The following is a 55,758-nucleotide window of genomic DNA, read 5'->3' as shown; positions in this document are numbered from 1 at the left end:
CTATGCCGCCGCCATCGAGGCCATCGGCAAGGCCGCCGGGTCCCGTCCCCTGCCGGACCGGCCGGGCATTTCCGTCAAGCTGTCGGCACTGCATCCGCGCTATGAGGCGGTGAAGGAAGAGCGGGTGATGGCCGAGTTGCTGCCCCGCGTGCTGGACCTTGCCCGCATGGCCCGCGCCCATGATCTCAACTTCACCATCGACGCGGAGGAGGCCGACCGGCTGGAACTGTCGCTGGACCTCATCGCCCGGATCGTGGCCGATCCGGTGCTGGAGGGCTGGAATGGTTTCGGCCTTGCGGTGCAGGCCTATCAGAAGCGCGGACAGGAGGTCATTAGCTGGCTTATTGATCTGGCGCGCCTTCACAACCGGCGCCTGATGGTGCGGCTCGTCAAGGGCGCCTATTGGGATACGGAGATCAAGCGGGCGCAGGAGCGGGGGCTCGCAGACTATCCCGTCTTCAGCCGCAAGGCCGCGACGGACCTGTCCTATCTCGCCTGCGCCCGCCGTCTGCTGGCCGCGCGCGATGTCATCTATCCGCAGTTCGCCACCCACAATGCGCTCACTGTCGCCCAGATCCAGGAGATGGCGGGCAAGCCGGAAGGCTTCGAGTTCCAGCGCCTGCATGGCATGGGCGAAAGCCTCTACAAGGCCGTGGTGGAGCGCGATGGCTATCCCTGCCGCATCTATGCGCCCGTCGGCGGTCACAAGGACCTCTTGGCCTATCTGGTGCGCCGCCTGCTGGAAAACGGCGCCAATTCCTCCTTCGTCTCCATCGTCGGGGACGCCAGCATTCCCGCAGCAGAGCTGTTGAAGCGCCCGGCGGAGCTGCTGGAAGGCGGTGAGCGCGCCCGCAACCGCTCCATCGCGCTGCCCGCCGATCTCTATGCCCCCACCCGCCGCAATGCCGGCGGGCTGGAGCTGGGCGTGGAGGCCGAGCGCAATGCGCTGCTTTCCGGAATGGCGCGCCAGAGCTTCCCGGCCGTCACCGCCCGCCCGCTGGTGCCGGGCCATGAGGTGGCCGCCCACCCGCGTGCCCTGCTGTCCCCCATCGACGGCAGTCTTGTGGCCGGTGAAGTTGCCGAGGCTGATGCCAAGCTGGCAGCGGCGGCTATGGAGGTTGCGGCCAAGGGCTTTGAAAGCTGGTCCCGCACGCCGGTGGAAGACCGCGCCGCTGCCCTCGACCGGATGGCGGATCTGATGGAAGAAAACCGCGACCGGCTGATGGCGCTGCTGGCCGCCGAAGCCGGCAAGACGCTGACGGATGGCATTGCCGAAATCCGCGAGGCGGTGGATTTCTGCCGCTATTATGCTGCCGAGGCACGTGGGCTCTTCGGCGAAGGCCGCCTGATGCCCGGCCCGACGGGCGAGGAAAACCGCTACCGCCTGCGCGGGCGCGGCGTCTTCGTCTGCATTTCGCCCTGGAACTTCCCGCTCGCCATTTTCCTCGGGCAGGTGGCCGCCGCGCTTGTCGCGGGCAATGCGGTGGTGGCCAAGCCCGCCGAACAGACGCCGCTGATTGCCCATGAGGCGGTGCGCCTGTTCCATGCTGCCGGTGTGCCGGAAACCGCGCTGCTCTATGTGCCGGGCGACGGCGCAGTGGGCGCAGCGCTGACCTCCCATCCGCAGGTGGCAGGCGTAGCCTTCACCGGTTCGACCGAAACCGCCTGGGCCATCAACAGCGCCCTCGCCACCCGTCGCGGGCCCATCGTGCCGCTGATTGCGGAAACCGGCGGCATCAATGCCATGCTGGTGGATGCCACCGCCCTGCCGGAACAGGTCTGCGATGATGTGGTCACCTCCGCCTTCCGCTCCGCCGGGCAGCGCTGCTCGGCCCTGCGGCTCTTGTTCCTGCAGGAGGATGTGGCGGATCACCTTCTGGAGATGATCGAAGGCTCGGCGCGCGAGCTCACCCTTGGCGACCCGCGCCTTGCTGAAACCGATATCGGCCCGGTGATCGACCGCGAAGCGCGGGACAACATCCTCACCCATGTGCGGGTGATGGAATCGGCCGGGCGGCTGAAATTCTCCGGCAAGGAGCCGGACGTGACCCTCGCGGGCGGCACCTATGTGGCCCCGCAGATCATCGAGCTGGAACGGCCCGAGGACCTGACGCGCGAAGTCTTCGGCCCGGTGCTGCATGTGGTGCGCTACAAGGCGAAGGACTTCGGCGCCATGCTGGAAAAGATCGCCGCCTCCGGCTACGGCCTGACGCTTGGCGTCCATTCCCGCATTGATGCCACGGTGAAGCAGGTGGTGGACCGGCTGCCGGTGGGCAATGTCTACGTCAACCGCAACATCATCGGTGCCGTCGTCGGCACCCAACCCTTCGGCGGCGCGGGCCTCTCCGGCACCGGCCCCAAGGCCGGCGGCCCGGCCTATCTGCAGCGCTTCGCCCTCGAACAGGTCATCTCCCTCAACACCGCCGCCTCCGGCGGCAACGCCAGCCTGCTGGCCCATTCAGGGGAGTAGGGGAGCCACGTGTCTCCCGGTGAGCTTGTCTCACCGGGACGGCATAACCCTGCGGCGCACCGGCCTTTGCAGGTGTGGTGTGCCGGCATCCCGGAGCCTGCGATAACCCGCTCTCTCTGGCATTGCTGCCAATCTGCATCATAAGTATGATGAAGTATGATCATGCTGCAGGAGGTTCCGTCATGGGCGCTGTCGAACGAATGACAATCACCGTGCCGGCCGAAATGGCCGAGACATTGCGTCAGACGGTAGCGTCGGGTGAGTATGCCTCGGCCAGCGAAGTGGTCCGGGAGGCTCTTCGTGCCTGGACCCGGAGCCGGGACACGGAGCGGCAGGAACTGGAGGCCTTGCGGGAGGCGATCAAGGCAGGGCTGGACAGCGGGCCGGGCATCCCGGCGGATCAGGTGTTCGCAGAACTCCGTGCAAGATATGCGGTGAAGCCCTGATCCATGGCGCGGCTGATCATCCTGCCGGCCGCCATGGCCGATCTGATCGAGATCGGTGACTTCATCGCCCAGGACAATCCTGCCCGAGCCCTGTCCTTTGTGGCCGAAATCGAGGCCAAGATGCTTCAGGCTGCTGAACGTCCGGATAGTTTCCCTGCCCGGGACGATCTGTGCAAGGGGCTGCGTTCAGCCCGGCATGGGCGCTATCTGATTTTCTTCCTCGATGCTGGTGAGGAGGTACGGGTTGTGCGGGTTCTCCACGCCATGCGAGATCTGCCGGACCTGCTGGGTTGAGCCCTCAGGGTCAGCCATATGCAGCCGTCACCCCCTCACCCCCCGAGAAACCCTTCCAGCACGTTGACGCAGTTGGAGCCGAGGGCGTCGACGGCGTAGCCGCCTTCCATGACGAAGAGGGTGGGCTTGCCGAGGCGGGCGAGCCTGGCGCCGAGGCGCAGGAAGTCTTCCGGCACGAAGCGGAATTGCGAGATCGGGTCGTTTTCGTAGGTGTCAAGGCCGAGCGAGACGATCAGCACGTCCGGGGAATAGACCGTCAGCCAGCGGCAGGCTTCTTCCAGCGCTTCCGAGTAACGGGCCCAGTCGGTGCCGGGTGGCAGCGGCCAGTTGTGGGTGAAGCCCTTGCCGGCCTTTTCGCCCGTCTCGTCCGCATGGCCGAGGAAATAGGGGTATTCTTCCTTGGGGTCGGCGTGGATGGACAGGAACATCACGTCGGCGCGCTCGTAGAAAATCGCCTGCGTGCCGTTGCCGTGGTGATAGTCCACGTCAAGGATGGCGACGCGCGCGGTGCCCTGATCGCGCAGCCACTGGGCGGCGATGGCGGCATTGTTGAGGAAACAATAGCCGCCGAAGTAATCGGCTGCCGCATGGTGCCCCGGCGGGCGGCAGAGGGCGAAGGCGGAGCGGTCGCCTTCGCGCAGGAAGCGGGCGGCGGTCAGTGCGGAATTTGCGCTGGCCGTGGCTGCGGCCCAGGTGTGCTCGCCCAGCGGCGTGCCCGCATCAAAGGAGAAGCGGCCGAGCAGCCCGTCGATGTGGCTGGGCGTGGGGGCAGCGCGCAGCTGGCGCACGGGCCAGACGAAGGGGAAGGCCTCGCCCTGCCGCCCGGCACCGGTCCAGCGGCTCCAGAAGCTTTCGAGGAAGTCGAGATATTCGCCTGTGTGCACCCGCTCCAGCGGGGCGCGGCCAAAGTCCTGCGGCGTCCACAGGGGGCCGATCTTGCGGGCAAGGATTTCACTGCGCACCATCTCCGCCCGGCTGGGAATTTCCACGGCAGGTTTCAGCATCCCGTCCGAGATTTCCATCTTCGGGTCATGGGTCAGCTGGACGGGCGAAAAAACGGTCTTCATGCGGTGCGGCTCACGGCTGGAAGCGGAACTCGGTCACCTGACTATAGGTTGTTCCGGGCCGCAGAACAGCCCCCGCAAACTCCGTATGGTTAGGGCTGTCGGGCCAGCGCTGCGGCTCGAGGCACAGCCCGGCATGCGGGCCATAGCGGCGCCCCTCCAGCCCCTCGTAAGGCAGGCCAAGGCCGGAGGCATCATAGAACTGGACGCCCGGTTCAGTGGTCCAGAGCTCCATGGAAACGCCCGAGGTCTCGCCTTCCAGCACGGCGGCAAGGCGCAAGCTTTCCGAGGGTGTGTCCGCCACGCAGAAATTGTGGTCGTAGAGCACCCGCGCATGGTCCGCGCCGGTCTGGCGGATCGGCCGCTTGGTGCGGAAGTCAAAGACGGTGCCTGCGACGGGCAGGATCCCGCCGGTGGGGATGCAGTCTGCATCGACCGGCAGATAGCGGTCGGCAAGGATCTGCAGCCGGTGGCCGCTGATATCGCCGGAACTGTCGAGATTGAAATAGCTGTGATGGGCGAGGTTGACCAGCGTCGGCTGATCGGTCACCGCGCTCATCTCAAGGCGCAGCGTGCCGGTTTCCAGCAGCGTGTAGCGGCAGCGCAGATCCACATTGCCCGGATAGCCTTCCTCGCCATCGGGTGAGGTCAGCGTCAGAAGCAGGCTGGAGGCGGAGAGTTCGGCAATCTGCCACAGCTTCTTGTCATAGCCGGACAGGCCGCCATGCAGATGATTGCGGCCCTTCTCGTTGCAGGTGACCTGATGGGAAACGCCATCCAGCGTGAAGCGGCCGGCGGCAATGCGGTTGGCATAGCGCCCGCAGGTGCCGCCGAAATAGGCGCCGTGGGCCTGATAGTCCTCAAGCGTGTTGAGCCCGAGAACCAGCGGGCGGCCATAGAGGCGCAGATCCCGGAGGGTTGCGCCGTAGGTCAGAACGGCGGCTTCGAGGGAACCGGCCCTCAGCGTGACTTCATTGACGGTTTCACCGCCGGGAAGGGTGCCAAAGGGCCGGATCATGTTGTTGCCGTCCGTTCAGGTCAGGATCAGAGGGTCTGGTTGTAGGCGCCCACTTCCGGGTTCTCGCGCAGCACCGCATCCACAGCCTTGAACATCTCGTGCAGGCGGGCTTCGGAAGCCGGGCTCTCCACCACCACCACAAGCTCGGGCTTGTTGGAAGAGGCGCGGACGAGGCCCCAGGTGCCGTCTTCCGTGACGACGCGCACGCCGTTGACGGTGATGAGATCGGTGATGGCCTGTCCGGCCACCTTCTCACCGGCGGCCTGCATGGCCTGGAAGCGGGCAACCACCTTGTCGACGATGCCGTATTTGATCTCGTCTTCGCAATGCGGCGCCATGGTGGGCGAGCCCCAGGTCTTCGGCAGGGCACGGCGCAGGTCGGCCATGGACTTGTCCGGGTTGCGGTCCATCATGTCGAGGATGGCAATGGCCGAGACGAGGCCGTCGTCATAGCCGCGGCCGATCGGCGCGTTGAAGAAGTAGTGGCCGGACTTTTCAAAGCCGACGATGGCCCCCAGTTCCGTCACGCGGCGCTTGATGTAGGAATGGCCGGTCTTGAAGTAGTCGGTCACCGCGCCATTGGCCTTCAGCACCGGGTCGGTGTGGAACAGGCCGGTGGACTTCACGTCCACCACGAACTTGGAGTTCGGGTAGAGCGAGGAAATGTCGCGGGCGAGCATCACGCCCACCTTGTCGGCGAAGATCTCTTCGCCTTCGTTGTCCACCACGCCGCAGCGGTCGCCGTCGCCGTCAAAGCCGAGGCCAACGTCCGCACCGGTCTCCAGAACCTTGTCGCGCAGGGCATGAAGCATCTTCATGTCCTCCGGGTTCGGATTGTAGTTCGGGAAGGTGTGGTCGAGTTCGGCGTCCAGCGGAATGACTTCCGCGCCCAGCATCTCCAGAACGCGCGGGGCGAAGGCGCCGGCCGTGCCGTTGCCGCAGGCCGCCACGACCTTGATCGGGCGCTTCAGCTTGGCGCGGTCCGTCAGGCCCTTGATGTAAACGTCCGCGAAATTGTCGACATAGCGGTAGGAGCCGGAGCCCTTGGCGACAAAGGCGGAGTTCAGCACGATGTCCTTCAGGCGGCCCATCTCTTCCGGGCCGAAGGTCAGCGGGCGGTTGACGCCCATCTTCACGCCGGTCCAGCCATTGTCATTGTGCGAGGCGGTGATCATGGCAACGGCCGGCACGTCCAGCGCGAACTGGGCGAAATAGGCCATCGGCGACAGGGCAAGGCCGATGTCGTGCACGTTGATGCCCACAGCCATCAGGCCGTTGATGACCGCCATCTTGATGGAAGCGGAATAGCCGCGGAAGTCATGGCCGACGACGATATCCGGACGGATGCCGCGCTCATGCATCAGGGTGCCGATCCCCATGCCGAGGGCCTGCATGCCCATCAGGTTGATTTCCTTCTCGAACAGCCAGCGCGCGTCGTATTCGCGGAAGCCGGTGGGCTTGACCATCGGCTTGGATTCGTAGGCGTAGGTATTCGACTTCAGAAATGCTTCGGGTTTGGGAAACATGATGAACCTCGCAAAAGCTTGTGCCGGAAAAGACTAACGAAATGAGGGATGTCCGAGCGGCTGGACATTATTGAACCAGAAGCATCGTGTCACCAGAAATGTCAAATCGTTTGAACCGGCGCAGCGCTGACATGCCAAGCAGTGGTGTCGACAATGAGGCATCGGGAATGACCACTGCATCCACATCCCGAAGATAAAGAGGGCCCAGCTCCAGGGTTTCGATCTTCACCGGCGCAGCGGCGATGATGCCGTTGGCGGTGTTGACCCGGGCGGTGAAGTCCTTGTCCTCCGGTCTTATCCCGGCGCGGCGGGCGTCAGACTGGGGCAAGGCGACGAGCGTTGCGCCCGTGTCCACCATCATCTTCAACGTTCGGCCGTTGATGCGGGTTCCCGCGATGAAATGCCCGTTGGGCTCCGCCCGCAGTTTCAGGCTGCCGCCTGTGGCTTGAGCGGCTTGCTCTGCTGCGGGGGAGGGGTCTTGCGCTTGCGTCCAGCGTTCCACCAGCCCCGGCACGAAAGGCACCAGAGCTGCAAGCAGAACGAGGATGACGAGATAACGCAGCATGACCTTGCCGGACACACGGAGGATTGACGGCTGATCCTTGTCACATCCGGCTTAGCATCCGGTGAACGGGATCAGCTGCGGCTGACCTCGAGCGTTGCGGCGAGCTGGCGGATCGCGGCGGCATCGGGGGCGCTGCCCTGCGCGCCATTGGCGGTGCAGGCAAGGCTTCCGGCGGCAACGCCGAAGGCGAGCGCCGCCCCCAGTTCATCGCCCCGGTCAAGCGCCGCGGCAAAGGCGCCGCAGAAGGCATCGCCCGCGCCGGTGGTGTCCACCACACGCACCTTCGGCGTGGGCACGCTGTAAAGCGCCGTGCCGTCATGGGCGATGACGCCCCTGGCGCCCAGCGTTACGACAGCGAGCCGTGCAGAGCCAAGCCGGCCTTCGGCGACGGTGCGCACGAAGGCTTCCGGCTCGCCCGGCAGGCCGAGCTTTGCGGCGATTTCCATCGCCTCGCTCTCATTGGCGATGACGATATCGCTGAGGCTGGCCAGTTCGCTGACGGCCGGGTCTCCGGCAGGGGCTGTGTTGAGGATCACCGTTGCGCCAGCCTCGCGTGCGGCGGCGATGGCAGCGCGGATTTCAGCGGCAGGTGTTTCCATCTGCATCTGCAGGAGGGAGCCTTGGGGCAGCTTGCCCTTGAGCCAGCCGGCAGACACGCGGGCGTTGACGCCGCTGGCGACGATGATGAGGTTCTCGCCGCTGGCCTCGACGCCGATCATGGCAATGCCGGTCGCGCCATCGAGGCGGCGCACGCCGGACAGATCGACACCGGCGGCTTCCAGATTGGCAAGAGCCGGGGCGGCGAAGACATCCGTTCCCACCGCTGCGGTCATGGCCACGTCCGCTCCGGCGCGGCGGGCGGCCAGTGCCTGATTGGCGCCCTTGCCGCCGGGAAAGTTCTGATGGTCCGGCCCGGCTGCGGTTTCACCCGGCAGGGGCAGGCGCTCGACCACCGCCACGAGATCAAGATTGATGGACCCGAAGACGGTGATCATGCGGGGCTGCTCCTGCCAGTGTCTGTCTTACTTCGTGCCGTACATGCGGTCGCCCGCATCGCCAAGGCCGGGGACGATGTAGCCATGGTCGTTCAGCTTGGCATCGATGGAGGCGGTGTAGACCGGCACGTCCGGATGGGCGGCGATGAACTTGGCAACGCCTTCCGGGGCCGCCAGCAGGCAGAGGAAGCGGATGTTGTTGGCGCCGCGGGCCTTCAGTTTCTCGACAGCGGCAATGGCCGAATTGGCGGTGGCCAGCATCGGGTCGACGACGATCACAAGGCGCTCGCCCAGATCTTCCGGGGCCTTGAAGTAGTATTCCACCGGCGTCAGGGTTTCCGGGTCGCGGTAGAGGCCGACATGGGCAACGCGTGCGGAGGGCACCAGATCCAGCATGCCTTCCAGCAGGCCGTTGCCGGCGCGCAGGATCGAGGCAAAGACCAGCTTCTTGCCCGCCAGCGTCGGGGCCTGCATCTCGCAGATCGGCGTTTCGATGGTGATCTGCGTCAGCGGCAGGTCGCGGGTCACCTCATAGCACAGCAGGGTCGAGATTTCGCGCAGCAGGCGGCGGAAGCCCTGGGTGGAGGTGGCCTTGTTGCGCATGATCGTGAGCTTGTGCTGGACCAGCGGATGATCAACTACGATGGCTCCGGACATGTCTGCCTGTCTCCTGTTCTTGCGGCTTTCCGCCGATGTGTCTTCTGATGTCTCTGTCTTTTCCTATGCACCGAAGAGCGCTCAAAAAACAGTCCCGGCGGCGGCAATTTTGCCGAAGTCCTCAACAGCTGCCGGGTTTTCCCGCAAAAGCATGGCAGCAAGCGGCAAGGTGCCCGCTTCCTCGATGCAGGTCAGCGGCAGCTCTTCGGCTCCCGTTTCCAGAATGTCCCGGACCTTGTTTGCCAGCTCAAGGGTCAGCGCTCCGGCAAGGCCGCGCAGCATGGCTGCTTGCACCTGCGCTTCGCCATCCTGAAGCGAGAAGCTGAGAACACCCCCTGCCAGCATCAGCTGCACATGGTCTGCGTCCGTGGGGCCGCCGGGGCCATCAAGGTCCAGCGGCGCAATACCGGCCCAGGCCAGCGGCTCGACAAGGGAGAGCGCCAGAAACCTTGCCCGCTCATGCAGCGGCAGCAGAGGTTCGCCAGCCATGCGGCCTTCGAGCGCCGGCACGCGGACCGTATCACCCAGCGGCACGCCGTTGAGGCTTTCGGGGCCCTCCCACAGCGGCACCAGCCCTTCCATCACAAGCGCGAAAATCCGCGCAAGGCTCAAGCTGCCGTCCTCCTGCCCCTCATCGAACAGTACGTCGAACAGCCCGCCGGGCCTTGGCTCGTCATCGCGGGCAAAGAGATCGGGCCGCATGCCTGCAAGTTCCCCCAGCCGGTGCAGGCGGGCAGCGAGTGTGGCCGCATGGTCCTCATCCACCTGCAGGGCGCGGGCCAGCTCCTCCGTTTCCACCCGGATCAGCGCATGGGCATCGGCACGGATGGGATCGGCAGGCACGGCGGAGAAAAGCCCGCTGGCGAAAGCGGACAGGGTGGCTGCCGTCATGCCTTCAGCGCCTGCAAGACTCTCCCCGGTGAAAGGATCCTCGAACCGCCAGTCCGGATCCGCAGGCGGGGTCATCAGCACCGCGGTGATGGCCGCGTCAAAGGCGGCGCGGCCCATCATCCGCACATCGGGAAAGGCACGCGCACCGGCAATCATGCCCCAGCGGTCTTCTCCGCCTGCCTCTGCCAGCCGCCACAGGCTGTGCGGGGCCAGCCCGGCTTCCGGCGCCGCAGCGCGCAGGATCGAAGCCACCTGCTGAGCCAGTGGCTCCAGCTTGCCCTCATCCACACGGATGCCGGCAAGCGCAGTCTGCCTGGCAAGATCCAGCAGGCGGGCGGCACCTTCGCGCAAGGCTTGCGCAGTAAGCAGGCTGATGGCCTCGGAGGGTGTTTCGGTGGCGGCGGGCGTTGTCATCGGCTTTGCGTCCTTTCGATGGAACGCTCTGGTCTTACAGACGTTGGGCCTTCAGGTCATGCCAGATTACAGGGGAGGGGGCTGCCATGTTGCTGCCGTGAAATCATGAACGGTTGATAAACCAGCCTCATGCACGATCCGGGACAAGCTTGTCTTGTCGTCTGACCTCTGTCTCGGGCAGCATGAGCCACGCTCCTCACGCCAAACGCGCTGCTGAGGCCACAAAAAGACCACTGCTGCTTTCCGGATTTCTTCATGTCGACCGTGTTTTCCATCGCCGCCCTCCTTCTCGGTTCCGGCCTCTTGCTGATGGCGGGCGGGCTGCACGGCCTGCTGCTGCCGGTGCGCGGTCTTGCCGAAGGCTTCTCCGACACGTCTCTGGGCATGCTGGGCGCGGGCTGGGCGGCGGGCTATATCGCCGGCTGCCTGCTGGTGCCGATGATCGTGAAGCGCGTCGGGCATATCCGCACCTTTGGCGTGATGGCTTCCATTGCCGCCATCTCCATGCTGCTGAACCTGTTGTTCATGATGCCGGAAGTCTGGATTCCGCTGCGCGCGCTCACCGGCTTCTGCTTCGCAGGCGGCGCCATGATCGTGGAAAGCTGGCTCAACGAGCGCGCCAACAACAAGACGCGCGGGCGGGTCTTCGGCATCTACACCATGATCAACCTGGGCTCGACCACGATCGGCCAGATGCTGCTGACGCTGGGCGATCCCACCGGCTTCGTCTTCTTCGTGGTGGGTTCCATCATCTATTCCCTGTCGCTGCTGCCCACGGCCCTTTCCACCGCCGCAACCCCCACGCCGCTGACGCAGGCGCGGCTGGACCCGCGCCAGCTCTGGAAAAACTCGCCGGTCGCCGTGGTCGCCGTTGTCCTGACCGGCATTTCCAACGGCGCCTTCGGCACGCTGGGCGCGGTCTATGGGCGGCGCATCGGCCTTGAGGTGGGCGATGTCGCCATCATGATGTCGCTGTCGCTGCTGATCGGCGCCCTCATTCAGGTGCCGGTGGGCATGGTGTCAGACCGGATCGACCGCCGCCTCGTGCTGATTGGCATGGGTCTGGTTGCCATGGTGGTGGAAATTGTGCTGTCGCTGCTCTCCGCGCCCGGCAGCACCACGGTGATCATCTTTGTCTCGCTCTTCGGCGGCATGATCTATTCCATGTATCCGGTCATCGTCGCCCATGCCAATGACCATGCGGCGCCGGGGGAATTCCTCAAGACCAGCGGCGGGCTGCTGATGCTTTATGGCGTCGGCACCATGATCGGCCCCATCGCGGCGGCCGCGCTCATGTCGGCCACCTCGCCGTCGGCCCTGTTCCATGTGACGGCGGGTGCGCATCTGTTGATGGTGCTCTTCACCCTCTGGCGCATGACCCAGCGGGCAAGCCTCAGTGTCGCCGAGAAGTCGGACTTCGTGCCGGTGCTCACCACCGGGCGCCTCTCCACCCCGGAAACCGCCGCCATGGACCCGCGCTCGGACGAGGAGCAGCAGAAAAAGGAAGCTGCGGCCTGAGGGGGCGGCAGTTTCCCGTTACAGCCGATACCCTCGCCATCGTCATCCCGGATCTCCGCTTCGCTGCGTCCGGAATGACGTCCGATAGGGTTTGCCAGCGGTTTGATTTCCGGCTGACATACCCCATTCCCGCAACCACTCAGCCGAGCTTCTGGTTGTCCACTTTGGCCAGCAGCCGTTCCTTCGTTGCCTTGTCGCAGAAGGCGGCTTCGATGGCGGTGCGGGTGAAGACGCGCAGGTCTTCCTGGGTCCAGTTGAAGGTCTTGGCCGTCAGGCTGTATTCCCGCCCCAGCGTGGTGCGGAAGAAGGGGGGATCATCCGAATTGAGGGTGATGCGCACGCCCGCCCGGCGCAGCAGGTTGACCGGGTGGAAGCGCAGCACCGGGTAAAGCCCCAGCGCCGCATTCGAGCCGGGGCAGACCTCCAGCACGATCCGCTCTGCCGCCAGCCGGTCCACCAGTGCCGGGCTTTCGATGGCTCGCACGCCGTGGCCGATGCGCCGCACGCGCAGGAAATCGAGAGCCGCGCTGATGCTCTCCGGCCCGCCGAACTCGCCCGCATGGGCGGTCAGGCCCAGCCCGGCTTCCCCGGCCATGCGGAAGGCGCGGGCGAAATTGGCCGGATGGCCCTCGCGTTCGTCGCCTGCAAGGCCGAAGCCGGTGACCAGCGGATGCGGATTGGAAACAACCTCCTTCGCCACCCGCTCCACCGAGGCTGCGCCGAAGTGGCGGACGCCAACGGCGATCATCCGGCCTTCGATGCCGGTCTCCGCCTTGGCCCGCTCAAGGCCTGCCGCCAGTCCTTCCACATAGGACCGGTAGGAGAGGCCTGCCGATGTGGCATGGTCGGGGGAAATGAAGATTTCGCCGTAGATGGCCCCTTCGGCGGCCAGCATGCGGAAATAGGTTTCGCTCAACTGCGCATAATCGCCGGGGCGGCGGAAGACGGAACTGGCGAGGTCATAGGCGGACAGGAAGGTGGTGAAGTCGCTCCAGCGGTACTGGCCCTTGGCATCGATGATCGAGGAAACGTCGATCTCCTCGCGCTTTGCGATCTTCTGAACCAGTGCGGGCGGGGCTGCCCCTTCGATATGGCAGTGCAATTCCGCCTTGAGCACCTGCTCCTGCACTGCCATGGGCCGCCCGTCCTTCCCTGAAAGCTGCCTGCCGGATCCATTTCATGACCCGGCTCAATCACTGACAAAGTTGTTTCCGCCGCCGCACGCTGCGTCAAGAAGAAGCGGCGCATGGGCGCCGCTTCCCGGTGGAAAGTCAGGCGCTCAGGAAGCTGCGGCCATGGCGCCCGGCGGCAATGCCCAGATGCTCTGCGATGGTCTCGCCGATATCCGCATAGGTGCTGCGTCCGCCGATGCTGCGGCCTGCGACGCCCGGAGCAAAGCCCAGAACCGGCACATTCTCGCGCGTGTGGTCCGTGCCGCGCCATGTGGGGTCGCAGCCATGGTCAGCGGTCAGCAGCAGCAGGTCGCCGTCCTTGAGCTTCGCCATCAGCTCCGGCAGGCGCCGGTCGAACTCTTCCAGCGCTGCCGCATAGCCCGGCACATCACGGCGGTGGCCATAAAGGGAATCGAAGTCGATCAGGTTGGTGAACACGAGATCGCCGTCCTGCGCCATGTCCATGGCTTCCAGCGTCTTGTCGAGAAGCTGGCCGTTGCCGGCACCCTTCAGCACCTTGGTGACGCCCTGATGGGCGAAGATGTCGGAGATCTTGCCCACACCGATGACTGTCCGCCCTTCGGCGGTCAGCCGGTCCAGAAGCGTCGGCTCGGGCGGCAGAACCGAGTAGTCGCGCCGGTTGGCCGTGCGCACGAAATCCGCAGCGCTTGTGCCGGTGAAGGGCCGGGCGATGACGCGGCCGATGTTGTAAGGGTCCGCATGCCTACGGGTCACCTCGCACAGGGCATAGAGCCTTTCGAGGCCGAAGGCCTCTTCATGGGCGGCGATCTGCACGACGGAATCCGCCGAGGTGTAGAAGATCGGCTTGCCGGTGCGCAGGTGCTCTTCACCCAGCTCCGCAATCACCTCCGTGCCGGAGGCATGCTTGTCGCCGATGATGCCGGGAATGCCCGTCTCAGCAACAATCGCGGCGATCATCTCCGCCGGGAAGGTGGGGATGGTGGCCGGGAAATAGCCCCAGTCGAACTCAACCGGCACGCCCGCAATTTCCCAGTGGCCGGACGGGGTGTCCTTGCCGTTGGACACTTCCGCCGCATAGCCCCACAGGCCCGTGGGCGCCGGGTCCGGCGCAAGGCCGGGCAGGGTCTTGCCGGTGGACAGCGTGGCGGCGGCGCCAAGGCCGAGGCGGTTCATGTTGGGCAGATGCAGCGGCCCGCTGCGCAGGCCTGGCTTGTCACCTTCTCCGGCCGCACAGCGCTGCGCGATATGGCCCAGCGTGTCGGAGCCCTCATCGCCGAAGCGGGCGGCATCCTGCGCACCGCCGATGCCAAAACTGTCGAGCACAACGAGAATGGCGCGAGGCATGCTCTGTTTCCTTTTGTCCCGAGGCTAAAAGCCTCTCATCTCATTTCACGGCAGCTCTTGCGGCTGCTTGTCGTTTGGCCGGAGGGAGGTGGCGACCCGGCGCAAGTATCCGGCGCTTCAGCCCCCCACCCCTAACCCCTCCCCACGAGGGGGAGGGGGACTTTGCTCCCGATCCGGCCCCGGTTCCTCTCCCCCCTTGAGGGGGAGATGCCCCCGAAAGGGGGCAGAGGGGGGTATGCAGCCTCTCCAGCCTGCCTGGAGGCTGTCATGTGTGGTGGCGCTGACACCCCCCTCTGTCTGCTGATGCAGACATCTCCCCCTCAAGGGGGGAGAGGGGCGCTGCGGCCACTGTTGAACACCTCAGGCGAACCAGTCCGGATCGTCCACTGACATCGCACCTCACGGCGCGATCCCATGTTCATGCCCCTTACGGCGCAATTGCATTCATGCTTTGTATCGCCCCTTACGGTGCGATTGCATTCTTGCTTTGTATTGCGCTCAAGGCGCGATACGGGCAGCCACGATCGGGTGGTCCTCGACGCTGGCGGCATCGCCGGTGCGATAGGCGGCGTTGAGGGCCTCGGTTGCGCGGCGGGCGGCGTCTTCGGTGGCAGCATGGACGATGGCGAGCGGCGCATCCGCATCCACCCGGTGACCGATGCCGGCCAGTTCCGTGAAGCCGACGGACGGGTCGATCACATCGGCGGCGATGCGGCGGCCGCCGCCCAGTTCCACCACGGCAACGCCGATGGCGCGGGCGTCAACGCCGGTGACGATACCCGGCTCTTTCGCATAGACCGGAGCAATGACGGGCGCCTTGGCGAGATAGAGCTCGCTCTTTTCCATGAAGTCCGCCGGGCCGCCGAGGGCGGTGACCATCTCGGCGAATTTCTCCGCCGCACGGCCGCTTTCAAAGGCGGCGCGCATCAGATCGCAGCCTTCCTGAGCGCTTTCGGCAATGCCGCCGGTCGCCAGCAGCTCGCCGCCCTGTGCCACGGTCACGTCCCACAGGCGGCTGTCGATGGAGGTGCCCTTCAGGAAGTCCACGGCATTTTGCATTTCCACCGCATTGCCTGCGGCAGAAGCGAGGGACTCGTTCATGTCCGTCAGCAGGGCGGTGGTCTTGAGGCCAGCGCCATTGGCGACGCGCACGAGGCTTTCGGCAAGCGCCTTGGCCTCCTCGAAGCTCTGCATGAAGGCGCCCGTGCCCCACTTCACGTCCAGCACGAGGCCCTGCAGGCCTGCGGCCAGCTTTTTGGACAGGATCGAGGCGGTGATAAGATCGATGCTCTCCACCGTGCCCGTCACATCGCGGATGGCGTAGAAGCGCTTGTCCGCCGGGGCAAGGTCGCTGGTCTGGCCGATGACGGCGCAGCCCACTTCCTTCACCACCTTGCGGAACAGGGCGTTGTCCGGCTGGGTCTTGTAGCCGGGGATGCTGTCGAATTTGTCAAGGGTGCCGCCAGTGTGGCCAAGGCCGCGTCCGGAGATCATCGGCACGGCCGCGCCGCAGGCGGCAAGGGCCGGGGCCAGCATCAGCGAGACATTGTCGCCGACGCCACCGGTCGAGTGCTTGTCGAGCACCGGCGCGTCCACATCGGACCAGTCGAGCACGGTGCCGCTGTCGCGCATGGCCAGTGTCAGGGAAACGCGTTCGTCAATGGTCAGTCGGCGGAAGAAGATGGCCATGGCCAGCGCCGAAACCTGCCCCTCGCTGACGCTGCCATCGGCAAGGCCCTTGACGAAGAAGGCGATTTCTTCCCGCGTCAGCTGGCCGCCGTCACGCTTCTTGCGGATGAGTTCCTGTGCCAGCATGTCAGTATCCTTCGCGCGCGCTGCCTGCGCCGCCCTTGATCACGTCAATCAGTGCGTCCAGCAGCCCGCTGGCGCCAAAGCGGAATGTGGCCGAGGAGACCCAGTTGGGCCCCAGAATCCGGTCGGCCAGCGCCAGATAGGCGGCAGCCTCGTCCAGCGTGCGGATGCCGCCAGCGGGCTTGAAGCCCACCTGACGGCCCGGCTGTTCGGTGCGCACCTCGTCAATCACCGTCAGCATGATTTCGGCAGCTTCCAGCGTCGCATTGACCTTCACCTTGCCGGTGGAGGTCTTGATGAAATCGGCACCGGCGGCAATGGCGACGAGCGAGGCCTGATGGATCAGCAGCGGGTCACCGATCTCGCCGGTTTCCAGAATGACTTTCAGCTGGGCCGGGGCCGGAATGGCAGCCTTGACGCGGATGATCATCTCTTCGGCAAAGCCGCGGCGGCCTTCCACGAAGGCGCGGTAGGGCATCACGAGGTCGATCTCGTCCGCGCCATCGGCAATGGCCTTGGCTGTCTCGTCCACCACGGCGCGGGTGTCCACACCGCCTGCGGGGAAGTTGACGACGGTTGCGACCTTCACCGGCGTACCGGCCAGCTTCGCCTTCGCCTGCGCCACGAAGGCGGGATAGAGGCAGACGGCGGCCACATGGCCATGCTCGGTCACGGCACGGGCGCAGAGCGCATCGATATCGGCGGCGGTGCAGCCGTCATTCAGGTTCGTCAGATCGACAAGGGCGAGAGCCCGGGCGGCGAGTTCCGCCTTGCTGGCTGCATCAGCCATGGGAAACCTCCTTCACGAAGCCGCGCACAAGCTTCTTCATGCGCGCAAGGCCGAGTTTGGCGACGGACTTGGTCTCGTCGTGGGACAGGCCATGGGCCTGCATGCCTGCGCCCAGATTGGTGATGATCGACATGGCGGCGACGCGCATGCCGAGGAACCGGGCAAGGATCACCTCCGGCACGGTGGACATGCCGACGGCATCAGCGCCCAGAATGCGCGCCATGCGGATCTCTGCCGGGGTCTCGAAGGACGGGCCGGAAAACCACATGTAGATGCCCTCCGCCAGCGCATGGCCATCGGCCTTGGCGGCGCGGTGCATGGCGGCCTGCAGGTCCTTGTCATAGGCGGCGGTCATGTCGAGGAAGCGCTTTTCGTCTTCCTCGCCGATCAGCGGGTTGAGGCCGGACCAGTTGATGTGGTCGGTGATCAGCATCGGGCTGCCCGGCTGCACCTCCTCGCGCAGGGACCCGGCGGCGTTGGTCGCCAGCAGGATCTCGCAGCCGAGCGCCTTCAGCGTTTCGACCGGCGTGCGCATGATGGAGGGATTGCCGCTCTCATAGTAATGGGCGCGGCCCGAAAGGATCACCACCGGCACGCCTTCCAGCTCGCCTGCCACCAGCTCGCTGCCGTGGGAGGAGACGGTGGAAACCGGAAAGCCCGGAAGTTTGCTGTAGGGAATGCGCACCGCATTCTCCATCTCGCCCGCCAGTTCGCCGAGCCCGGAGCCCAGGATCATGCCGATGCGGTAGCTGCCCGGGCGGGCGGCGCGGACGATTTCCGCGCAGTCATTGCCATAGCTGCTCATGGCGTTCGTCCCTTGTGTTGTTCTGTTTCAGCGTTGAGGGTCCGCTTCAGTCGAGAAGCTGGAAACCGGCGGGCAGCAATTCGTCGATGGTGAAGGTACGGCGAATGCCGTCGAGATTGGCGATATGGATCTTGACGGAACCGGCCGCGAATTCCTTCAGCTTCTGCCGGCAGCCGCCGCAGGGCGTGCAGAGGGCGGCATCGGCGATGACGACCACTTCCTCGATCTGCTGCTGACCGGCCAGAACCATGGCGGAGATGGCGCCAGCTTCGGCGCAGACGCCCTGCGGATAGGCGGCATTTTCCACGTTGCAGCCCGGATAGATCTTGCCGTCGGCGGCAAGGATCGCCGCGCCGACCTTGAAGTTCGAGTACCGGGCATAGGCGTTTTCGCGGGCGGCCTTTGCCGCCTCGAAGAGCTTGTCCACCGCGCTCATGTGCGCTCCTTCAGATAGGGGATGCCGCTGGCCTTGGGCGGAATGGCCTTGCCGATGAAGCCCGCCAGCAGGATGACTGTGAGAATGTAGGGAAGTGCCTGGAACACCTGCACGGGCACCTCACCGATGCCCGGGACCTGCTGGCCCTGAAGCCGGATGGCCATGGCATCGAGGAAGCCGAAGAGGAGGCAGGCGTAGAGTGCGTTCACCGGCTTCCACTTGGCAAAGATCAGGGCCGCCAGCGCGATGTAGCCGCGCCCGGCGGTCATGTCCTTGATGAAGCCGGAGGACTGGGCAATCGCCAGATAGCTGCCTGCCAGGCCGCAGAGCAGCCCGCACATGACCACTGCCCGGTAGCGCAGGAAGGTGACGGAGATGCCTGCCGTGTCCACCGCCGCCGGATTTTCGCCAACGGCGCGCAGGCGCAGGCCGAAACGGGTGCGGTAGAGCACCCACCATGTGGCCGGAACGGCAAGGAAGGCAATGTAGACGAGGATGTTGTGGCCCGAAATCAGCTCGAAATAGACATAGCCGATGATGGGCACGTCCTTGACGGCAGTGGCAAAGGGCAGCTCGATTTCCAGAAAACGCCCGCCGCCAGACAGGGACGGCGTGCGCCCGCCCTGATTGAACCAGGCCTGCCCCAGAAGGGCCGTCAGCCCGGCCGCCAGGAAGTTGATGGCAACGCCGGAGACGATCTGGTTGCCCCGGTTGGTGATCGAGGCAAAGCCGTGCAGCAGCGCAAGGCCGACCGCCACGACGATGCCAGCGCCAAGCCCGGCCCAGGCATTGCCGGTGATGAAGGCAACGGAGGCTGCACCAAAGGCAGCGCCCAGCATCTTGCCCTCAAGGCCGATGTCGACGATGCCCGAACGTTCCGAATAAAGTCCGGCAAGGCAGGCCAGCAGCAGCGGCGCTGACAGGCGGACGGTGGAATCGAGGATGAGGATCAGGGTCTCGAACATGGCTCGTTCTCCCGTCAGGCCGTCTTGCCGGCAGCGGCGGCCGGCTTGGCGGAGAAGCTGAACAGACGCACCAGCGCCGGGCGGAACATGTATTCCAGCGCCCCGGCGAACAGGATGACGAGGCCCTGGATGACCACGATCATGTCACGGGTGATGGCCGGCATTTCGAAGGCGAGTTCTGCCCCGCCCTGGTAGAGCATGCCGAACAGGATCGCCGACAGCATGATACCCACCGGATGCGCCCGGCCCATCAGCGCCACGGCGATGCCGACAAAGCCGTAGCCGGCGACATATTCGATCAGCAGCCGGTGCTGCGAGCCGACGATCTCGTTGATGGCCATCAGCCCGGCCAGACCGCCGGAAATCAGCATGGTGATGATGGTGATGCGCACCGGCGAAATGCCCGCATAGACGGCGGCAGAGGGATTGGCACCGAAGGTGCGGATCTCATAGCCGAGCCGCGTGCGCCAGATCAGCAGCCACACCAGCACCAGCGCTGCCAGCGCCAGAAAGACCGCAAGGTTGACCTGCGACGAGCCGAAGAAGCTGGTGCCGAAGAAATCCCCCAGCAGCGGCAGCTGCCCGCCTTCGGCGAAGGTGCGGGTTTCCGGCTGCATGGAGCCGGACTTGTTGATCACCTTCACCAGCAGATAGCCCATCAGTGCCGTGCCGATGAAGTTGAACATGATGGTGGTGATGACGATATGGCTGCCGCGCTTGGCCTGCAGCCAGGCAGGAATGGCTGCCCAAGCTGCGCCGTAAAGGGCTGCCGCGAGCACGGCGACCGGAACCGTGATCCACCAGGGCGCATATTGGTCCAGCGCAAGGCAGGCAAGGGCGGCACCGAGGCCGCCGAGATAGGCCTGACCCTCGCCGCCGATGTTGAAGAGCCCCGCATGAAAGGCCACGGCCACGGCAAGTCCGGTGAAAATGAAGTTCGTGGCATAGAACAGGGTGAAACCAATCCCCTCGCCATAGCCGATCGAACCCCAGATCAGCACTTGAACCGCATCCAGCGGGTTCTCGCCGATCAGCAGCACCACAAGCCCGGAGACGAGGAAGGCTGCAGTGAGGTTGAGAAGCGGGATCAGGCCGAAGTCGATCCAGCGCGGCAGGGAACCGGCACTCATGCTCTGCCTCCATGCGCGGCGCGGGCGGGCACGTCATCCGTGACACCGGCCATCAGCAGGCCGCATTCGTTTTCGGTGGCATCCGGTCCGCGCTCGCCGACAAGGCGGCCGTCGAACATGACCAGGATGCGGTCGGAGAGGGAGCGGATCTCGTCCAGCTCCACGGAGACGAGCAGCAGGCCCTTGCCTGCATCACGCAGCTCGATCAGCCGCTTGTGAATGAATTCGATGGCGCCGATATCGACACCGCGCGTCGGCTGGCCGACCAGCAGCACGTTCGGGTCCCGCTCGATCTCGCGGGCCAGAACCACCTTCTGCTGGTTGCCGCCGGAGAAATTGGCCGTTTTCAGCAGCGGATTGGGCGGGCGGATGTCGTATTTGGCGATTTCCGCCTCGGCTGCCTTGCGGATGGCCCGCATGTCCAGCAGCGGGCCCTTCGAATAGGCCGGATCGTTGTGATAGCCCAGAATGGCGTTCTCATATTCGGCAAAGGACGTGACAAGCCCCATCCGGTGCCGGTCCTCGGGCACATGGCCCATGCTCATGGCGCGGATTTCCGCCGGATTTTTCGGATTGGCCGCAAGGTCGATGGTTTCGCCATTCAGCCACATGCGGCCCTTGCGGGCACGGCGGATACCCGCCAGCGTTTCCAGCAGCTCCGACTGGCCGTTGCCCGAGACACCGGCAATGCCGACAATCTCCCCGGCGCGGATTTCGAAGGACACGTCCTTCACCACATCGACGCCCCGGCTGTCGGTGACGGTGAGGTTCTCGACGGCCAGCACCCGCTCGCCGGGCCTGGCGGCCTGCTTGTTGACCTTCAGCAGCACGCTGCGGCCCACCATCAGCTCGGCCAGTTCCTCCATGGAGGTTTCCGCCGTCTTGCGGGTCGCCACCATTTCGCCGCGGCGCATGACAGACACCGTGTCGGTGATGGCCATGATCTCGCGCAGCTTGTGGGTGATGAGCAGAACCGTCTTGCCCTGGGCCTTCAGGACTTTCAGAATTTCAAACAGATGGTCGGCCTCGGCCGGGGTCAGCACTCCGGTGGGCTCGTCCAGGATCAGCACTTCCGCGCCGCGGCAGAGCGCCTTCAGGATCTCGACGCGCTGCTGCAGGCCGACCGGCAGGTCACCGACAACCGCATCCGGATCGATCTTCAGGTCATATTCGTTTTCCAGCCGGGCCAGTTCCGCCCGCACCTTGCCCGCGCCGCCTGCCAGCAGGCTGCCGCCCTCGGCGCCCAGCATGACGTTTTCCAGCACGGTGAAGGGATCCACCAGCATGAAGTGCTGATGCACCATGCCGATGCCAAGGCCGATGGCATGGCGGGAATCGCGGATGGTCACGGTCTTGCCATCCACCAGGATCTCGCCGCTGTCGGCATTGTAGAAGCCGTAGAGGATCGACATCAGCGTCGACTTGCCGGCACCGTTCTCGCCGATGATGCCGTGGATCGATCCCTTGCCCACCACAAGATCGATGTTCTTGTTGGCATGCACAGGCCCGAAGGACTTGTTGATCTTGCGAAGCTCGATGGCGGCGGTCATGGATGCTCCCGCGCGTCTGGCCACAGGGCCGGCGTCAGTCGGTAAAGGGGCCGGGCGCATGGCACGGCGTCACAAGGAAAGAGCCCTTGCCCCGGCCTTCCGGCGCAGGACAAGGGCCGCAGTCCCTCAGGGTGTTACGGGCAGGTCTTGTCCGTCATGTAGTCGTGGACGGCGATCTTGCCCGAGATGATGTCGGCCTTGGCCTGTTCGGCAGCAGCCTTCATCTCATCGGTGACGAGGGACGCATTGTATTCGTCCAGAGCGTAGTCCACGCCGCCTTCGGCAAGGCCCAGCACTTCGATGCCGCTGGTCCACTGGCCGTTCTTGGCGTCGGTGAAGGTCTTGTCCACGGCGACGTCCACGCGCTTCAGCATGGAGGTCAGAACCTTGCCTGGGTGCAGGCCGTTCTGGTTGCTGTCGACGCCGATGCCGAGCTTGCCCGCGTCAGCGGCCGCCTGCAGCACGCCGATACCGGTGGCGCCGGCTGCGTGATAGACAACGTCCGCACCACGGTCGAACTGGGACTTGGCCAGCTCGCCGCCCTTCACCGGGTCATTCCAGGCAGCACCGGTGGTGCCAGTCATGTTCTGGAAGACTTCGGCCTGCGGGTTGGTGGCCATCACGCCCTGCTTGTAGCCGCAGGCGAACTTGTGGATCAGGTCGATGTCCATGCCGCCGACGAAGCCGACCTTGCCGGTCTGCGAAGCCTTGGCTGCCAGCAGGCCAACGAGGTAGGAGCCTTCATGCTCCTTGAAGACGATGGAGCGGACATTCGGCAGGTCCACGACCATGTCGACGATGGCAAACTGGATGTCCGGGAATTCCTTGGCGACCTTCTCGACGGCATTGGCATGGGAGAAGCCGATGGCGACGATCGGGCTCATGCCGCGACGGGCGAAGTTGCGCAGGGCCTGCTCGCGCTGGCTGTCGTTCTGGATCTCGAAGTCGCGGTATTCGACGCCCGTGTCCTTCTTGAACTTCTCGGCACCCGTATAGGCGGACTCGTTGAACGACTTGTCGAACTTGCCGCCAAGGTCATAGACGACTGCCGGCTGGAAATCCGCTGCAAAGGCGGTGCTGGCCATCATGACGCCTGCAATGGCGGCGCCCGTCATCAGGAACTTCTTCACGTTACATCCTCCGGCACTGGACCCGGCCACCATGGCTGGTCCCGGTTTACTTCCCCTCTTGGGCACTGCGGGGCAGCAAGGCTGCCGTCACAGGGCCGCTCGATCCGAGCCGCTGCTTCAGAGCCCTTGCCAGGGTCTCATCCGCGATCAGGTCGGTGATGACACCGGTGCGCAGCGCTGCGAGCGTGGCGTCTGCCTTGCTCTCCCCGCCCACCAGTGCAATGACACGAGAGCCGCGGACTTCCTCGTAGTGAAGCCCCACGGCGCACTCGCCAAGACTTACGGGCACCTGCGCGCCCTCGATTGTGACAAACCGCCCCATCAGGTCGCTGACTGCGCTGCTGCGCATCAGGCCGTCCTGATCTTCCTTCTGGATGATGCCGCGCTGCACCAGATGACCGTCGTCATCGATGGAGCCGATGCCAACGACAAAGGCATCCGACCGCCGCGCACGCGCCAGAAGATCCTGCACGCTGCGCTGGCCGAGGAACATGTCGCGCTCCTCCAGGCTTTCGGCAAAATAGGGCACCGGCAGATAGTAGCCTTCCCCGCCCGTGCGCTCGATCAGCGGCTGCACGATGTCAAACGGGTTGGCCGAAAGCTTGCGCATCAGCGAGCCGGAGATGGAGATGATGGCAAGGTCCGGCCGGGACAGGCGCGGCATGGCCGCGACCGAAGCCTTCAGCGTCCGGCCCATGCCGACGCCGAGCTGACGGATTTCCGGCCCCGAAAGCAGGTTGGACAGGAAGGGGCCCGCGACGGAGGCAACGGCGCGGATGGCCGTCGTCTGGTCGCCGCCGCCAAGGTCCGGCGCAATGATGCAGCTGGTCAGGGCAAAATGCCGGGTCAGTTCGTCTTCCAGCTCGAGGCACTCGATCGGGCGGCCTTCGATCTGGAAGCGGACAAGGCCTTCCTTCTGGGCGTGGGCAATAAGACGGTGGACCTTGGCCGGTGACACGCCAAGACGCGCGGCAATCTCACCCTGCGTGCTGCCCCCCACGAAGGAGAGCCACGCGGCGCGGATCGAGAGGTAGGTGGTCCAGTCCTCGTCCTGCACGAATTGCCCCGCCTGCTGCGTCCAGGTCTTTCGCCCGGATCTTGAGCCTCTGGTTGACTGAAATTTTCTTCAGCCGCTGTGAATTCTTTCAGCAAAGATGCCTGCCTGCTCGTCCGGCGTCAAGCGGATTTGGCGTGTTTTCCGGCTGAAACTTGCGCTTTTCCGCCTGCTGCCGTGACAGGGGCAGGGATGCTGCCGTGCGCAGCAGTTTGCATGGGCATTAGGCAGGAATTGCCCTGTTGGCGGGCGGATCCGGCAATATCTGCCGGTTGCTGGGCAAATTTTGCCTAGTGGTTCACGCAGGTGCATTCTGTGCGTCTTTTGTTTTGCTGGCACAATCTTCGCCGCCTTACTTGTGGCATAATGCTTGCTTGGAACAATTCTATCCGGCGCGTGTTCAAGGCTCTGAAAATATCGGCAAATTGCCGAGATTCTCGGATTAACCGTCTGTTTAGCCGCAACAACAAAAGTAGAGAGGGAGGTGTGGGAAACCGGCTTCGGCCAAGACATGGAGAACACCATGCGTCTCACACTGTGCAAAACCGGACGTGACGTCTGCAGTGCCGCCATTGGCGGTCTTGCCATCTTGGCATTTACTTCAATAACAGCTCTCGCCGAGCGTTCGCTCCCGGGCAATTTCTCCACGGCCTATTCGGCAGATGCCGAAGTGGACGTCGAGCTGGTGCTGGCCGTCGACATTTCCCAGTCGATGGACCGGGACGAGCAGGAGGTGCAGCGGGCCGGATATGTCTCGGCCCTGACCTCGCGGGAGGTGCTGGCCGCCATCCGCGACGGACCGACAGGGCGCATTGCCATCACCTACTTTGAGTGGAGCGGCGTGGGTGAGCATTTCACCGTGGCGGAATGGTCCATCATCCAGGACGAAGCCACTGCTGCGGCCTTTGCCGCCCGCATCGCCGAAGCCCCCCTGCGGCAGATGCAGAGAACGTCGATCTTCTCGGCATTGGAAAAGTCGGCTGAGCTGATTGCCTCCAACGAATATCAGGGCCTCAGGAAGGTGATCGACATTTCCGGAGACGGGCCGAACAATCAGGGCGGCACCGTCACCCAGATGCGCGACAAGGTCATCTCGGCCGGTATCACCATCAACGGCCTGCCGCTGATGTTGAAGTCGGAAACCTCCGCCTGGCAGGCGATGCTGCATCTCGATCACTATTACGAGGATTGCGTCATTGGCGGACCGGGGGCCTTTGCCATCCCGGTGCGCTCAAAGGAGGCCTTTGCCGAGGCTGTCCGGATGAAGCTGGTGCTGGAGATTGCCGGGCTGATGGAAAATCAGCCTCTGATCATCCCGGCCGCAGGCCGCAAGACGGTCAGCTGCAATCTGTTTGACTAGAGGAGTGGCGGCCAGCCGCCGCCGCTCACGAAGTTGCGCCCCGTGAGGCGGTGGCTTGCCGCCGCTCACGAAGATGCGATTGGGTTTTTGCCGGCAAGGCTGACAGACTTTCCTGTGTCCGGCGGCGTATTGGCGCTGCCGGAGCAAGGGGAGGTCCGGCATGACGCCCTTCAACATTCTGCGCCGGTTGCGCTCATGCGCCGGATGGTTGCGCACGGCGCTGGTGCTGCTGGCTCTTGCCGGCGTGACGGGCGGGGCGGCGGCCCAGCAGAATCTGCCGCAGGAAGTGGATGTGGCCCTCGTGCTGGCGGTCGACATTTCCTATTCCATGGACATGGATGAACAGCGCCTGCAGCGGCAGGGCTATATGCAGGCGATTACCTCGCCGGATGTGCTGGAGGCGATCCGGGGCGGCCTGACCGGCAGCATTGCTGTCATCTATGTGGAGTGGGCAGGCACCTTGTCCCGCTCGGTCCTGATTGACTGGCATGTGATCTCGGACGAAGCCAGCGCGCAGCAATTTGCCGATGCGCTGGGCGAAGCCCCCATCAGCCGCGCCTACCGCACCGCCATCGGCGATGCGCTGCTGTTTTCAGCGCAGCAGTTCGAAACGCTGCCCTACAGTGCCGCGCGCAAGGTCATCGACATTTCCGGGGATGGGCCGAACAATCAGGGCACCTATGCGCCCGCCGCCCGCGATCAGGTGGTGGCGCAGGGCATCGTCATCAACGGCCTGCCGCTGCAGCTGAAGGATGTGCGGCCGGGCTGGTTCGACATGGCAGACCTCGACCGCTACTACGAAACCTGTGTCATCGGCGGTCCCGGCTCCTTCATCGTGCCGGTGCGCGGCGCGGAGCGGTTTGCCGAAGCCGTGCGCCGCAAGCTGGTGCTGGAAATCGCCATGCCGGTTCTGCCCCGGCCCGAAGCACCTGATGAGTCCCGGCTGATCCGGGTGGCCGATGGCATCGATCCCTTCTGCCTCGAAGGCGAGCGGCGCTGGCAGCAGCGGCGGTTCATCTACGAGGAACCATAGGCAGCTTCGCGCCTTGCAGCATCTTCCTGTGATCGCGGCTCAGCTCGCGCTTTGCGTTTCCCGCGCAAGGCGCTAAAGCTGTTGCCGTGATTTTGATGGCGCTTCTGCGCCGGTGCAAGCTTGCGGGAGATGATGCGGATGGAGGCGGAACGTCCGGTGCTGGCCCTTGTGGCCCATGACGCCAAGAAAGACGCCATGGTTGCCTTCGCGCAGCGCAACGAGGAAAAGCTCGCCGCCTTCCGGCTGGTCGGCACGGGCACCACGGGCGGGCGCATCAAGGCGGCCTGTCCCGGCCTCGACCTGACGCCGCTGAAGAGCGGGCCGCTGGGCGGTGATCAGCAGATCGGCGCCATGATCGCCGAAGGCCGCTTGCACGGGCTCATCTTCTTTGCCGACCCGCTGTCGCCCATGCCGCATGATGTGGATGTGAAGGCCTTGCTGCGCCTTGCGCTGGTCTACGATATCCCGATGGCGCTCAACCTCTCGACCGCCGAAATCCTGCTGCGCTCGGCCCGCCTGACTGGCCTGCGCAGCTCCTCCGATACTCCTGAAGTGGCCGGCCCGCGCACATGAGCCTGACTGAGACCCGCCAGCGCCCGTTCGCTTTCCCCGTTCTGGTCGGGGATGTGGGCGGCACCAATGCCCGCTTTGCCCTTGTGCTGGATGAAGAAACGCCGGGCATCAAGCTGCCGTCCCAGCCGACGGCGGCCCATCCGGACATCAATGCCGCCATCCGCGCCTGCCTAGCGGGGCAGGATGTGCCGGCGCCGCGCTCGGCCGTCATCGCCGTGGCCGGCCCTGTCACCGGTGACCGCATTCCCCTGACCAACGCCAGTTGGGTGGTGGAGCCGCTGCAGATGATCGCCGGCCTTGGTCTCAGGGACGTGGTGATCCTCAACGACTTCGAGGCGCAGGCGCTGGCGCTGCCCGGTCTGTCCGGGGAGGATATCGAGCAGATCGGCGGCGGCGAGCCCCTGGCGGGCGCCTCCAAGTTCGTTGTCGGCCCCGGCACGGGGCTGGGTGCGGCGGCGATGATCTATGCGGCTGACACCTGGGTGCCGGTGCCCGGTGAAGGCGGCCACGTGGAACTGGGTCCCGTGACGCCCGAGGACTACGAGATCTGGCCGCATATCCCGCGCAACGGCGGGCGCATCGGCGCCGAGGAAGTGCTAAGCGGCACCGGCCTGCCGCGTTTAGCCGGGGCTGTTGCCCGCGCCCGCAAGGCGGAGCCGCATTTCACGTCTGCGGCTGACATCACGCAGGCGGCCAATGCCGGAGATCCGGTGGCAGTGGAAACGCTGGAGATCTTCGCCCGCTGCCTTGGCCGGGTGGCGGGGGATTTTGCGCTTTCGGTTCTGGCGCGCGGCGGTGTCTATATCGCGGGCGGCGTGTCGTCCCACATTGCGCCGTTCCTGCGCAAGGGCGGCTTCCGCGCCGCTTTCGAAGCCAAGGCTCCCCATGCCAAGCTGATGGCCTCGATCCCGGTGTTCCTGATCCATCACCCCAACCCGGCGGTGGACGGACTTGCCGCCTACGCCCGCACCCCGGACCGCTTCGCCGTCGGCACCAAGGGCCGCCACTGGTCCGCGCAGGATTGAGGTTTTGGGCGGTGTGATCTCTATGCCGGGCCTCTCCGCTCTCCTCCCCAAGAGGGGGCAGTGTCGACAACGGACTCCGGTGGGGTTCCGGGCTAAGGTCTGATGAAAGCCTGGGTTCTGGGCATTCCGGCACGGCGTATCAGCTCCCCTCCCCCTCGTGGGGAGGGGTTAGGGGTGGGGGGAAAGCCTTTCCGTCTGGCAGAGTATCGATTGATCACAGACAGTCTCTCCTCTCCAGCCTCTTGAGGAAAAGTTCGCCTTTTCAAGCTCAAAGCCCCCCACCCCTTACCCCTCCCCACGAGGGGGAGGGGGGCGGAGGCGCCCTGCCACAGATCAGATGCAGCACTGCGGGATTCTATCCGCAACGAACACTGCCTTCAGATGACCGAGGCAGGCAGCAGGAGAGGCCCGCGTGGCTGAGAAAGTGGACACCTGGCGGTCACCGCCCCTGCCCATTGATGCGGCGCTGCCGGAGTTGCTGGCGGCGCTTGCGGCGGGCAGCAATGCGGTGCTGGTGGCAGAGCCTGGTGCGGGCAAGACCACCCGTGTGCCGCTGGCGCTGCTGGACGCGCCCTGGCGCTGTGATGGCCGCATTCTGCTGCTGGAGCCGCGCCGCCTTGCCGCCCGTGCTGCTGCCCTTCGCATGGCCGAAAGCCTTGGCGAGGAGGTGGGCGGCACTGTCGGCTACCGGGTGCGCATGGAAAGCCGCGTCAGCGCCCGCACCCGTATCGAGGTGATCACCGAGGGCGTCTTTACCCGCATGATTCTGGATGACCCGGAACTGACCGGCGTCGCCTGCGTGCTGTTTGACGAGTTTCATGAGCGCTCGCTCGAAGGCGATCTCGGCCTTGCGCTGGCACTCGATGTGCAGGGGGCGCTGCGTGATGACCTGAGGCTGGTGCCTATGTCGGCGACGCTGGATGCCGCCGGCGTCGCAAGGCTGCTCGGCGGCGCGCCGGTCATCGAGAGCAAGGGCCGCAGCTTCCCCGTTGAAACCCGTTATCTCGGCCGCAAGGCGGAAGAGCGGATCGAGCCGCAGGTGGTGCGGGCCGTGCGCAAGGCGCTGGCGGAAGAGCATGGCTCGCTGCTGGTGTTCCTGCCCGGACAGGGCGAAATCCGCCGGGTGGCCGAGGCGCTGGAGGGCCAGGTGCCTGCCCATGTGCGCATCGCCCCGCTTTACGGCGCGCTGGACGGCAAGGCACAGGATGCTGCCATCCGCCCGGCGAAGGAGGGCGAGCGCAAGGTGGTGCTGGCCACCTCCATCGCCCAGACATCGCTCACCATCGAGGGCGTGCGGACGGTGATCGACAGCGGCCTCTCCCGTGTGCCGCGCTATGAGCCGCAGACGGGGCTGACGCGGCTGGAAACCGTGCGCGTGTCACGGGCCACGGCAGACCAGCGCAGGGGCCGTGCGGGCCGGACGGAGCCCGGCGTGTGCTACCGGCTCTGGGACGAAGCGCAGACACAGGCGCTGATGCCGGCCGAACGGCCGCAGATTCTGGAAGCCGATCTTTCCTCGCTGGTGCTGGATCTGGCGGCCTGGGGCACGGCGGACCCGGCCACCCTGTCCTTCCCCGATGCCCCGCCTTCTGGCGCCTGGGCAGAAGCGCGCAGCCTGCTGACGCAGCTTCATGCGCTGGACGGCGAAGGCCGCCTGACGCCGCATGGTCAGCGCCTTGCGCGCCTGCCCATCGAGCCGCGCCTTGCGCATATGATCGTGGAGGCTGAGGCGCTGGGTCTTGGACGGCTGGCGGGGGAGGTGGCTGCGATCCTGTCCGAACCCGGCCTTGGCGGCATGGATGTGGATCTGCGCGAGAGGGTGAGGCGCCTGCGCCGGGACAATGATCCGCGCAGCCGCGATGCCCGCGCCCTTGCGGCCCGCTGGCAGAAGATGGCAGCTGAAGGCGGCGCGAAGACCGGGCAGGACAGCGATGGCGGCGCCCCGGAACTGGCCGGTGAAGTGCTGGCGCTGGCCTTCCCCGAGCGGGTGGCGCAGGGCCGGGGCCAGCGCGGCCGCTTCCGCCTTGCCAACGGGCGCGGGGCGGAGCTGCCGGAAGAACATGCGCTGGCAGGCGAGGCCTTTCTGGCCGTTGCCGATATTCAGGGCAAGGCCCAGTCGGGCCGGATCATGCTGGCAGCGCCCCTCGGGCTTGAGGCCATCGAGACGATGTTTGCCGCAGATATCACTGAAACCGATGACGTGCGGCTGGAGCCTTCTGGTCTGGTGCGGGCGCGCCGTGTGGTCCGGCTGGGAGCGCTGGAACTGGCCTCCCGGCAGATCGCCAACCCGGATGCAGCGCTGGTGGCCAAGGCGCTGCTGGCGGAAATTGCCCGGCGCGGTGTGGCACGGCTGCCCTGGACCAATGATCAGCTGCGCCTGCGCGCCCGTGCCGGTTTCGTGCGGGCCGCAGGGGCAGAGCATCTGCCGGACCTCTCCGATGCCGCCCTTCAGGAGACGCTGGAAGACTGGCTTCTGCCCTATATGGCGGGCTTCACCCGTGTTTCGGACGTGGATGCCGCCTGCCTCGGCAACGCGCTCTCCGGGTTGCTGGGCTATGGCGGTGCTGCGGAGATTGACCGGCTGGCGCCATCGCATTTCACCGCGCCCACCGGCTCGCATGTGCCCATCGATTATGGCGCAGAAAGCGGCCCGTCCATTTCCATCCGCGTGCAGGAGCTGTTCGGCCTCGCCCGGCATCCAGCCGTTGCCGATGGCCGCATTCCGCTGACGCTGGAACTTCTGTCGCCCGCCCACCGGCCCATCCAGATCACGCGGGACCTGCCGGGCTTCTGGGCAGGCTCCTGGGCGGATGTGAAGACGGAGATGAAGGGCCGCTATCCGCGCCACCCCTGGCCGGATGACCCTGCCTCCGCAGAGGCGACAAGACGCGCCAAACCACGGGGAACGTAAGTTCAAGCCCGTGCGGCGCCTGAGCAAGTTCAAGGCGTGATGCGTCAGCATCTCAAAGCCTTGGAATAAGAGCTTCGCGGTCGCTTATCGGCGGCCTTCGTGGTAGATCTGCGTCAACTTCAGTTTCAAGAGAGTATCTGCCATGACCGCCGCCGCCTTTGACCCCAAGGACATCATTGCCCGTTTCACTGCAGGCGAGGGCTTCCCGGAGGCTGACGTCCGCGAATGCCTGTCCACTCCGTCCGCCTCCGTTCCGGCGCTGATGGCCATTCTGGAAGACCGCGTGGCCGGTGGCACGGGTGAGCTCAGCCAGCTCGACGAAAAGGGCGATGCCTGCTTCCTCGCGCTGCACATCCTGGCCGACCTCAAGGTCACCGCGGCCTTCCAGCCCCTGATGCGCCTGCTGCGCAGCACGGATCAGGATCTTGAAGCCCTGTTTGGCGACTGCCTGATCGAAACCATGGGGCCGATCCTGATCGCCCTCAATCCGGGCGGCTACAGCGTCTTCGAGGAAGGGTTCTCCGACCGCAACGCCGACGATTACGCGCGCGATGCCATGATGGTGGCCTGGGTCTATGGCGTGCTCTCCGGCGAAGTGCCGCGCGAGCATGCCCTCTCCGTGCTGAAGGCCTTCCCGAAGACCGTGCGCCCGGCGCCGGACAGCTATCTTTGGGGCAGCTACATCGGTGCCGCCGGTGACCTCGGCTTTGAGGAACTGGAAGAGCCGATCGCAAAGCTGTTCACCGATGGCTCGATCATGATGGACGAAGGCGGTTTCCGTCCGGTGGACCCGGAAGACTTCGCCCTTCATCTGGAAGCGGCCAGCCTGTCGGAAGAAAACGAAGAATCCCGCGAGCTCTGGATGGCCACGAACCGCTATTTCCCCTTCGAGGATACGGTCGAGCTTCTGGGCGAATGGTCCTGGGATGGCGATGAAGACGAGTGGATGGATGTGCCCTTCCTGGAAGCTGCCGAGGACGAAGAGCCCTATCTGCCGAACTGACGGCAGCTGGCTGCCAGTCCTTGCCGTCTACTGCCTTGCCGTCTGCTGCCTTGCGGTGCTTGCCCCGCTGGCCGCAGGGCAGGCACTGGCGCAGGACATGGGCAGCCGCTTCCGCATTGGCGTGGTTACGGCCGGGCGCGATGATGCCCGGTCCGAGGCCGAACCCTTCCGCGACGAGCTGGAATACCGGCTGGGCCTTCCGGCTGATCTGTTTCTCATGGACACCTTGGGCGAACTGACGGACGCCCTCATCGCTGGTCATGTGCAGTACGGCCGCCTGTCTGCCACGGCCTATGCGGCTGCACGCAAGGCCTGCGCCTGTGTCGAGCCACTGGCCGCGCCCCGTGACGGGGACGGGGCAGACGGGTTTCACGCCATTCTGATGACCAAAGCCGGCGAAGTGTCCTCTCTGGAGGCGCTGGCGGGAAAGCGGCTGGCCATTGGCCCGGCCCGCTCGACGGCAGCCTTCCGTGTGCCGCTGGCCGCTCTTGCCGCTTCAGGACGCGATCCGCGCCAGTTTTTCTCCGCGCTTGTTCCCGTTTCCGGCCCTGAGGAGGGGCTTGCCGCGCTCCATGACGGCCTGGCCGAAGCTGCGCTGGGCTGGTCCACATTGCTGGGCGAGGCAGACACCGGCTACAGCGCCGGAACCCTGATGCAGGCCTATGACAGGATGCGGCTGGATGTGGGCCGGCTGACGGTCGTCTGGCAGTCGCCGCGCATTCCTTTTGCCGTGCATGTGGTGCGCTCCGATGTGGCGCCCGAGCTGAAGGACCGGCTGCGGCAGATGCTGTCCAGCCTTCAGGACGAAGCGCCGGGCGCCTATTTCGCCATCGAGCCGGATTTCGGCGGCGGCTTCGTGCCGGTGCTGCCGGAAGACTTCTCCGCCGTAATGCTGCCGCTGGAGCCGCAATGGCAGGCGATGCTGAAGGAGATCGCGGACCAGCAGTCCGCTGCTCCTGCGGCCTTGCCCGAAGACGGCGGGGAAGGCGAACTGCTGCCGCCGTGATGGGAAATGCTGCAGTTTGGTCGCGCGGCACGGCTTTTCAGCCCCCCTCCCCCTCTGGGGGCTACCGGATTCACACATCAGGTCTGGGAACTGCCCGCAATGAGGCGTTTGCTTTTCGGGAGGACGCCTGCCGCCCCCCTCCCCCTGGTGGGGAGGGGTAAGGGGTGGGGGGCTCTGAGCCGAAAACTATATGAAAGACAGATAGATGCCTGGAGAGACATCAAGAAGAACGGCTGTCCGGAACCAATGGATACTTTGCCAGACGGAAAGGCTTTCCCCCCACCCCTAACCCCTCCCCACGAGGGGGAGGGGGGCTGAAAAGCCGTGCCGGAATAACCAGACTTCTGGCTTTCTCCACACCCTCTTCGGCTCAAAGCACGATGTGTGCATGCAGTAGCTCAAGGAGAGGGAAGCTGCGGCCAGTTGCAGCGGGCCTTCCAATGCCGCCGCCCGGCTTCAACGCGTCTCCTAACCCCTCAGTGCCTTCACCGTATGCCGCCGGATCATTTCTTCCTCATTGGTGGGAACTACCATGAGGGTGACGCGGGAGGCGGGGGTGGAGATGATGCGGGCGCTGCTGCGGTTGGCGTTTTCGTCAAGGCTGGCACCCAGCCAGCCGAGCGGGGCACAGACCGCCTGGCGGACGTTGACCGCATGCTCGCCGATGCCGCCGGTGAAGACGATGGTGTCCACGCCATCGAGAATGGCGGCCATGGCGCCCATCTCGCGGCGGACGCGGAAGGTGAAATAGTCGATGGCTTTGCGGGCCGCTTCCGTTCCGGCGGCTTCCAGCTCGCGCATGTCCTGGCTGAGGCCGGACAGGCCCTTGAGGCCGGACTGCTTGTAGAGCAGATCCGATATTGCCTCTGCCGTCATGCCCTTTTCCTGCATCAGATAGAGCAGCACGCCCGGGTCCAGCTGGCCGCAGCGGGTGCCCATGGGCAGGCCGTCGAGCGCGGTGAAGCCCATGGTGGAGCCGATGCTGCGGCCATCCTGTATGGCGCACATGGAAGCGCCATTGCCGAGATGGGCGACGATCAGCCGGCCCTTTGCAGCTTCCGGCGCCGTCTCCGCCAGATGCTGCGTGATGTATTCATAGGACAGGCCGTGGAAGCCATAACGCCGCACGCCCTCGTCATAAAGCGGGAGCGGCAGGGCGAAGGCGTCATTCACCCAGGGGTGATTGCGGTGGAAGGCCGTGTCGAAACAGGCGACCTGCAGCGCATCCGGGAATGCCTTCTGCGCGGCGCGGATGCCCGCCAGATTATGCGGCTGGTGCAGCGGGGCGAGGGGAACGAGGCGCTCCAGTTCTGCCATCACGCTGTCATCAATGACGGCAGGGACCTCGAAGCCGATGCCGCCATGCACCACCCGGTGCCCGGCCGCTGAAATTCTGAGGCCCTCGAAGGCCTCACGGATCAGGCCCAGAACCGCAGCAAGGGCCGCTTCGTGCCCGGTCGCCGATGCCGCTCCGGCAGGGGCTTCCAATGTCGCGTCGAGCCGCGTGCCATCGGAGGGCCGCTGCGCCTTCAGCCGCATGGCCGTGCTGCCGATCCCTTCGACCTGGCCTTTCAGAAGCTCTGCCGTGCCCTGGTAGAGGTTGAATTTCAGCGATGAGGAGCCGGCATTCAGCACCAGCACCGCCTGATCCGTCTGTGCGCTGCTCATTCGGCGGGGTCCATGTCACCGGTGACGATGGATGCGCCCGTGGTCAGCCAGTGCTGATACAGCAGGGCGAGCGCACAGGAGGCAAGGCGGGCGCGGTCATCATCGGCGCGGCTGGTCAGGATCACCGGCACCTTGGCCCCGGCGACAAGACCGGCGGTCTCGGCATGGGCGAGGAAGGTCAGTTCCTTGGCCAGCATGTTGCCGGCCTCAAGGTTCGGCACGATCAGCACTTCCGCCCGGCCTGCCACCAGCGAATTGATGCCCTTGGTGCGGGCGGCCTGCAGGTCGATGGCATTGTCCATGGCCAGCGGCCCGTCCACGAGGCCGCCGGTGATCTGGCCGCGCTCGGCCATCTTGGACAGGACCGCCGCATCAAGGCTGGAGGCAATGGCCGGGTTCACCGTCTCGATGGCCGAGAGAATGCCCACCTTCGGCTCGTCCAGGCCAATGGCAAGGCCAACATTGATGGCGTTCTGGATGATGTCGACCTTGGTTTCCAGATCCGGGGCGATGTTGATTGCAGCATCGGAAATGAGCACCGGCGTCGGGTGGCCGGGCACATCCATGACGAAGACATGGCTGATGCGCCGCCGTGTGCGCAGGCCGCCGTCGCGCTTGACCACGTGTTTCAGCAGAAGGTCGGTGTGCAGGTGCCCCTTCATGACGGCGGAGACGCGGCCCTCATGCACCATGGCAACGCCGCGTGCGGCGGCGTCGGATTCATCGGGCACATGCTCGATCTCGAAAGCCTCCAGCGAGGCCCCCAGCGACTGGGCCGTCTTTTCGATCTTCGCCCGGTCGCCGATCAGGATGGGGCGGATCAGGCCATCGTTTGCGGCAAGCAGGGCGCCGCCCAGCGAATTGGCGTCTTCCGGGGCGATCACCGCAGTCACCAGCGGCGGCAGACGCCGGGCACAGCTGATGAACCGGTCGAAATGCCGGTGCCGCTCCAGCAACAGCGCGGGCAGATCGGTGGTGTCAAAGATGATCTGTTCATCGGGCGCCGTCACCACCGCCATGCCATCGGCAACGGCTGTGCCATCGGGCCGGGAAACCCGTGTGGCAAGACGGACCGTCCGGTCTGCCTCCTTCGCCACCACCTGCACGCTGACATTCAGCGTGTCGCCCAGAAGGACGCGGCCGTGGAAGGAGAAGGTCTGGCTGCGGTAGATGGTGCCGGGGCCGGGCAGGATGTTGCCCAGAACGGCGGAAACAAGCGCGCCGATCCACATGGACGGGGCAAAAGGCGGCTCGCCCGTGCGCTCGCTCCCCTCGGCTCTGGGCAGGTGCAGCGGGTTGGTGTTGCCGGAGGCATGAGCGAAGATATAGAGGTCGTTGGCGGTGCAGGTTCTTGAAACGGTTGCCGTTTCGCCAATGGTGATCTGGTCGTAGGTGCGGTTGCTCGCCATGCGTTCTGCCTCGGTCTTGCCTGTGCCTGCCGTATCTGACAGCATCGCACGGCTTTTCGCAGCGATGATGACAGCTGCCCATGACACAGCTCAAAGGCGCCTGACGAAAATTTCGGCACCCTAATTAAATGTCACCTTGTCGCTCAGCCGCGGCAGCAGGAAGTAGGTGTCTTCCATGAAGATCTCCGCAGCACGCGGGAAAATGCTCTGCGCCATGCTGGCGAACAGGGGGATGTAGGTATTGCTGGCGCGGCCAATGATGACGCTGGTGCCCGGTCTTGCTGTTCCTGCAGGGAAGGTGACCGGAGGAACGGAGCCCTTGCTCCAGGGTGTGCCGCCGGTCTGGTTCACGCTCCAGTCCACGCTTGCCTTGCTATTGGAATCAAAGCTCACGCTGGCGATGACCACAGTGAGGCCATCGGACGGGAAGGGCTCCATAATGGCTCCGGCCGCCACCATGATGTCGGATATGTCGCCGGAGGAGAGGCTTGATGATTGCGACACAAGATCGGCCATCGAAAAGGCGACTTGTGAGATCTTGCGCTTGTAGTTGAGCGCGGACGTGGTTTCTGCCGTGCCGATCATCACAATCAGAAGAAGCGGCAGGATGAGAGCAAACTCGACAGCGGCCACACCTCCCCTGTCCCGGATCAGGCGGCGGGTTGAAAATCCGCACGCGGCCAGGGCCTTGCGCAGGGGGGCAAGCAGGATGCGGAGGCTCACCATGGGAAGGGCTCGTTACGGAAGACGGCGGTGGAGATCAGCAGGCGTTCCATGTTGCCGGTGTCTCCGGCATTCGTCCGCAGCAGCGAGGTGAACATCGGCCACCGGTAAATCACCCGCGCGACGACAATCTGTCCGCCTTTGCCGGTGGCATAGCTCGACCGGCCGGTCGAGTTGCCGTTGGCATCGACAAGATCCGGCAGGGAAATCTGCGAGAAACTGTTGAAGACCCGGACGTCAATTTCAAGCCGGCTTTCGTTGCAAAGGGCTGTTGTCAGCTGTGTGCAGACCGCAGCCTTGAACTGTGCCTCGTTAAGCCCTTGCTGCTGTGCCTGACCGGTTTTGATCAGCCGGGTTGCATCAGCCACCGAGTTATCCAGAATCCGGTTGACGAAGAAGGCAAGGCCAAACTCGATGATGGCAAAGATAATGGCAAGGAACGGCATCGCAACGATCGCAAACTCAATCGCCGTTGCCCCGGAACGGTCGCGCCGGAACGCGCGGAACAAGCCTCGTCCCTGTTTGCGCTGGCTTTCCTGCTGCACCTTCTGCATTCCCCTGCCTAGAGCCTTTCGATGAAAGCGACGCTGCCGGACGTGTTCTATCCATTTGGTTTCAAGCAAGTCCGGACGCAAAACCGGTTCCCGGTTTTTCTGAAATTGCTCTAGCGCTGAACAGGCTGACCTGCGCTCGCCTTGCCAGCTGCCTGCAGTGCCATCTGGTCGCGCTGGTTGATTTGCTCGGCAGTTGTCGTGAACACATCCTTGCCATCACCGGGCAGCGGTATCGCGTCACAGTTCGGCGCACAGCTGTAGCTGTAGCGTGTGTCTTTGCGCATCACTGTGACCGTGTTTTGCGATCCGGCGGTGACGGTGAGTGGCTCGTCGATGATCGGCTCGGAATTGGCGTCCAGTATGATCAGGTTGGTGGTGCCGGCTGACTTGCCGGTGACAACAACCGTATAGCGGTCATGCATTGTGACAGCCGCAAAGACAGGGTTGCCTACGATCACGGTGCTTGCCGGCTGCTCGATCCGGAAGACCTTCGACTGATCCACAGGAACGGAGACGCCCTCAGCGGCAGCCAGCGCCACCGGCAGCAGAACAGCCAGTCCAGCCAGCGGTATGAGCGAATGTGGGATGCGCGGCATGTCTCACTCCATCAGGGCCGTGAAGCTCATGAATCTTGTCAATCATGACGTTTTTTGGTGAATGAAACCCTAATGCGAAGCTGCAGTTTCTAATCTGCAAAGTCCGCTGAACAGGTATCGATACTTTTGGTTATTTGGAAAATTATAGGAAAAGTTTACCTATAGAGGCATCCTATCATTAACCAAGAAAGTAACGTCAGGGTGGTTTCTGATAAATGCGGATAATTTTAACTAGATAGAAACGTGGCGGTCGTAGCGTCAGCTCAAGTTCGATCGGCCGGAAACAAGGCCGGCGGGCGGAGCTGTCAATCATGTGACTATGGAGCAAACCAGATGAAGAAGCTTTTCGCGCGTTTCGCCAAGGATGAATCCGGCGCAACCGCCATCGAATATGGCCTGATTGCAGGTCTGATCTCGGTCGTGATCGTGGGCATTCTGCAGCTGACGGGCGGTTCGTTGACTGCTGTGTTCACCAGAGTCAACACGGCTCTCCAGACTGCCACTGGCGGCTGATCTGCATCAATTGCTCGCATGCCCCGTTTTCTGGACGGGGCGGGGCATGCGTCAGCTGAACCGTCAGGCCCATCTGGCACTCAAGTATGTTAGGGCCTGATGTGCCAGCTTATCAGTGTCTAGGTATCAATCCTTAAACCCGGTGGAACAGGATGATTGAAGCAGCCCTTCTCGTCGTCTTTCCGGTTCTTACCGCCTTTGCTGCCTCGTCTGATCTGTTGACCATGACGATCCCCAACAGGGTGTCTCTCCTGCTCGCCGGTGCCTTCTGCATCCTGGCGGCCGCGACGGGCATGCCTGTTTCTGTGTTTGGCCTGCACCTTGCCGCAGGTGCGCTCGTGCTGTCCGCCTGTTTTGCGATGTTCGCCATGGGCTGGATGGGTGGCGGTGACGCCAAATTCGCAGCTGCCGCTGCTCTGTGGTTCGGACTTGGCCAGTCCTTGACCGAGTTTGTGCTTCTCACCGCAATTTATGGCATGGTCCTCACGCTTGGCCTCTTGCAGCTGCGCCAGATGCCCTTCGTCCCTGAAATGCTGGGACGTCATGACTGGTCAGCCCGGCTGCTTGACCAGAAGTCCGGTATTCCCTACGGAATAGCCCTCGCAGCGGCCGCGCTGCACGTTTACCCCTCCAGTCATTGGTTCACCTTGCTCGGCAGCTGGCACTAACCCGTGCGGCGTCCGGGCAAATTCAAGGCATGTTGCGCCCCGCATTTCAGGGCCTTGGTATAATATGCTGGTTGTAGCCCTTGTTTGCCTGAATATACTTCTTCTGCGCCACGTTGAGGAAGTTCGTAAGGCGTTAAAACAGGTTAACCAATCTTCCTCACCCTTGGTTAACTATGTTTTGACGAATTGCCTGCCACATTAACAGCGAGCCTGCAAAGGGCTGGCTTGTGTTGGTGGATGAGTTGCGATGAAACATGCAAGGCTTCTGGTGCTCGGCATCGCGATCGGCGCGGGACTTCTCGCGGCGCGCATGGTGATGTCGTCGCGTGCTCCCGAACAGCCCGCACCGGTTCAGGCAGAGGTCGCCACACAGCCAACGGTGCCCGTCCTTATCGTCACGCGCGACGTGAAGCCGGGCGAACTGGTGCAGTCCCATGATCTGAAATGGGTCGACTGGCCGAGAGATGTGGTGCCGGCCGGCGCGGTCACCCGCGACCAGCAGCCTGATGCCGAGCGCTCCATGGCGGGGCAGGTTGCCAAGGCGCCACTCTACAACGGCGAACCGCTGCGCGAGCAGCGCCTGATCACCGCAGCGAATGGCTACATGGCATCCGTGCTGCCCAAGGGCATGCGCGCTATTGCCGTTTCGGTCGAAACCGAGACGATGGCCGGTGGTTTCATTCTGCCGGGCAACAAGGTTGACGTGATCCTCACCAGAACAGTGCAAGGCAGCGTCACGAGCGCCGTTGCCGAGACGATACTGCAGAATGTGAGGGTGCTTGCCATCGACGCAGTCATTGCCGGAGAGCGGGAAGGCAAGTCTCTGCAGCCGGACCGCACGGCCACGCTGGAGCTTTCCCCCGAACAGGCCGAGGTGGTGGCCCAGGCTCAGCAGCTTGGCAAAATCTCGCTGACACTGCGCAGTGCCGAGGATTCTGCTGACGATGCCGCAGACAGCGCATCGCGCCGGGACAGGGGCAGCGTCAATTTTGTGCGCTACGGCGTCTCCAGCAACGGCGCAGGACAGTGAGGCCGCGATGCGTGTTGATGGCGGGACAGCAAACGGGAAGGAAAAGGCCATGACAGGCAGATGGCTGGCCATCATGCTGATGGCGGGACAACTGGCTTTTGGTGCCTTCCTTGGCACTCCGGCGCCCGCCGTTGCTCAAGGGTTCCCGAAATCTGTCAGCATTGCTGCCGGCGAAAGGGCCGGCGAGCGTATCCTGCGTGTCGGCCTTGGCCGCTCCGTGGTGGTTGATGTCGCCGAAGATGTGGCTGATGTGCTGGTGTCGGAGCCCGAGATCGCCAATGCAACGGTGCGCAGCCGCAACCGCATCTATGTGGTGGGCAACAGGGCAGGCCAGGCAAGCGTGGTGCTCTTTGGTACCACTGGCCGCGAGATTGCGAGCTTCAGCGTGCGGGTTGAGCCGGATACGTCGGATCTGAATGCCATCATCCGCAAGCTGATGCCGAACACCGACATTCGCGCAGATTCGCTCAATGGCAGCGTGGTGCTTTCCGGCACGGCGCCGAGCACGGCGGATGCCCAGAAGGCTGCCGATCTGGCCAGCCGTTTTCTGGGACAGGGCAATGGGGAGGGGGGAAGCTCTTCCAGTCAGCCGGTTTTGAACATGATCTCCGTCGGCGGCAAGGATCAGATCCAGCTCAAGGTAACCGTGGCGGAAGTGGACCGCTCGGTCATCAAGCAGCTTGGCGTCACCATGTCCGGAACGCTGTCGAGCGGCAGCTTCGGGCTTGGCATCGCCAATGCGGCCAGCTTCCCCGTCAATACCGGAATTACGTCGCAGGGCAGCCTTCTGGGTTCCTTTTCGTCCGGAGGCAACAGTTTTGCCGCGCAGATCCGGGCCTTGCAGCGTGACGGTGTCATCCGCACTCTGGCCGAACCGACGCTGACCGCCATTTCCGGTGAAAACGCCAGCTTTATTGCCGGCGGCGAGTTTCCCATTCCGGTGAGCTACGACAACGACAAGATCGGCGTCGAGTTCAAGCAATTCGGTGTGGGTCTCGACTTCACTCCCGTTGTGCTGAACGAAGGCAATGTGAGCCTCCGGATCAAGACGGAAGTGAGCGAGCTTTCGGATGAAGGGGCAGTGACGACCGGCGGCATCACGATCCCGGCGATCAAGGTGCGCCGGGCGGAATCAACGGTTGAGCTTCCCTCAGGCGGTACGCTGGTAATGGCAGGCCTGCTGAAGGAAAGCTACCGGCAGACGGTGAGCGGCGTGCCCGGCCTCATGCAGCTTCCGGTGCTGGGCGCATTGTTCAAGAGCCGCGATTTTCTCCGCCAGCAGACGGAGATGGTGGTTTTCGTGACCCCTTATGTTGTCAAGCCGGTGGCGCAGAGCGCGCTTGCCCGGCCGGACAGCAACTTTGCGCCGCCGTCGGATGGCGAGACCATTTTCTTCAATCAGCTGAACCGGGTGTTCAACACGGCCGGTGCTCCGGTGCCGGGCAGCTATCAGGGTCAGGTGGGGTTCATCTATGAATAGGGAACAAGCCAAGCGCACCTTGATGGGAAAAGCTGCCTTTCTCGTTTGTGCCGCAGCGGTTCTGGCCGGCTGTCAGACCCAGCCCACGCCCGCTGTCATGGCATCCAACGACTACCGGGTCAGGCATCCGATCATGATCACCGAGCAGGCGGAGGTTCTCGACATTCCGCTGGCGGCCTCAACCCGCAATCTTGGCCGTGATTACTCTGCCCGCATCGCCCAGTATGGGGCCGAAGCGCGCGCGTCGGGCGCGTCAACGGTCGAAGTGCTGGTGCCGTCCGGCTCGGCCAATGAGATTGCTGCAAGCACCGTGGTGCCGCAAATCCGGGCAGCGCTTGTCCAGGGCGGTGTGGCGCAGCGGAACGTGCAGGTCCGCAGCTATGGCGTCGCAGATGCGCGGATCTCGACCCCGGTCCGCTTGTCCTACGCCCGGGTGAAGGCGTCCACCGGGCCCTGTGGTACCTGGCCGGACAATATCGCCAGCACCATCGGTCCCAACAACGACTATTACGATTTCGGCTGCGCAACGCAGTCCAATCTTGCCGCCATGGTCGCCAATCCGGCGGACCTCATGGGCCCGCGCGCGATTGGGGCTTCGGATCAGAACAGGCGCGGAGTCGTGCTCGAGAAATACCGCAAGGGCGAGCAGACGGCGGCGGAATACAAGGAAGGTACCGGTGCCAATGTCTCCGGCGTGGGCAAAAACTGAGGGCATGGCGAGGAGGGCGGCATGAGCAATGCAAGCGGCCAGAATTGGGTCATGCAGGAACCAGAAGATGGCTATGCCAGCGAGGCTTCCTACAAGCCTGTGCCGGATATCCGCCCGGTGCCGCGCATTTCCGTGCAGGCCTTCTGCATGGACGCGGATACGGCGCGCACCATTGAGGCTGCCGGTGAAGACCGCCGCATGACCAAGGCGCACCTGAAGGTGCACATGGGTGGCATCCAGGCGGCAATCGAGCATTTTTCACAGGCTCCGACGCCAAATCTGATCATCATCGAATGCGGTGCGAGCCAGCAGAGCCTTGTCGCGGATCTGGACCGGCTGGCCGAGTATTGTGACACCGGCACCAAGGTGATCGTCATAGGGCACATCAATGATGTGGCGCTCTACCGTGACCTGATCCAGCGCGGTGTCAGCGAGTATCTCGTGGCGCCCGTTACGATCCTGCAGATCATCGGCGCGGCTGGTGCGCTCTACAGCGATCCCCAGTCCGAACCGCTGGGCCGGACCATGGCCTTTTTCGGCGTCAAGGGCGGATGCGGATCCTCGACACTGTCCCATAATGTCGCCTGGAATCTCGCGCGCTCCTTTGGAAGCGAAGTTGTGCTGGCCGACCTCGACCTGCCGTTTGGAACGGCCGGGCTTGACTACAATCAGGACCCGCTCCAGGGGGTCTATGAAGCCGTCTCCGCGCCAGAGCGGCTGGATGAGACCTTTCTTGACCGCATCCTGTCGCGCTGCACGGATCACCTCAGTCTGCTGGCTGCACCCGCATCGCTGGAGCGCGGCTACGACTACTCAGAGACCTCGTTTGATCCGCTGGTGGATGTGATGCGGCAGGGCACGCCTGCCATTGTGCTGGATCTGCCCCATGCCTGGAACAACTGGGTCCGTCATCTGCTGCAGATTTCCGACGATGTTGTGATGGTGGCCGAACCGGACCTGGCAAACCTGCGCAATGCCAAGAACCTGGTCGATACGCTGCGGCAGATGCGTCCCAACGACCATCCGCCCCATCTGGTGCTGAACCGGGTCGGCATGCCGAAGCGGCCTGAAATCAAGCCGGAAGAATTTGCCAAGGCGCTCAATCTCCCGGTTCTGGCAGCCATTCCCTTTGATCCGCATCTGTTCGGAACCGCGGCCAACAACGGGCAGATGATTGGTGAACTGGATTCCCGCCACGCGGTGAATGACCTGATTTCGCAGATCGCCCATACCGTATCGGGCCGGGGTGAAATCAAGCGGGGCCGGCGCTCGCCGGTGGCGGCCCTTATGGATCTGCTCAGGAAGGGCAAGTAATGGCCTGAAGGCCTTACACCATCTGTCGATGAGCCTGGCTCTTTGAGAGATGGTCAAGCCCTTGCGGCGCATGAGCACATTCAAGGCGAGATGCGCCAGCATCTCAGGGCCTTGGTATCAGGAGCAAGAGCTGCAGATGTTTGGCAGGCGCGGTACCCCAACAAGCGGAACGGAGCAGGGCGGTCAGATCCGTCCGGCGGCACCGGCTTCGCGTGCGCCGGATCAGGCTGCTCAGCTGATCAATGATCTGCGGGATGTTCCTGCTGCGGCTGCAAGACCTGCTGCGCAGGCCTCTCCTCCGCCAGCAGAGCCGCCGGCGGAAGACCGCCTGCGCAAGCGCTCACCTGAATATTACGCCACGAAGGCAGCGATTTTCAGCGCACTCGTCGAGGCGATCGACCTGTCGCAGCTGAGCCGCCTCGGGCCGGAAGATGCGCGCGATGAAATCCGCGATGTGGTGAATGACATCATCGCGCTGAAGAACGTGGTCATGTCCATTTCCGAGCAGGAAGACCTGCTGGAGGACATTTGCAACGACGTTCTGGGCTACGGGCCGCTGGAGCCGCTGCTGGCACGTGACGACATTGCCGACATCATGGTCAATGGCGCCCATACGGTCTACATCGAAACCGGCGGCAAGATGCAGAAGACGGGCATTGCCTTCCGCGACAATGCGCAGCTGATGAACATTTGCCAGCGCATCGTCAGCCAGGTGGGCCGCCGTGTCGATGAATCGAGCCCGATCTGCGACGCCCGCCTGCCGGACGGCTCGCGCGTCAACGTCATTGCGCCGCCGCTTGCCATTGACGGGCCGGCTCTCACCATCCGCAAGTTCAAGCGCGACAAGCTGACGCTCGACCAGCTTGTCCGCTATGGATCGATCTCGGCGGAAGGCGCTGTGGTGCTGCAGATCATCGGCCGCTCGCGCTGCAACGTGCTGGTCTCGGGGGGCACGGGCTCGGGCAAGACGACGCTGCTGAACTGTCTCACCGCCTATATCGACACGTCCGAACGCATCATCACATGCGAAGACTCGGCCGAACTGCAGCTGCAGCAGCCCCATGTGGTCCGGCTTGAAACCCGGCCGCCGAACCTTGAAGGGGAAGGCGAAGTCACCATGCGTGATCTCGTCAAGAACTGCCTGCGCATGCGCCCGGAACGCATCATCGTCGGCGAAGTGCGCGGACCGGAGGCTTTCGATCTGCTGCAGGCCATGAACACCGGTCATGACGGCTCGATGGGCACACTGCACGCCAACTCGCCGCGTGAAGCCCTGTCGCGTCTTGAGTCGATGATCACCATGGGCGGCTTCTCGCTGCCCTCCAAAACCCTGCGCGAGATGATCGTGTCTTCCGTCGACGTGGTCGTGCAGGCCGCGCGCCTGCGTGATGGGTCCCGCCGCATCACCCACGTCACCGAGGTGATGGGCATGGAAGGCGATGTGATCATCACGCAGGACATCTTCCTGTACGACATCCTGGGCGAAGATGCGCAGGGCCGCATTCTCGGCCGCCACCGGTCCACTGGCATTGGCCGTCCGCGGTTCTGGGACCGTGCCCGTTATTACGGCGAGGAACAGCGGCTGGCTGCGGCACTTGATGCCTCCGAAGCGCCGGAGATGGGCTGATGGAGATCTTTGGCATCACCCTGAGCCCGGAGACGGCCAATCTGGCGGCAGCGCTGCTGGTTGCCTTCAGCATCGGCGGCATCCTCTATGTGCTGCTGGAGCCGCTGCTCAACGGATCACGCAAGAGCAAGGAGCGCCTTGAGACCATCGCCGCGCGGGACGTGATTGCTGCCGACCGCCGTCCGCAGCGCGACGCGGACCGCCGCCGCAAATCGGTGCAGGACCAGCTCAAGGAGTTTGAGGACAAGCAGAAGGCGCGGCAGAAGAAAGCCAGCAGCCTGACGCTTGCCGCGCGGATGGAACAGGCGGGGCTCGACTGGGAGCGCAAGCATTTCCTGTATTTCAGCGCCGCATGCGCCGCAGTCTTGCTGTTCCTGGGGCTGATCATCTCGGGTGGATCGCTGCTGATCGCCCTGGCTCTCGGCTTTGTCGGCGCTCTGGGCGTGCCGCGCTTCTATCTCAACATGCGGCGCAAACGGCGCCTGAACAACTTCATCGACGAGTTGCCCAACGCCGTGGACATTATTGTGCGCGGCGTCCGGGCCGGGCTTCCGTTGACGGACTGCATCCGCATTGTGGCTGCGGAATCGCGGGAACCGGTGGCGACCGAGTTCCGCAAGATCGTCGAGGCCCAGGTCATGGGCATATCCCTGACGGATGCCGTTGCCCGTATGCCGGACCGCATCCCTCTGCCGGAAGCCAACTTCTTTGCGATCGTCGTTGCCATTCAGCAGCAGGCCGGTGGCGGTCTGTCTGAGGCGCTCAGCAATCTCGCCAAGGTTCTGCGCAGCCGCAAGACGCTGAAAGGCAAGATCAAGGCTCTTAGCGCGGAGGCGAAATCCTCCGCGGCCATTATCGGTTCTTTGCCGATTATCGTTACGCTGATCCTTTATACGGTTGCTCCAAAATACATCATTCTTCTCTTCACCACGACAGGGGGGCATTACATTCTTGCGGGCAGTGCTGTCTGGATGCTCATCGGAGTGCTCGTCATGCGCAAAATGATCAATTTCGATTTCTAGGGGGAAGACATGACGTTTTTCGGCTTCTTCCTCGACTCCCAGTTTCTCATCGCCGCGCTTACGATGGTTGCGGTCGCAGGGACGGTGTTTGCCTTGGTCCTGCCGGTGCTGGAGCGCGATGGCCTGAAGAGCCGGATGAAGTCGGTTGCGCTCGAGCGTGAGAAGATGCGCGCCCGTGAAAGAGCCCGCCTTGCCACCGAGAAGGCCGAGGCCCGGGTTTCCTTGCGCAATCAGCCGAAGGACCGGGTCCGCAATCTGGTGGACAGGCTCAACCTCAAGACGGCCTTTGCCGACGAGCAAACGAACAACAAGCTGCGCATGGCCGGTTTCCGGGGGCCTGCGCCGCTTTATACCTTCGTGCTGTCCAGGCTTGTGGTGCCGCTGGTGCTCTTCGTGCTGGTGCTTTTTTACGGCTTTGCGGTCATGCCGCCCTCTCTTCCGCCCTTGACCAAACTGTGCATTGCGCTCTTTGCCGGCGGGGTCGGCGCTTTTCTCCCCAATCTCTATGTCCAGAATGTCATCTCCAAACGGCAGCTGTCCATCCGCCGTGCCTGGCCGGATGCGCTGGATCTGATGCTCATCTGCGTGGAATCCGGCATGTCCATCGAGGCGGCTTTCCGCCGGGTGGCAGAGGAGATCGGGGTCCAGTCGGTGCCGCTTGCCGAAGAACTGACCCTCACCAATGCCGAACTGTCGTTCCTGCAGGAGCGGCGGCAGGCCTATCTCAATCTGGCGGCCCGCACAGGCGTTCCGGCGGTGAAGAACGTCACCATGGCGCTCATTCAGGCCGAGCGTTACGGCACGCCGGTTGGTCAGGCCTTGCGGGTCATGTCCGATGATGTGCGCGAACAGCGCATGCAGGAGGCGGAGAAGCGGGCAGCCTCCCTGCCGCCGAAGCTGACCGTGCCGATGATCATCTTCTTTCTGCCGGTTCTGTTTGCCGTGATCATGGGGCCTGCGGTCATGCAGGTGATGGCAACCTTCCGCTGAGATTGCAGTGCCGCTCAGCCTTGCCGCTCAGCCCTGTCTCTGGGGCTTGCCCTGCCGCGGGCTCTGGGCAGCGAGGACGGCGCGCAGATAGGCGATGTTGGCCTCAGCCTGCTGCGGATCCAGCTCATTGAGCGCGACCTGCTGGGCCTCGGCGAATTTACCCTGCAAACCCAGCGCCAGCGCAAGGTTCTGGCGGATGCGGCTGTCGGCACGCGGGCTCGCGGCAGCACGGCGCAGATAATATTCCGCATCCGGTGCCTGACCTGCCAGAAGGAAGGAAAGTCCCAGATTGTTGAGCACAGTCGGCTCTTCCGGCACGATCTTCAGCGCCTGATTGTAGAGTGCCCGTGCCCGCTGCGGATTACCCATCTGGTCATGCACCGCGCCTTCCGCGGACAGCAGGCGCCAGTCAGGTGTGGCCGGGGTCTGGGCATTCTGCAGCACATTCAGCGCTTCCTGCAGGTTGCCGTTCATGGCGAGGATCTTGCCATAGGCCGAAGCGATGTCCCGGTCCGAGCCATGCTTGATGATGGCATTGCGCAGCACGGCCATGGATTGCTCGATCTGGCCGTTGCGGCGCAGGGCATTGGCATAGCCGATGATCACCTGCCGGTCGTCCGGGCTGCGCTGATAGGCGCTGGCCCAGGCCGAGACTTCGCGCATCGCTTCAGCGGACCCTGGCTGCACGAAGGCGCGTGCTGCGGCCGTGGAATTCGTGCCGGTCTGCTGCCGGGTGGAGTTGCAGCCCGCGGCCAGGACCACGGCGAGCGCGGCCATGGCAATGCGGCCAGCCTTTGCGGCGCGATACCCTGTCCGGAGTTTCCCAGCCTGTTCCATGACCAGCTCCCTGTGCAACCTGCTCTTGCGGCGAGGTCTGCCGATTTGACCAGATGACAGAAATAGCTTGTTAACCCTAATGCATGGTTAACCTGCCGCAGATTGCGAAAGCTTAATGTCTGGAAGCATTTGCACGTGATTGCATTAATCGGCCCGGAGCATTACCACTTGTGCTAATCCTGAGGAACATTGGAAGGAAATGAACATGCCCCATGCTCTTCTGCCAAGCGATGCGAGCCTGACGCCCGTGCCTGTCGAGGCCGTAACTCCGGCCACCTTGCCCGATGTTCTGGCCCGGATTGGCGGGACGGCGGAGGCATGGGCCAGCCTGCAGGGTTACAAGGCATCTGCCGGATCTATCCTGCTGGTTCCGGCCACCGATGGTACCCAGGCTGCGGTCCTCTTCGGCTTTGGTGACACTGGCCTGATCGATCCTTTTGCGCCGGGCGCACTGGCAAATGCCCTGCCGGAAGGGGATTACGTGCTGGCCGAAGGCTTCCCGGATGCGGAGACGGCGCTTGTCGCGATCGGCCTGACGGCTTACCAGTTCGCCCGGTACCGCTCTGAAGTGCCCAAGCCTTTGCCGCGTTTCCGCATTGCCGATGAGGCGGTGCTGAGCCGTGTGGCCAGGATCGTGCGCGCCGTGTCGCTGGCGCGTGATCTGGTCAATACGCCCGCAAATGATATGGGGCCGGACGAACTGGAAGGCGCTGCCCGCGCCCTGTTCAGCGCCCATGACGGGGCGTCGCGCGTCATCAGCGGGGATGCACTGCTGGAGGAGGGCTTTCCGATGATCCATGCGGTGGGCCGCGCCAGCCCGCGGGCGCCGCGCCTCATCGATTGCTGCTGGGGCGAGGAAAGCCATCCGAAGATCACGCTGGTGGGCAAGGGCGTGGTGTTCGACACCGGCGGCCTCGACATCAAGCCGTCCAGTTCCATGCTGCTGATGAAGAAGGACATGGGCGGCGCTGCCAACGTGCTGGGCCTTGCCTCGCTGATCATGGATGCCCGCCTGCCGGTGCGCCTGCGCGTGCTCATTCCGGCGGTGGAAAATGCCGTCTCGGGCAACTCCTTCCGCCCCGGTGACATCCTGCCGAGCCGCAAGGGCCTGACCATCGAGATCGGCAACACGGATGCCGAAGGCCGTCTGGTGCTGGCTGATGCGCTGACGCTGGCCGATGAGGAAGAGCCGGATCTGCTGATCGACATGGCAACGCTGACCGGTGCGGCACGTGTCGCCCTCGGCCCGGATCTGCCGCCCTTCTACACCGCTGACGAAGCTCTGGCGGGCGAAGTCGCGGCCCACGCGGAAAAGGTCAATGATCCGCTGTGGCGCCTGCCGCTGTGGCAGCCCTACATGAAGTATCTCGACAGCAAGACTGCCGACATGAACAACGTCAACCAGTCCGGCGGCGGCTTTGCCGGGTCGGTGACGGCGGCGCTGTTCCTGTCCCGCTTCGTTGCAAAAGCCAAGGCCTGGGCGCATTTCGACATCTTCGCCTGGACACCGATCGAGCGGCCCGGCAAGCCCTATGGCGGCGAGGCACAGGCGATCCGGGCGCTGTTCTCCCTGCTGGAAGCACGCTACGGCGGAAAGAAATAACGCATCCGAAACGATTTTGTGCTCTTCTCCGGATCTGAACGGGATTCGGGGAAGCGCCGCATATGGCAGTGGACATCCGCGCCTCGCAGGCGCTCAGGCTGTGGCACGAAGTCAATCTGGAATTGGTGCGTGACGGGGAACAGGATCTCTCCGCCCGTCAGATGACGATCCTGCTCACGGTCTATCTGGAGCCGCCTCCGCACACCGTGCGCGGGCTGGCGGCCAAGCTGAACGTGACCAAGCCCGCCATCACCCGGGCGCTGGACACGCTGGGCAGCATGCGCCTTCTCTCGCGCAAGCGCGACGAGGCCGACAAGCGCAACGTCATCATCACCCGCACCGTGGACGGCGCGCTTTATCTTGACCGGCTGGGCGATCTGGTGTCCGAAAAGGCCAAGGAATTGCCGCGCTGATCTTCCTGCTTCGATTTGCTTTGAGGGCCCTCCATGTCTGACACGCTCGACCGCCGCCGCCATCCCGTGCGCCCGGATCTAGCCGCCCGCGCCTATGAGGGACGGGTGAGCCCGCGCCGCTTTGCCGATGGCGAACGCATGCGCATTGCGGCGGATGTGGTGGCCCTGCGCAAGGAGCCGCGCCCCGATTGCGGACTGGACACGCAGGCGCTCCATGGCGAAACGGTGATGGTCTATGAAACCACATCCGAGGGCTGGGTCTGGGGCCAGCTGGACGGCGACGGCTATGTCGGCTGGCTTCCTTCCGATGCGCTGGCGCCGGTGGAAGAGGCCACCCATGTGGTGAGGGCGCTTCGCACCTTCCGCTATCCGGGGGCGGACCTGCGGCTTCCGGCTCTTGGGCATCTGTCTCTCGGTGCGAAGGTTCGTGTCTTGGGGCAGTCGGAAACGCGCGGCCTTGCCTATGCGCTGTTGTCTGACGGTTCGGCTGTGGTGGCGGGCCATCTGGTGCCGGTGGGCGGCGTCGAGCCGGATTGGGTGGCGATTGCCGAAAGCCTTCTGGGCACGCCGTATCTGTGGGGTGGCAAGTCCTCGCTGGGCCTCGACTGTTCGGCGCTCATCCAGCTCTGCGCGTCTTTTGCCGGACATGCCCTGCCGCGCGACAGCGACATGCAGGAAGCCGAAGCCGGTGTGCCTCTGGATTTCGCGGAAGGCGGCCCGCTGCCGCAGGATCTGCGGCGCGGAGACCTGCTATTCTGGCGCGGCCATGTGGGTGTGCTCAGCAGCCCCATAGTCCTCACCCATGCCAACGGTTACACCATGACCGTTTCGCAGGAACCCCTCGACGCCGCCCTTGCCCGCATCGGCGCCAAGGAATACGGCGCACTGACCTCGATCCGGCGGCTGTGAGGGGTGAGAGATTGCAAGGGTGCACTGCCTTCCTGTTCCACTCAGGCGGTCACCCCGGGCGGAGCGAAGCGCAGACCCGGGGACCACTCGCTCGCAGAGCGGTGAAACTGAAGCCTGGCGCAGAGGCGTGTACCGGGCTGGTGTCTGCCGCGCAGTTCCGGACACCGGCATCTCTCTGCAAGCGAGTAGCCCCCGGCTCGCGCTGCGCTTGGCCGGGGTGACTCAGAGCCAGTTTCCGGCCTGGAACCAGCTATTTCCGGCGGGTGGGCCGCCTCTACTCCTCCCCCGCCATCAGCCGCACACGCTCCCCTGAAGAAGCAACAGCCTCGCCTCGCACTTCGCCGAGATCCAGATCCTCGATCCTGCGGCCGCGTTTGGAGATCTTGTCGGTGGAGATGAGGATCTGGTCGATGTCCTTGCTGGCCTGCGCAAAATGCGCCTGCAGCTTGCCGGTGCGGTCGTTGAGGCGGGCGATATCGGCGGTGAGATGGGCGACTTCGGCCTGAATGAGATGCGCCTGCTCGCGCATGCGGGCATCGCGCAGCACCGCCTGAATGACCTGAATGGACAGCATCAGCAGCGACGGGGAGACGATGACCACGCGGGCCCGGTGGGCCTTCTGCACCAGATCCTCGAAATTCTCGTTGAGTTCCGCAAAGACGCTTTCCGAGGGCACGAACAGGAAGGCGGTGTCCTGCGTTTCGCCGGGGATGAGGTAGCGCTCCCGGATGTCCAGAATATGCTTGGTGAAGTCACGCCGGAACTGTGCCTGTGCCTGTTTCTGCTCCTCCTCAGACTGGGCCTTGCGCAGGAGGTTGAAGGCCTCCAGCGGGAACTTGGCGTCGATGGCCAGCGGGGGAGCGCCGTTGGGCATGTGCACCAGGCAGTCGGGCCGTGAGCCGCTGCTGAGTGTGGCCTGAAAGCTGTAGCCGGAGGGGGGCAGCTGGTCCTGAATGATGGCTTCCATCCGTCCCTGCCCGAAGGCACCGCGCGTCTGCTTGTTGGCAAGGATCGCCTGCAGCTGGCCGACCTGACCGGAGAGATCGGCGATGGTCTTCTGCGCCCGGTCGATCACCGCCAGCCGCTCGTGCAGCTGGCGCAGGCCATCGTGGGTCTGGCGGGTGGTGTCGGCCATGGAGAGGCCCAGCTTGTGGCCCATGCCGTCCAGCCGCTCGTTGACGGCACGCATCATGTCGCCCTGCCGGCTGGAGAACACCTCGGCCATGGTCTGCATGCGCCCGGTGATTTCCCCCTGCGAGCGCAGCATCCGGGCCAGATGCTCCTCCAGATCCTCGATCCTGTCCGCCGCAATGGCCTCGCTCGTGGCCCGTGCCTTGATCTGGCGCAGGGCGCTGACCACCAGAAGGGTGATAAAAGCCAGCAAAAGAAGCGCGGCGAGAACGCTGGCTTCCAGCAGGCTGACGGGTCGGGTGCCGAAGGTGAAAACTGTGTCTTGCATGAAACAAACATAGAACGATTCGCCCTTGGGCGCAGACTCTGCCTTGCACAGGCGGGGCGCAGGCCACAGAAGACCAAAAGCTGGTGCTCCGGCATGCGAAAGCTTGCGGAAACGCGTTGACCGGCTAACCGCCTTTGCCTATCTGGATCACATGACGAAACGCACCATCATCACCCTTCCCGATCCCGTGCTGCGGCAGGTCTGCGCGCCTGTTACTGCTGTTGGAGATGACATCCGCCAGCTGGCCGACGACATGCTGGACACCATGTATGACGCGCCGGGCATCGGCCTTGCCGCCAGCCAGATCGGGGTGCTGCAGCGCATCTTCGTGCTGGATGTGGCCAAGGAAGACCAGCCGAAGGCGCCCATGGTCTTCATCAACCCGGAAATCGTCTGGTCCTCGCCGGAACTGTCGGTCTATCAGGAAGGCTGCCTGTCGATCCCCGAGTATTACGATGACGTGGAGCGCCCGGCCTCCGTGCGCGTGACCTTCCAGAACCGGGAAGGCGCGCAGCAGGAGCTTCTGGCTGACGGGTTGCTGGCCACCTGCATCCAGCACGAGCTGGACCATCTCAACGGCAAGCTCTTCATCGACTACCTGTCGAAGCTGAAGCGCGACCGGGTGGTGAAGAAGTTCCAGAAACAGGCCCGCACCACGGGCAAACCCTGACACGGCAGACGGCCCATCGCGGGCCGTTCGCATTTTCCGGGCCATCGCGGCCCCGCCCAGATTTTCGGAAGCAGCGCATGACACTTCGCATCGTCTTCATGGGTACGCCCGATTTCTCCGTGCCGGCCCTTATGGAAATCGTGGGGCAGGGGCATGACGTGGTGGCCTGCTACAGCCAGCCGCCGCGCCCTGCCGGCCGCGGCATGGAGCTGAAGAAGTCACCGGTGCATGAGGCGGCAGAAGCGCTGGGCATTCCGGTCTTTACCCCGCTCAGCCTCAAGGGTGCGGACGAGCAGGGCGTCTTTGCCGGGCATGATGCGGATGTGGCCGTGGTCGTTGCCTATGGCCTGCTGCTGCCGAAGGCCATTCTGGATGCCCCGCGCGAGGGCTGCCTGAATATCCACGCCTCCATTCTGCCGCGCTGGCGCGGGGCTGCCCCGATCAACCGGGCGATCATGGCCGGTGACACGGAAACCGCCGTGCAGGTGATGCGCATGGAAGAGGGGCTGGACACCGGCCCGGTCTGCATGTCTGAAACCGTGGCGATTACCCCGGACATGACCGCAGGCGACCTGCATGACCGTCTGTCGGCGCTGGGCGGCGATCTGATCGTGCGGGCGCTGGCCGCCCTGTCGCGCAATGCGCTGGCGCAGGTGCCGCAGGGGGAAGAGGGCGTGACCTACGCGAAGAAGCTCAGCAAGGCGGAAACGCGGATCGACTGGACGCGGCCCGCCCGCGAGGTCCACAATCATATTCGCGGCCTCTCGCCCTTCCCCGGCGCCTGGTGCGAGCCGGTGATTGCCGGCACGGCGGAGCGGGTGAAGGTGCTGCGCTCGGCGCTGGCCGAAGGGCAGGGCGCACCGGGCGAGGTGCTGTCCGTGGACGGTGCGCCGGTAATCGCCTGCGGCGAGGGCGCGGTGCGCCTCGTCAACGTGCAGCGTGCCGGCAAGAAGCCGATGGGCGGCGAAGAGTTCCAGCGCGGCGCCAAGCTCGCTGCCGGCGAGCGGGTTGGTTGAGCGGCGTTTGTTGAGATTGAGGGAGCATCCGGTGATGACTGCAGCGCAGAACAGCCCCGCCTTCACGGTCCGCCCGCTCACGCAGGCCGACGAGCAGGAGGCGGCCGGTGTCATCACCGCCGCTTTCAACCAGCCGTCCGAGGCCCGGCTGGTGTATAATCTGCGCCACTGCGGGGCGCTGCTGGTGGAACTGGTGGCACAAGGCGATGACGGACGGCTTCTCGGACATGTCGCCTTCAGCCGGGTGACCGGGGCAGGCGCCGGCCACCGGCTGCAGATCTCCTGCCTTGCTCCCGTCTCTGTGCTGCCTGAACTTCAGAAGCTTGGGATCGGCTCGGCGCTGATCAATGCCGGGCTCAATGAACTGCGCCAGCAGGGCGAGGATCTTGTTCTGGTGCTGGGCCCGCCCGCCTATTACCCGCGCTTTGGGTTCGATGCGGACCTGGCAAAGCAAGTGCAGGCGCCCTATGCCGGGGCTGCCTTCATGGCGCTGGCGCTGACGGATGCCGGGCGCGAGCATTTGCCGGTGGAAGTGAGCTTCGCTACGCCCTTCCAGGAATTCGAATAGATCAGGAAATTCGAGTAGGCCGATGCCCCGCTACAAGCTGACCATCGAATATGACGGCCGTCCCTTCTGCGGCTGGCAGCGGCAGGCCAATGGCCCTTCCGTGCAGGCCGTGCTGGAGCGTGCCGTCAAGGCCTTCAGCGGTGAGGAGGTTGCCATTGGCGGGGCCGGGCGCACCGATACGGGCGTGCATGCCACGGGTCAGGTGGCGCATGTGGATCTCGAAAAGGACTGGCCGGCCGAAACCGTGATGGGGGCGATGAACTTCCACTGCCAGCCGGACCCGGTCGCTATCCTTGCCTGCGAGAAGATGCATGAAGGCTTTGACGCCCGCTTTTCCGCCATCCGCCGCGCCTACCGCTACCGCATCCTCAACCGCCTGCCACCTCTGACCTTCGAGAAAGGCCTGGCCTGGCACGTGAAGCAGCCGCTGGATGTGGAGGCGATGCACGAGGCCAGCCAGGTCTTCATCGGCCATCACGACTTCACAACCTTCCGCCACACCCGGTGCCAGGCGAAGAGCCCGGAAAAGACGCTTGAGACCTTCAGCGTCCGCCGGGAAGGGGACTTCGTGATTGCCGAATGCTCCTCCCGCTCCTTTCTGCACAATCAGGTGCGCTCCATGGTGGGCACCTTGCGGCTGGTGGGTGAGGGGCGCTGGACGGCAGATACCGTGCGCGAGGCCCTTGCCGCCCGTGACCGCAAGGCCTGCGGCCCCGTCGCGCCGCCGGACGGGCTTTACCTCACCCGCGTCGACTACCGCCCCGCCGCCACCGACATCGCCTCCCACGCCGAATGGCACGCCCGCTCTGCGGCGGTGGAGGATGACGGGGAAGTTTGACGGAGGGCTTTGATCGGCTTTTGCTGTGAGGTTCATACGGCAGTTGCAGATGGTTTGTGGCGGTGACGAACGTGTTCGCAACAGAGAGTTTCAGCCTCCCTCCCCGCAAGAGGGCCGTGTTTGCAACGGACAACCAGTCAGGCTTCCCGGTCATGGTTTGAGGAAAGCCTGCCTTCTGGTCATTCCGGCACAGCGTTTCAGCC

General features: G+C 64.3%; 52 protein-coding genes (1 of these 52 only partly in view). 27 read left to right on the top strand and 25 right to left on the bottom strand.

What is annotated here, in order from left to right; all coding sequences use genetic code 11:
• From putA to AC0CMF_RS22670, 3 genes are all read left to right on the top strand, one after another.
• Nucleotides 1–2,470 carry the 3' portion of a bifunctional proline dehydrogenase/L-glutamate gamma-semialdehyde dehydrogenase PutA gene (gene putA, locus AC0CMF_RS22680; protein WP_374630251.1) on the top strand. 662 nt of this gene lie to the left of the window's left edge, so only the last 2,470 of its 3,132 coding nucleotides appear in the window; the start codon falls outside the window, past its left edge; it ends in the stop codon at nt 2,468–2,470.
• Nucleotides 2,471–2,652: 182 nt separating this feature from the next.
• Nucleotides 2,653–2,916 (top strand): type II toxin-antitoxin system ParD family antitoxin, encoded by a 264-nt coding sequence (locus AC0CMF_RS22675; RefSeq protein ID WP_374630252.1) that lies wholly within the window; start codon nt 2,653–2,655, stop codon nt 2,914–2,916.
• A gap of 3 nt (nt 2,917–2,919) precedes the next feature.
• Nucleotides 2,920–3,210, top strand: a complete 291-nt coding sequence (locus AC0CMF_RS22670; protein ID WP_374630254.1) for a type II toxin-antitoxin system RelE/ParE family toxin — start codon at nt 2,920–2,922, stop codon at nt 3,208–3,210.
• A 35-nt stretch (nt 3,211–3,245) separates the two neighbouring features.
• On the opposite strand, the gene AC0CMF_RS22665 is transcribed toward AC0CMF_RS22670, so the two are convergent.
• The 7 genes from AC0CMF_RS22665 to AC0CMF_RS22635 all read right to left on the bottom strand — a co-directional run bounded on the left by AC0CMF_RS22665 (nt 3,246) and on the right by AC0CMF_RS22635 (nt 10,340).
• Complete coding sequence (locus tag AC0CMF_RS22665) at nt 3,246–4,277, bottom strand: histone deacetylase family protein (protein WP_374630255.1); 1,032 nt, start codon at nt 4,275–4,277, stop codon at nt 3,246–3,248.
• 10 nt (nt 4,278–4,287) lie between these two features.
• Complete coding sequence (locus AC0CMF_RS22660; protein ID WP_374630256.1) at nt 4,288–5,292, bottom strand: aldose epimerase family protein; 1,005 nt, start codon at nt 5,290–5,292, stop codon at nt 4,288–4,290.
• 26 nt (nt 5,293–5,318) lie between these two features.
• Nucleotides 5,319–6,818: a phosphomannomutase/phosphoglucomutase gene (locus tag AC0CMF_RS22655; RefSeq protein ID WP_374630257.1), complete on the bottom strand. Its 1,500-nt coding sequence runs from the start codon at nt 6,816–6,818 to the stop codon at nt 5,319–5,321.
• A gap of 67 nt (nt 6,819–6,885) precedes the next feature.
• Entirely contained in the window at nt 6,886–7,383 is a 498-nt protein-coding gene (locus AC0CMF_RS22650) for a retropepsin-like aspartic protease family protein (protein ID WP_208977320.1), read from the bottom strand.
• 71 nt (nt 7,384–7,454) lie between these two features.
• Nucleotides 7,455–8,378 (bottom strand): ribokinase, encoded by a 924-nt coding sequence (locus AC0CMF_RS22645; protein WP_374630258.1) that lies wholly within the window; start codon nt 8,376–8,378, stop codon nt 7,455–7,457.
• Nucleotides 8,379–8,405: 27 nt separating this feature from the next.
• Nucleotides 8,406–9,035, bottom strand: a complete 630-nt coding sequence (gene upp, locus AC0CMF_RS22640) for a uracil phosphoribosyltransferase (protein WP_050472227.1) — start codon at nt 9,033–9,035, stop codon at nt 8,406–8,408.
• An 81-nt stretch (nt 9,036–9,116) separates the two neighbouring features.
• Entirely contained in the window at nt 9,117–10,340 is a 1,224-nt protein-coding gene (locus AC0CMF_RS22635) for a DUF1688 family protein (protein WP_122519234.1), read from the bottom strand.
• Nucleotides 10,341–10,595: 255 nt separating this feature from the next.
• Here AC0CMF_RS22635 and AC0CMF_RS22630 point away from each other — a divergent pair, with 255 nt between their 5' ends.
• A complete protein-coding gene (locus AC0CMF_RS22630) occupies nt 10,596–11,858 on the top strand; it encodes an MFS transporter (RefSeq protein ID WP_050472225.1) in 1,263 nt (420 codons plus the stop codon).
• A gap of 139 nt (nt 11,859–11,997) precedes the next feature.
• Here the strand turns inward: AC0CMF_RS22630 and AC0CMF_RS22625 are convergent, their stop codons facing one another.
• From AC0CMF_RS22625 to AC0CMF_RS22575, 11 genes are all read right to left on the bottom strand, one after another.
• On the bottom strand, nt 11,998–12,993 hold the full coding sequence (locus tag AC0CMF_RS22625) for an adenosine deaminase (RefSeq protein ID WP_050472224.1): 996 nt from the start codon (nt 12,991–12,993) through the stop codon (nt 11,998–12,000).
• Between the two features lie 136 nt (nt 12,994–13,129).
• On the bottom strand, nt 13,130–14,356 hold the full coding sequence (locus AC0CMF_RS22620; RefSeq protein WP_374630259.1) for a phosphopentomutase: 1,227 nt from the start codon (nt 14,354–14,356) through the stop codon (nt 13,130–13,132).
• Between the two features lie 498 nt (nt 14,357–14,854).
• Nucleotides 14,855–16,171 (bottom strand): thymidine phosphorylase, encoded by a 1,317-nt coding sequence (gene deoA / locus AC0CMF_RS22615; protein ID WP_374630260.1) that lies wholly within the window; start codon nt 16,169–16,171, stop codon nt 14,855–14,857.
• A 1-nt stretch (nt 16,172) separates the two neighbouring features.
• On the bottom strand, nt 16,173–16,958 hold the full coding sequence (deoC, locus tag AC0CMF_RS22610; RefSeq protein ID WP_374630261.1) for a deoxyribose-phosphate aldolase: 786 nt from the start codon (nt 16,956–16,958) through the stop codon (nt 16,173–16,175).
• Nucleotides 16,951–17,763 carry a purine-nucleoside phosphorylase gene (locus tag AC0CMF_RS22605; protein ID WP_374630262.1) on the bottom strand — a complete coding sequence of 271 codons (813 nt, stop codon included), beginning with the start codon at nt 17,761–17,763 and terminating at the stop codon, nt 16,951–16,953. The genes deoC and AC0CMF_RS22605 overlap by 8 nt, the downstream gene beginning before the upstream one ends.
• Before the next feature lie 46 nt (nt 17,764–17,809).
• On the bottom strand, nt 17,810–18,199 hold the full coding sequence (gene cdd / locus AC0CMF_RS22600; RefSeq protein ID WP_374630263.1) for a cytidine deaminase: 390 nt from the start codon (nt 18,197–18,199) through the stop codon (nt 17,810–17,812).
• The gene (locus AC0CMF_RS22595; protein ID WP_374630264.1) at nt 18,196–19,164 is read right to left on the bottom strand and encodes an ABC transporter permease; all 969 of its coding nucleotides are present in this window, start codon (nt 19,162–19,164) and stop codon (nt 18,196–18,198) included. Before AC0CMF_RS22595 ends, cdd begins: the two co-directional genes overlap by 4 nt.
• Nucleotides 19,165–19,178: 14 nt before the next feature.
• Entirely contained in the window at nt 19,179–20,294 is a 1,116-nt protein-coding gene (locus AC0CMF_RS22590; RefSeq protein ID WP_050472216.1) for an ABC transporter permease, read from the bottom strand.
• Nucleotides 20,291–21,844, bottom strand: a complete 1,554-nt coding sequence (locus tag AC0CMF_RS22585) for an ABC transporter ATP-binding protein (protein WP_050472215.1) — start codon at nt 21,842–21,844, stop codon at nt 20,291–20,293. The genes AC0CMF_RS22590 and AC0CMF_RS22585 overlap by 4 nt, the downstream gene beginning before the upstream one ends.
• A gap of 134 nt (nt 21,845–21,978) precedes the next feature.
• Nucleotides 21,979–22,959 (bottom strand): BMP family lipoprotein, encoded by a 981-nt coding sequence (locus tag AC0CMF_RS22580; protein ID WP_094463895.1) that lies wholly within the window; start codon nt 22,957–22,959, stop codon nt 21,979–21,981.
• Between the two features lie 61 nt (nt 22,960–23,020).
• On the bottom strand, nt 23,021–24,031 hold the full coding sequence (locus AC0CMF_RS22575) for a sugar-binding transcriptional regulator (RefSeq protein ID WP_186392195.1): 1,011 nt from the start codon (nt 24,029–24,031) through the stop codon (nt 23,021–23,023).
• 520 nt (nt 24,032–24,551) lie between these two features.
• On the opposite strand from AC0CMF_RS22575, the gene AC0CMF_RS22570 reads away from it, so the two are divergent.
• The 7 genes from AC0CMF_RS22570 to AC0CMF_RS22540 all read left to right on the top strand — a co-directional run bounded on the left by AC0CMF_RS22570 (nt 24,552) and on the right by AC0CMF_RS22540 (nt 32,939).
• Nucleotides 24,552–25,388, top strand: coding sequence for a DUF1194 domain-containing protein (locus AC0CMF_RS22570; RefSeq protein ID WP_374630265.1), 837 nt, complete (start codon nt 24,552–24,554; stop codon nt 25,386–25,388).
• Nucleotides 25,389–25,548: 160 nt separating this feature from the next.
• Nucleotides 25,549–26,421: a DUF1194 domain-containing protein gene (locus AC0CMF_RS22565; protein WP_374630266.1), complete on the top strand. Its 873-nt coding sequence runs from the start codon at nt 25,549–25,551 to the stop codon at nt 26,419–26,421.
• A gap of 129 nt (nt 26,422–26,550) precedes the next feature.
• Nucleotides 26,551–26,994: a methylglyoxal synthase gene (locus AC0CMF_RS22560; protein WP_094463888.1), complete on the top strand. Its 444-nt coding sequence runs from the start codon at nt 26,551–26,553 to the stop codon at nt 26,992–26,994.
• On the top strand, nt 26,991–28,019 hold the full coding sequence (glk, locus tag AC0CMF_RS22555; protein ID WP_050472211.1) for a glucokinase: 1,029 nt from the start codon (nt 26,991–26,993) through the stop codon (nt 28,017–28,019). Before AC0CMF_RS22560 ends, glk begins: the two co-directional genes overlap by 4 nt.
• A 412-nt stretch (nt 28,020–28,431) precedes the next feature.
• Complete coding sequence (gene hrpB / locus AC0CMF_RS22550) at nt 28,432–30,930, top strand: ATP-dependent helicase HrpB (protein ID WP_374630267.1); 2,499 nt, start codon at nt 28,432–28,434, stop codon at nt 30,928–30,930.
• Nucleotides 30,931–31,072: 142 nt separating this feature from the next.
• Entirely contained in the window at nt 31,073–31,933 is an 861-nt protein-coding gene (locus AC0CMF_RS22545) for a DUF1186 domain-containing protein (RefSeq protein WP_374630268.1), read from the top strand.
• A complete protein-coding gene (locus AC0CMF_RS22540; protein ID WP_472482475.1) occupies nt 31,881–32,939 on the top strand; it encodes a phosphate/phosphite/phosphonate ABC transporter substrate-binding protein in 1,059 nt (352 codons plus the stop codon). Before AC0CMF_RS22545 ends, AC0CMF_RS22540 begins: the two co-directional genes overlap by 53 nt.
• Nucleotides 32,940–33,407: 468 nt before the next feature.
• Here the strand turns inward: AC0CMF_RS22540 and AC0CMF_RS22535 are convergent, their stop codons facing one another.
• From AC0CMF_RS22535 to AC0CMF_RS22515, 5 genes are all read right to left on the bottom strand, one after another.
• A complete protein-coding gene (locus AC0CMF_RS22535) occupies nt 33,408–34,607 on the bottom strand; it encodes an acetate/propionate family kinase (protein ID WP_374630270.1) in 1,200 nt (399 codons plus the stop codon).
• Complete coding sequence (locus tag AC0CMF_RS22530) at nt 34,604–36,016, bottom strand: bifunctional enoyl-CoA hydratase/phosphate acetyltransferase (protein WP_094463897.1); 1,413 nt, start codon at nt 36,014–36,016, stop codon at nt 34,604–34,606. The genes AC0CMF_RS22535 and AC0CMF_RS22530 overlap by 4 nt, the downstream gene beginning before the upstream one ends.
• A gap of 120 nt (nt 36,017–36,136) precedes the next feature.
• On the bottom strand, nt 36,137–36,742 hold the full coding sequence (locus AC0CMF_RS22525; RefSeq protein ID WP_374630271.1) for a TadE/TadG family type IV pilus assembly protein: 606 nt from the start codon (nt 36,740–36,742) through the stop codon (nt 36,137–36,139).
• Nucleotides 36,736–37,374 carry a TadE/TadG family type IV pilus assembly protein gene (locus AC0CMF_RS22520; protein ID WP_472482474.1) on the bottom strand — a complete coding sequence of 213 codons (639 nt, stop codon included), beginning with the start codon at nt 37,372–37,374 and terminating at the stop codon, nt 36,736–36,738. Before AC0CMF_RS22520 ends, AC0CMF_RS22525 begins: the two co-directional genes overlap by 7 nt.
• Before the next feature lie 29 nt (nt 37,375–37,403).
• Complete coding sequence (locus tag AC0CMF_RS22515) at nt 37,404–37,889, bottom strand: pilus assembly protein N-terminal domain-containing protein (protein ID WP_050472205.1); 486 nt, start codon at nt 37,887–37,889, stop codon at nt 37,404–37,406.
• Nucleotides 37,890–38,222: 333 nt separating this feature from the next.
• Between AC0CMF_RS22515 and AC0CMF_RS22510 the strand changes: the two genes are divergently transcribed.
• The 9 genes from AC0CMF_RS22510 (at nt 38,223) to AC0CMF_RS22470 (ending at nt 47,242) form a co-directional block, all read left to right on the top strand.
• Complete coding sequence (locus AC0CMF_RS22510) at nt 38,223–38,402, top strand: Flp family type IVb pilin (RefSeq protein WP_374630273.1); 180 nt, start codon at nt 38,223–38,225, stop codon at nt 38,400–38,402.
• 152 nt (nt 38,403–38,554) lie between these two features.
• Nucleotides 38,555–39,070: an A24 family peptidase gene (locus tag AC0CMF_RS22505; protein WP_374630274.1), complete on the top strand. Its 516-nt coding sequence runs from the start codon at nt 38,555–38,557 to the stop codon at nt 39,068–39,070.
• 247 nt (nt 39,071–39,317) lie between these two features.
• Nucleotides 39,318–40,100, top strand: a complete 783-nt coding sequence (gene cpaB / locus AC0CMF_RS22500; RefSeq protein ID WP_050472202.1) for a Flp pilus assembly protein CpaB — start codon at nt 39,318–39,320, stop codon at nt 40,098–40,100.
• 49 nt (nt 40,101–40,149) lie between these two features.
• Nucleotides 40,150–41,580, top strand: coding sequence for a type II and III secretion system protein family protein (locus tag AC0CMF_RS22495; RefSeq protein ID WP_208982611.1), 1,431 nt, complete (start codon nt 40,150–40,152; stop codon nt 41,578–41,580).
• A 22-nt stretch (nt 41,581–41,602) separates the two neighbouring features.
• Complete coding sequence (locus AC0CMF_RS22490) at nt 41,603–42,289, top strand: CpaD family pilus assembly protein (protein WP_082205859.1); 687 nt, start codon at nt 41,603–41,605, stop codon at nt 42,287–42,289.
• Nucleotides 42,290–42,310: 21 nt separating this feature from the next.
• A complete protein-coding gene (locus AC0CMF_RS22485; protein ID WP_374630275.1) occupies nt 42,311–43,603 on the top strand; it encodes a CpaE/TadZ family protein in 1,293 nt (430 codons plus the stop codon).
• A gap of 136 nt (nt 43,604–43,739) precedes the next feature.
• Nucleotides 43,740–45,230, top strand: a complete 1,491-nt coding sequence (locus tag AC0CMF_RS22480; protein ID WP_050472200.1) for a CpaF family protein — start codon at nt 43,740–43,742, stop codon at nt 45,228–45,230.
• Nucleotides 45,230–46,252, top strand: a complete 1,023-nt coding sequence (locus tag AC0CMF_RS22475; RefSeq protein WP_050472199.1) for a type II secretion system F family protein — start codon at nt 45,230–45,232, stop codon at nt 46,250–46,252. Before AC0CMF_RS22480 ends, AC0CMF_RS22475 begins: the two co-directional genes overlap by 1 nt.
• 9 nt (nt 46,253–46,261) lie before the next feature.
• Nucleotides 46,262–47,242 (top strand): type II secretion system F family protein, encoded by a 981-nt coding sequence (locus tag AC0CMF_RS22470; protein ID WP_050472198.1) that lies wholly within the window; start codon nt 46,262–46,264, stop codon nt 47,240–47,242.
• A 27-nt stretch (nt 47,243–47,269) separates the two neighbouring features.
• Here AC0CMF_RS22470 and AC0CMF_RS22465 read toward each other — a convergent pair whose 3' ends face one another.
• Nucleotides 47,270–48,079 (bottom strand): tetratricopeptide repeat protein, encoded by an 810-nt coding sequence (locus AC0CMF_RS22465; protein WP_244284659.1) that lies wholly within the window; start codon nt 48,077–48,079, stop codon nt 47,270–47,272.
• Between the two features lie 205 nt (nt 48,080–48,284).
• On the opposite strand from AC0CMF_RS22465, the gene AC0CMF_RS22460 reads away from it, so the two are divergent.
• From AC0CMF_RS22460 to AC0CMF_RS22450, 3 genes are all read left to right on the top strand, one after another.
• The gene (locus tag AC0CMF_RS22460) at nt 48,285–49,682 is read left to right on the top strand and encodes a leucyl aminopeptidase family protein (RefSeq protein ID WP_374630276.1); all 1,398 of its coding nucleotides are present in this window, start codon (nt 48,285–48,287) and stop codon (nt 49,680–49,682) included.
• A gap of 62 nt (nt 49,683–49,744) precedes the next feature.
• Nucleotides 49,745–50,095 carry a MarR family transcriptional regulator gene (locus AC0CMF_RS22455; protein WP_050472197.1) on the top strand — a complete coding sequence of 117 codons (351 nt, stop codon included), beginning with the start codon at nt 49,745–49,747 and terminating at the stop codon, nt 50,093–50,095.
• Nucleotides 50,096–50,128: 33 nt separating this feature from the next.
• Entirely contained in the window at nt 50,129–51,004 is an 876-nt protein-coding gene (locus AC0CMF_RS22450) for a C40 family peptidase (protein WP_374630277.1), read from the top strand.
• Between the two features lie 274 nt (nt 51,005–51,278).
• On the opposite strand, the gene AC0CMF_RS22445 is transcribed toward AC0CMF_RS22450, so the two are convergent.
• Nucleotides 51,279–52,463, bottom strand: coding sequence for a DNA recombination protein RmuC (locus AC0CMF_RS22445; RefSeq protein WP_374630278.1), 1,185 nt, complete (start codon nt 52,461–52,463; stop codon nt 51,279–51,281).
• A gap of 151 nt (nt 52,464–52,614) precedes the next feature.
• Between AC0CMF_RS22445 and def the strand changes: the two genes are divergently transcribed.
• The 4 genes from def (at nt 52,615) to truA (ending at nt 55,555) form a co-directional block, all read left to right on the top strand.
• Nucleotides 52,615–53,133 (top strand): peptide deformylase, encoded by a 519-nt coding sequence (def, locus tag AC0CMF_RS22440; RefSeq protein ID WP_374630279.1) that lies wholly within the window; start codon nt 52,615–52,617, stop codon nt 53,131–53,133.
• Nucleotides 53,134–53,210: 77 nt separating this feature from the next.
• Nucleotides 53,211–54,149, top strand: a complete 939-nt coding sequence (gene fmt / locus AC0CMF_RS22435; RefSeq protein ID WP_374630280.1) for a methionyl-tRNA formyltransferase — start codon at nt 53,211–53,213, stop codon at nt 54,147–54,149.
• Nucleotides 54,150–54,183: 34 nt separating this feature from the next.
• Entirely contained in the window at nt 54,184–54,717 is a 534-nt protein-coding gene (locus AC0CMF_RS22430) for a GNAT family N-acetyltransferase (protein ID WP_374630281.1), read from the top strand.
• A 22-nt stretch (nt 54,718–54,739) separates the two neighbouring features.
• Nucleotides 54,740–55,555, top strand: a complete 816-nt coding sequence (truA, locus tag AC0CMF_RS22425; protein ID WP_374630283.1) for a tRNA pseudouridine(38-40) synthase TruA — start codon at nt 54,740–54,742, stop codon at nt 55,553–55,555.
• Nucleotides 55,556–55,758: the final 203 nt, after the last annotated feature.

The sequence above is a fragment of the Pannonibacter sp. CBAS1226 genome (assembly GCF_055685825.1).
Note: the sequence above shows the minus strand (reverse complement) of the source record. Positions and strands in the feature narration are given on the sequence as shown.

Excerpts from the sequence above, each read along its gene's own strand:
- AC0CMF_RS22655 (WP_374630257.1), bottom strand. The coding sequence starts at position 6,818 with ATGTTTCCCAAACCCGAAGCATTTCTGAAGTCGAATACCTACGCCTAC.
- def (WP_374630279.1), top strand. The coding sequence starts at position 52,615 with ATGACGAAACGCACCATCATCACCCTTCCCGATCCCGTGCTGCGGCAG.
- AC0CMF_RS22460 (WP_374630276.1), top strand. The coding sequence starts at position 48,285 with ATGCCCCATGCTCTTCTGCCAAGCGATGCGAGCCTGACGCCCGTGCCT.
- AC0CMF_RS22455 (WP_050472197.1), top strand. The coding sequence starts at position 49,745 with ATGGCAGTGGACATCCGCGCCTCGCAGGCGCTCAGGCTGTGGCACGAA.
- AC0CMF_RS22585 (WP_050472215.1), bottom strand. The coding sequence starts at position 21,844 with ATGACCGCCGCCATCGAGCTTCGCAAGATCAACAAGTCCTTCGGGCCT.
- AC0CMF_RS22665 (WP_374630255.1), bottom strand. The coding sequence starts at position 4,277 with ATGAAGACCGTTTTTTCGCCCGTCCAGCTGACCCATGACCCGAAGATG.
- AC0CMF_RS22630 (WP_050472225.1), top strand. The coding sequence starts at position 10,596 with ATGTCGACCGTGTTTTCCATCGCCGCCCTCCTTCTCGGTTCCGGCCTC.
- deoC (WP_374630261.1), bottom strand. The coding sequence starts at position 16,958 with ATGGCTGATGCAGCCAGCAAGGCGGAACTCGCCGCCCGGGCTCTCGCC.
- fmt (WP_374630280.1), top strand. The coding sequence starts at position 53,211 with ATGACACTTCGCATCGTCTTCATGGGTACGCCCGATTTCTCCGTGCCG.
- AC0CMF_RS22525 (WP_374630271.1), bottom strand. The coding sequence starts at position 36,742 with ATGGTGAGCCTCCGCATCCTGCTTGCCCCCCTGCGCAAGGCCCTGGCC.
- AC0CMF_RS22430 (WP_374630281.1), top strand. The coding sequence starts at position 54,184 with ATGACTGCAGCGCAGAACAGCCCCGCCTTCACGGTCCGCCCGCTCACG.
- AC0CMF_RS22485 (WP_374630275.1), top strand. The coding sequence starts at position 42,311 with ATGAGCAATGCAAGCGGCCAGAATTGGGTCATGCAGGAACCAGAAGAT.
- AC0CMF_RS22465 (WP_244284659.1), bottom strand. The coding sequence starts at position 48,079 with ATGGAACAGGCTGGGAAACTCCGGACAGGGTATCGCGCCGCAAAGGCT.
- AC0CMF_RS22605 (WP_374630262.1), bottom strand. The coding sequence starts at position 17,763 with ATGAGCAGCTATGGCAATGACTGCGCGGAAATCGTCCGCGCCGCCCGC.
- AC0CMF_RS22570 (WP_374630265.1), top strand. The coding sequence starts at position 24,552 with ATGCGTCTCACACTGTGCAAAACCGGACGTGACGTCTGCAGTGCCGCC.
- AC0CMF_RS22505 (WP_374630274.1), top strand. The coding sequence starts at position 38,555 with ATGATTGAAGCAGCCCTTCTCGTCGTCTTTCCGGTTCTTACCGCCTTT.
- AC0CMF_RS22450 (WP_374630277.1), top strand. The coding sequence starts at position 50,129 with ATGTCTGACACGCTCGACCGCCGCCGCCATCCCGTGCGCCCGGATCTA.
- AC0CMF_RS22635 (WP_122519234.1), bottom strand. The coding sequence starts at position 10,340 with ATGACAACGCCCGCCGCCACCGAAACACCCTCCGAGGCCATCAGCCTG.
- deoA (WP_374630260.1), bottom strand. The coding sequence starts at position 16,171 with ATGCTGGCACAGGAACTCATCCGCAAGAAGCGTGACGGCGGCCAGCTG.
- AC0CMF_RS22490 (WP_082205859.1), top strand. The coding sequence starts at position 41,603 with ATGGGAAAAGCTGCCTTTCTCGTTTGTGCCGCAGCGGTTCTGGCCGGC.
- AC0CMF_RS22590 (WP_050472216.1), bottom strand. The coding sequence starts at position 20,294 with ATGAGTGCCGGTTCCCTGCCGCGCTGGATCGACTTCGGCCTGATCCCG.
- AC0CMF_RS22475 (WP_050472199.1), top strand. The coding sequence starts at position 45,230 with ATGGAGATCTTTGGCATCACCCTGAGCCCGGAGACGGCCAATCTGGCG.
- AC0CMF_RS22670 (WP_374630254.1), top strand. The coding sequence starts at position 2,920 with ATGGCGCGGCTGATCATCCTGCCGGCCGCCATGGCCGATCTGATCGAG.
- truA (WP_374630283.1), top strand. The coding sequence starts at position 54,740 with ATGCCCCGCTACAAGCTGACCATCGAATATGACGGCCGTCCCTTCTGC.
- AC0CMF_RS22645 (WP_374630258.1), bottom strand. The coding sequence starts at position 8,378 with ATGATCACCGTCTTCGGGTCCATCAATCTTGATCTCGTGGCGGTGGTC.
- AC0CMF_RS22515 (WP_050472205.1), bottom strand. The coding sequence starts at position 37,889 with ATGCCGCGCATCCCACATTCGCTCATACCGCTGGCTGGACTGGCTGTT.
- AC0CMF_RS22545 (WP_374630268.1), top strand. The coding sequence starts at position 31,073 with ATGACCGCCGCCGCCTTTGACCCCAAGGACATCATTGCCCGTTTCACT.
- AC0CMF_RS22580 (WP_094463895.1), bottom strand. The coding sequence starts at position 22,959 with ATGACGGGCGCCGCCATTGCAGGCGTCATGATGGCCAGCACCGCCTTT.
- AC0CMF_RS22675 (WP_374630252.1), top strand. The coding sequence starts at position 2,653 with ATGGGCGCTGTCGAACGAATGACAATCACCGTGCCGGCCGAAATGGCC.
- cpaB (WP_050472202.1), top strand. The coding sequence starts at position 39,318 with ATGAAACATGCAAGGCTTCTGGTGCTCGGCATCGCGATCGGCGCGGGA.
- AC0CMF_RS22470 (WP_050472198.1), top strand. The coding sequence starts at position 46,262 with ATGACGTTTTTCGGCTTCTTCCTCGACTCCCAGTTTCTCATCGCCGCG.
- AC0CMF_RS22565 (WP_374630266.1), top strand. The coding sequence starts at position 25,549 with ATGACGCCCTTCAACATTCTGCGCCGGTTGCGCTCATGCGCCGGATGG.
- upp (WP_050472227.1), bottom strand. The coding sequence starts at position 9,035 with ATGTCCGGAGCCATCGTAGTTGATCATCCGCTGGTCCAGCACAAGCTC.
- AC0CMF_RS22510 (WP_374630273.1), top strand. The coding sequence starts at position 38,223 with ATGAAGAAGCTTTTCGCGCGTTTCGCCAAGGATGAATCCGGCGCAACC.
- AC0CMF_RS22650 (WP_208977320.1), bottom strand. The coding sequence starts at position 7,383 with ATGCTGCGTTATCTCGTCATCCTCGTTCTGCTTGCAGCTCTGGTGCCT.
- AC0CMF_RS22495 (WP_208982611.1), top strand. The coding sequence starts at position 40,150 with ATGACAGGCAGATGGCTGGCCATCATGCTGATGGCGGGACAACTGGCT.
- AC0CMF_RS22660 (WP_374630256.1), bottom strand. The coding sequence starts at position 5,292 with ATGATCCGGCCCTTTGGCACCCTTCCCGGCGGTGAAACCGTCAATGAA.
- AC0CMF_RS22445 (WP_374630278.1), bottom strand. The coding sequence starts at position 52,463 with ATGCAAGACACAGTTTTCACCTTCGGCACCCGACCCGTCAGCCTGCTG.
- AC0CMF_RS22530 (WP_094463897.1), bottom strand. The coding sequence starts at position 36,016 with ATGGCGAGCAACCGCACCTACGACCAGATCACCATTGGCGAAACGGCA.
- AC0CMF_RS22625 (WP_050472224.1), bottom strand. The coding sequence starts at position 12,993 with ATGGCAGTGCAGGAGCAGGTGCTCAAGGCGGAATTGCACTGCCATATC.
- AC0CMF_RS22480 (WP_050472200.1), top strand. The coding sequence starts at position 43,740 with ATGTTTGGCAGGCGCGGTACCCCAACAAGCGGAACGGAGCAGGGCGGT.
- cdd (WP_374630263.1), bottom strand. The coding sequence starts at position 18,199 with ATGAGCGCGGTGGACAAGCTCTTCGAGGCGGCAAAGGCCGCCCGCGAA.
- AC0CMF_RS22540 (WP_472482475.1), top strand. The coding sequence starts at position 31,881 with ATGTGCCCTTCCTGGAAGCTGCCGAGGACGAAGAGCCCTATCTGCCGA.
- glk (WP_050472211.1), top strand. The coding sequence starts at position 26,991 with ATGAGCCTGACTGAGACCCGCCAGCGCCCGTTCGCTTTCCCCGTTCTG.
- AC0CMF_RS22595 (WP_374630264.1), bottom strand. The coding sequence starts at position 19,164 with ATGTTCGAGACCCTGATCCTCATCCTCGATTCCACCGTCCGCCTGTCA.
- AC0CMF_RS22620 (WP_374630259.1), bottom strand. The coding sequence starts at position 14,356 with ATGCCTCGCGCCATTCTCGTTGTGCTCGACAGTTTTGGCATCGGCGGT.
- AC0CMF_RS22560 (WP_094463888.1), top strand. The coding sequence starts at position 26,551 with ATGATGCGGATGGAGGCGGAACGTCCGGTGCTGGCCCTTGTGGCCCAT.
- AC0CMF_RS22535 (WP_374630270.1), bottom strand. The coding sequence starts at position 34,607 with ATGAGCAGCGCACAGACGGATCAGGCGGTGCTGGTGCTGAATGCCGGC.